The sequence below is a fragment of the Ruficoccus amylovorans genome, from assembly GCF_014230085.1.
In the GTDB taxonomy this organism is placed as follows: domain Bacteria; phylum Verrucomicrobiota; class Verrucomicrobiia; order Opitutales; family Cerasicoccaceae; genus Ruficoccus; species Ruficoccus amylovorans.
In genome coordinates this window covers 1-54,192 of the sequence record NZ_JACHVB010000019.1, presented here as the reverse complement: position 1 = coordinate 54,192, position 54,192 = coordinate 1, and the positions used below count along the sequence as shown (strand labels likewise).

At 58.6% G+C, this 54,192-nt stretch carries 32 protein-coding genes; 15 read left to right on the top strand and 17 right to left on the bottom strand.

Going from position 1 to position 54,192, the window contains the following annotated elements; genetic code table 11:
- Positions 1-57: 57 nt before the first annotated feature.
- The 3 genes from H5P28_RS06480 (at position 58) to H5P28_RS06470 (ending at position 4,875) form a co-directional block, all read left to right on the top strand.
- Positions 58-1,137, top strand: coding sequence for an IS630 family transposase (locus tag H5P28_RS06480; RefSeq protein WP_185673674.1), 1,080 nt, complete (start codon positions 58-60; stop codon positions 1,135-1,137).
- A 282-nt stretch (positions 1,138-1,419) separates the two neighbouring features.
- Positions 1,420-2,595, top strand: coding sequence for a LacI family DNA-binding transcriptional regulator (locus H5P28_RS06475; protein ID WP_185674893.1), 1,176 nt, complete (start codon positions 1,420-1,422; stop codon positions 2,593-2,595).
- 102 nt (positions 2,596-2,697) lie between these two features.
- Positions 2,698-4,875, top strand: a complete 2,178-nt coding sequence (locus H5P28_RS06470; RefSeq protein WP_185674892.1) for a beta-galactosidase — start codon at positions 2,698-2,700, stop codon at positions 4,873-4,875.
- An 88-nt stretch (positions 4,876-4,963) separates the two neighbouring features.
- Here the strand turns inward: H5P28_RS06470 and H5P28_RS06465 are convergent, their stop codons facing one another.
- From H5P28_RS06465 to H5P28_RS06425, 9 genes are all read right to left on the bottom strand, one after another.
- Positions 4,964-6,340, bottom strand: a complete 1,377-nt coding sequence (locus H5P28_RS06465) for a sulfatase family protein (RefSeq protein ID WP_281398127.1) — start codon at positions 6,338-6,340, stop codon at positions 4,964-4,966.
- The gene (locus H5P28_RS06460; protein ID WP_185674890.1) at positions 6,337-7,812 is read right to left on the bottom strand and encodes an MFS transporter; all 1,476 of its coding nucleotides are present in this window, start codon (positions 7,810-7,812) and stop codon (positions 6,337-6,339) included. The genes H5P28_RS06465 and H5P28_RS06460 overlap by 4 nt, the downstream gene beginning before the upstream one ends.
- A 23-nt stretch (positions 7,813-7,835) precedes the next feature.
- Complete coding sequence (locus H5P28_RS06455) at positions 7,836-9,674, bottom strand: sulfatase family protein (RefSeq protein ID WP_185674889.1); 1,839 nt, start codon at positions 9,672-9,674, stop codon at positions 7,836-7,838.
- Between the two features lie 36 nt (positions 9,675-9,710).
- Positions 9,711-10,334: a hypothetical protein gene (locus H5P28_RS06450; RefSeq protein WP_185674888.1), complete on the bottom strand. Its 624-nt coding sequence runs from the start codon at positions 10,332-10,334 to the stop codon at positions 9,711-9,713.
- Entirely contained in the window at positions 10,331-12,544 is a 2,214-nt protein-coding gene (locus H5P28_RS06445) for a glucosidase family protein (RefSeq protein ID WP_185674887.1), read from the bottom strand. Before H5P28_RS06445 ends, H5P28_RS06450 begins: the two co-directional genes overlap by 4 nt.
- Positions 12,545-12,563: 19 nt before the next feature.
- Positions 12,564-15,509, bottom strand: a complete 2,946-nt coding sequence (gene pgmB / locus H5P28_RS06440; protein WP_185674886.1) for a beta-phosphoglucomutase — start codon at positions 15,507-15,509, stop codon at positions 12,564-12,566.
- A 36-nt stretch (positions 15,510-15,545) separates the two neighbouring features.
- A complete protein-coding gene (locus H5P28_RS06435; protein ID WP_185674885.1) occupies positions 15,546-17,894 on the bottom strand; it encodes a family 78 glycoside hydrolase catalytic domain in 2,349 nt (782 codons plus the stop codon).
- Between the two features lie 146 nt (positions 17,895-18,040).
- The gene (locus H5P28_RS06430; RefSeq protein WP_185674884.1) at positions 18,041-21,130 is read right to left on the bottom strand and encodes a sialate O-acetylesterase; all 3,090 of its coding nucleotides are present in this window, start codon (positions 21,128-21,130) and stop codon (positions 18,041-18,043) included.
- 549 nt (positions 21,131-21,679) lie between these two features.
- Positions 21,680-22,897, bottom strand: coding sequence for an AraC family transcriptional regulator (locus H5P28_RS06425; protein WP_185674883.1), 1,218 nt, complete (start codon positions 22,895-22,897; stop codon positions 21,680-21,682).
- 189 nt (positions 22,898-23,086) lie between these two features.
- Here H5P28_RS06425 and H5P28_RS06420 point away from each other — a divergent pair, with 189 nt between their 5' ends.
- From H5P28_RS06420 to H5P28_RS06410, 3 genes are all read left to right on the top strand, one after another.
- On the top strand, positions 23,087-24,535 hold the full coding sequence (locus tag H5P28_RS06420; RefSeq protein WP_185674882.1) for a sulfatase family protein: 1,449 nt from the start codon (positions 23,087-23,089) through the stop codon (positions 24,533-24,535).
- A 33-nt stretch (positions 24,536-24,568) separates the two neighbouring features.
- Positions 24,569-25,324, top strand: coding sequence for a type II secretion system protein (locus tag H5P28_RS06415; protein WP_185674881.1), 756 nt, complete (start codon positions 24,569-24,571; stop codon positions 25,322-25,324).
- 72 nt (positions 25,325-25,396) lie between these two features.
- Complete coding sequence (locus tag H5P28_RS06410) at positions 25,397-26,230, top strand: hypothetical protein (RefSeq protein ID WP_185674880.1); 834 nt, start codon at positions 25,397-25,399, stop codon at positions 26,228-26,230.
- 314 nt (positions 26,231-26,544) lie between these two features.
- Here the strand turns inward: H5P28_RS06410 and H5P28_RS06405 are convergent, their stop codons facing one another.
- From H5P28_RS06405 to H5P28_RS06390, 4 genes are all read right to left on the bottom strand, one after another.
- Positions 26,545-29,283 carry an FG-GAP-like repeat-containing protein gene (locus H5P28_RS06405; RefSeq protein ID WP_185674879.1) on the bottom strand — a complete coding sequence of 913 codons (2,739 nt, stop codon included), beginning with the start codon at positions 29,281-29,283 and terminating at the stop codon, positions 26,545-26,547.
- A gap of 24 nt (positions 29,284-29,307) precedes the next feature.
- Complete coding sequence (locus tag H5P28_RS06400) at positions 29,308-30,810, bottom strand: sulfatase family protein (protein ID WP_185674878.1); 1,503 nt, start codon at positions 30,808-30,810, stop codon at positions 29,308-29,310.
- A 32-nt stretch (positions 30,811-30,842) separates the two neighbouring features.
- Positions 30,843-32,399, bottom strand: a complete 1,557-nt coding sequence (locus tag H5P28_RS06395) for a sodium:solute symporter family transporter (protein WP_185674877.1) — start codon at positions 32,397-32,399, stop codon at positions 30,843-30,845.
- Positions 32,400-32,538: 139 nt separating this feature from the next.
- Positions 32,539-33,354 carry a hypothetical protein gene (locus H5P28_RS06390; RefSeq protein WP_185674876.1) on the bottom strand — a complete coding sequence of 272 codons (816 nt, stop codon included), beginning with the start codon at positions 33,352-33,354 and terminating at the stop codon, positions 32,539-32,541.
- 436 nt (positions 33,355-33,790) lie between these two features.
- Here H5P28_RS06390 and H5P28_RS06385 point away from each other — a divergent pair, with 436 nt between their 5' ends.
- The 9 genes from H5P28_RS06385 (at position 33,791) to H5P28_RS06345 (ending at position 50,183) form a co-directional block, all read left to right on the top strand.
- Positions 33,791-35,350 (top strand): sialate O-acetylesterase, encoded by a 1,560-nt coding sequence (locus H5P28_RS06385; protein WP_185674875.1) that lies wholly within the window; start codon positions 33,791-33,793, stop codon positions 35,348-35,350.
- A gap of 98 nt (positions 35,351-35,448) precedes the next feature.
- The gene (locus tag H5P28_RS06380) at positions 35,449-36,462 is read left to right on the top strand and encodes a hypothetical protein (RefSeq protein WP_185674874.1); all 1,014 of its coding nucleotides are present in this window, start codon (positions 35,449-35,451) and stop codon (positions 36,460-36,462) included.
- A 122-nt stretch (positions 36,463-36,584) separates the two neighbouring features.
- Positions 36,585-37,514 carry a hypothetical protein gene (locus H5P28_RS06375; RefSeq protein ID WP_185674873.1) on the top strand — a complete coding sequence of 310 codons (930 nt, stop codon included), beginning with the start codon at positions 36,585-36,587 and terminating at the stop codon, positions 37,512-37,514.
- A 208-nt stretch (positions 37,515-37,722) separates the two neighbouring features.
- Positions 37,723-40,311, top strand: coding sequence for a glycoside hydrolase family 2 protein (locus tag H5P28_RS06370; protein ID WP_185674872.1), 2,589 nt, complete (start codon positions 37,723-37,725; stop codon positions 40,309-40,311).
- A 71-nt stretch (positions 40,312-40,382) separates the two neighbouring features.
- Positions 40,383-43,775 (top strand): hypothetical protein, encoded by a 3,393-nt coding sequence (locus H5P28_RS06365; RefSeq protein ID WP_185674871.1) that lies wholly within the window; start codon positions 40,383-40,385, stop codon positions 43,773-43,775.
- Positions 43,776-43,819: 44 nt separating this feature from the next.
- On the top strand, positions 43,820-44,587 hold the full coding sequence (locus H5P28_RS06360) for a hypothetical protein (protein ID WP_185674870.1): 768 nt from the start codon (positions 43,820-43,822) through the stop codon (positions 44,585-44,587).
- Positions 44,588-44,822: 235 nt separating this feature from the next.
- Positions 44,823-47,681 carry an FG-GAP repeat domain-containing protein gene (locus tag H5P28_RS06355; protein WP_185674869.1) on the top strand — a complete coding sequence of 953 codons (2,859 nt, stop codon included), beginning with the start codon at positions 44,823-44,825 and terminating at the stop codon, positions 47,679-47,681.
- Positions 47,682-47,785: 104 nt separating this feature from the next.
- The gene (locus tag H5P28_RS06350; protein ID WP_185674868.1) at positions 47,786-48,523 is read left to right on the top strand and encodes an FCD domain-containing protein; all 738 of its coding nucleotides are present in this window, start codon (positions 47,786-47,788) and stop codon (positions 48,521-48,523) included.
- Between the two features lie 256 nt (positions 48,524-48,779).
- The gene (locus tag H5P28_RS06345) at positions 48,780-50,183 is read left to right on the top strand and encodes a sulfatase family protein (protein ID WP_185674867.1); all 1,404 of its coding nucleotides are present in this window, start codon (positions 48,780-48,782) and stop codon (positions 50,181-50,183) included.
- Between the two features lie 228 nt (positions 50,184-50,411).
- On the opposite strand, the gene H5P28_RS06340 is transcribed toward H5P28_RS06345, so the two are convergent.
- From H5P28_RS06340 to H5P28_RS06325, 4 genes are all read right to left on the bottom strand, one after another.
- Entirely contained in the window at positions 50,412-51,536 is a 1,125-nt protein-coding gene (locus H5P28_RS06340) for an integrase core domain-containing protein (protein ID WP_185674866.1), read from the bottom strand.
- Positions 51,537-51,648: 112 nt separating this feature from the next.
- Complete coding sequence (locus tag H5P28_RS06335) at positions 51,649-52,836, bottom strand: hypothetical protein (RefSeq protein WP_185674865.1); 1,188 nt, start codon at positions 52,834-52,836, stop codon at positions 51,649-51,651.
- Positions 52,837-52,951: 115 nt separating this feature from the next.
- A complete protein-coding gene (locus H5P28_RS06330) occupies positions 52,952-53,866 on the bottom strand; it encodes an IS3 family transposase (RefSeq protein WP_185673678.1) in 915 nt (304 codons plus the stop codon).
- Positions 53,860-54,126, bottom strand: coding sequence for a transposase (locus tag H5P28_RS06325; RefSeq protein ID WP_185673679.1), 267 nt, complete (start codon positions 54,124-54,126; stop codon positions 53,860-53,862). The genes H5P28_RS06330 and H5P28_RS06325 overlap by 7 nt, the downstream gene beginning before the upstream one ends.
- Positions 54,127-54,192 lie beyond the last annotated feature (66 nt).

The window sequence follows — 54,192 nt, the reverse complement described above, 5'->3', positions numbered from 1 at the left end:
CTAGTGTTGTGTTAGCTAAGTTCTTGCTAAAACTATCATATGGTTCATGTTGTGTTGATGCCACGCCCAGGACGCCCGAGTGAGCCGATAGATTTGAACGATTCGGACCGCACAGAGCTTGAGCGCTTGAGCCGTGCGCGCAAGAGTGCCCAGGGCATAGCGACTCGCGCCAAGGCCGTGTTGTTGAGCTCTGAGGGCCTTACGGATACGGCAGTTAGTAAGCAAGTGGCCTTGAGTCATGTGAGCGTAGGCAAGTGGCGCAAACGCTTTATTGAGCATGGCATCGAGGGGCTCACAGATGCTCCGCGCGGCGGTCCGCCACGCCGCATCAGTGACGATAAAGTGGCCGAGGTCCTGCGGTTGACGCTGGAAACTACCCCCAAAAACGCCACGCATTGGAGCACCCGTTCTATGGCCCAGCGGGCAGGCATCAGTAACGAACGCGTCAGCGTCATCTGGCGTACCTTTGGGCTGCAACCGCACCGCAGCGAGACCTTTCAACTCTCCACCGATCCGTTTTTTGTCGAGAAGGTACGCGACGTGGTCGGGTTATACACCAGCCCGCCCGCCAACGCCCTGGTGCTCTCGGTGGACGAAAAAAGCCAGTGCCAGGCACTTGAACGCTCCCAGCCGATCCTGCCCCTAATGCCCGGAGTGCCTGCCCGACAGACTCACGATTACTTTCGCCACGGCACCACCACACTCTTTGCCGCCCTCGATATCAAAACCGGACAGGTCATGGCCCAGTGCCGCAAGCGCCACACCTCAAAAGACTTCCTGGCCTTCCTCAACAAAATCGACGCCACCGTCCAGGCAGAGTTGTACCTGCACATCATCGTTGATAACTACGCTACTCACAAAACCAAAGCGGTGCGCGATTGGCTCGTTGCTCATCCGCGCTGGCACTTTCACTTCATCCCAACCCACTCAAGCTGGCTTAATCAAGTCGAACGCTTCTTTGCCAAAATCACCCTCGATATCATCCGTAGAGGTTCTTTCTCAAGCCTGCCTCAATTGCGAAAGGCCATACTCGAATACATCGACGAAAATAACCAAAATCCAAAACCGTTCAACTGGACCGCATCACCGGAAGAGATTTTCCAGAAAATCAATCAATTTTGCAATAAACTTAGCTAACATAACACTAGGTCAGCCCCAAAAAATAAAAAAATTAACCCACAAAAGCCACATTACCGACAGAACAAACAACGTAAGCAACTATAAAAGAACAAATTACAGACGACAAAACAATCAAACCAAATGACTTTAAACGATTATCTTTTTTATTGCAAAGTCATGCCGATATCTGATTACATAGGAACATTCAGGAATTCCCCGAACCGCCATCCCGACTCGCAGCCCTTCAAGAAACCACAAGCGAACCTTTATCTTTAAACCCGCAGCCCTATATCTACTTCGATGAACGCATCCAGCCGGAGATCCTCCACGACCCAAGAGGCAAACAGTAAATCCCTCGTCAGCGACAAGACAGACGGACGCCCGATGGACCTCAAAGGGCTGGCCCGCATCCTGAACCTGAGTATCGTCACCGTCTCGCGAGCGCTCAACAACCGACCTGGCGTAGGGGCCAGCACACGGCAACGCGTGCTTGAGGCCGCTCGCACCCATCGCTACACCCCCAACGGCGCGGCCCGTATGCTCAAGGATCGTCCAACCATGACGGTCGGATTATTCTTTGCCCCTTTCTATGGCCCGAAGCAGGACATCAACCCCAACGCCCTGAACCTGATCGAACGCCTCCGCAAAGCCCTTGATCTGCGCGAGGTAGAGATGCGTGTCTTCTACTACGAGGGGGACGTGAACCTCCGCACACAGGCACTGGAGGTCGATGTCGGCATCTTCTATGGCCACTTTTCCACGGATTCCTTTGCCGTGGCACATAATGTCGGCATCCCGGCAGTACTGTTCGACAAGCACTCTCCCTTCCCTGACCAAATCAGCGTACTGGTGGACGCCGCCCAATGCTGCCAGCAGGCCGTCCAATACCTCGTCGCGCAGGGACACACCCGCATCGGGCTCATGACCGGGCCGCTACAGGAGCTGTATTTCCGTAAATATGCCGAAGCATTTCCCGCCGCCCTCACGGAGTTGGGTCTCCTCGGGCACAGCGACTGGGTATTCTGCCTACCCGGAGCCGACTGTAATCAGGAAGGCTCACGCGAAGCCCTTTTCCCCTTGCTCCAGCGAAAGGCTCCCGAGGAAAGGCCCACCGCGATGGTCTTTGCCTCCGACTGGCTGGCCATCGGCGGGCGCCGGGCCGCACTCGACGCCGGCTTGAGCATTCCCAGGGATTTCAGCCTGATCGGCCACGACAACATGCCCGTCACTGCCGACCTCGATCCCCCGTTGACAACATTTGATATGCACATCGGCCGGGTCGTCCAGACACTGACCCACCTGGCCGTCCAGCTAGGAAGTCGGACAAAACTTCCGCGCACCGATGCCCCCGCTTCCCGAGACATTCTTATCATGCCGGACTTTGTCAAACGAAGCTCCTCGGTCTGCCTGCGCCCCACCCTTCCCGACGGAGCAAATGCCCATCTCATTCCAGAGAGCAAACTCGCGTCATCTTAAACGAACCGGCCCCGGCTGCCGCCCCTCCCTGCCCGTACGGACCTGATCTGGCAGTACCAGCGACAACGCCGTCTCTTTCCAACCAACCTAAATTTTTCCCGCATGAAAGTTTCTTATGACCAGCGAGCGCTGCTCATCAACGGCAAGCGCACACTCATTCTCAGCGGATCTGTGCACTACCCCCGGAGCACTCCGGCAATGTGGAGGAACATCCTCCGGCACATGCGCCTCAGCGGCCTTAACACCGTGGAGACCTACGTATTCTGGAATCTGCACGAACGCCGCCGTGGAGTGCTCGATTTCTCGGACCGCCTGGATCTGGTAAAATTCTGCCAACTGGCACAACAAGAAGGGCTTCATGTTATCCTGCGCATTGGCCCATACATTTGCGCCGAGACCAATTATGGAGGTCTCCCCGGCTGGCTGCGCGACATCCCCGGCATAATGATGCGCACCGACAATGAACCTTTTAAGCGGGAAAAGGAACGCTGGGTCCGTCTCGTCGCTGAGTTAATCCGGCCGCTTTGCGCGCCATCCGGAGGACCGATCATCCTGGCGCAGATTGAAAATGAGTACGACAACATCGCCTCGACCTACGGCGAAGCCGGCAAGCGCTACCTCCAGTGGTCCGTAAACCTTGCAAACTCGCTCCGACTGGACATCCCCTGGGTAACCTGCGCCGCCGGACGCGCAGCCGAGGCGGGGCGCGACGGAGCCACGGCCAGCGCGGGCGACGCCCTCGAAACCCTGAACGCCTTTCGCGCCCACGAAATCATCGAGGAACACTTTGCCGCACATCCCAATAGCCCCGCCCTGTGGACGGAGAACTGGGTCGGCTGGTACCACACTTGGGGCGGCGTCCTCCCCCGACGCGATCCCGCTGAGCTGGCTTGGGCCACCGCCCGATTTTTCGCCGCTGGCGGGACGGGCGTGAACTATTACCTCTGGCACGGGGGCACGAACTTCGAACGCGACGGCATGTATTTGGCAACCACGTCATTTGAGTTTGGCGGGTGCCTCGACGAGTATGGACTCCCCTCTGACAAAGCGACCCATCTCGCGCGGTTAAACCATGCCCTTCTCGCCTGCTCCAGCGAGTTGCTTGAGGGTGAACGCCCGCAAAAACAGACAAGTCCCCAAGGGATCATAACCTATTGTTACGCCTCTGGACTGGAGTTTCACTGCGACGACGCGAACAAGAGCTTGAAAATCATCGGCAAAGATGGAGAGACCTTGTACGACTCCACCCAAAAGCTGATGACAATCACCCCAGGGTGGGAGAAGTCCGTTGAGCCCTTTTCCGACTGGAGCTGGCGCCCCGAACCTCAGCCGCAGGATTGGCCGGACGCCGTGCAATCCGCTTCCCTCTCGCAACAGCCGCAGGATCAACTGTCCCTGACCCATGACCTGACGGACTACTGCTGGTATCAAACCCAGCTCATGGTCAATACGGATCAAGCATCAGGAACGGCGAAACTCCATTTCACCCGCATGGCTGACATCGCCTATGTGTTCATCGACGACCAGTTGGCTGCAACCACCTCCGGTCCGTTACTTGAACGCCGGGGATCATTGGATGCAGGCAAGTTTAGCCAGACCTTTACCATCGACCTTCAGTCCCTCAACATTTCGGGCGGCCCCCACCGGCTGACTGTGCTATGCTGCGCCCTCGGACTAATCAAGGGAGACTGGATGATCGGATACGCGAACATGTCCCAGGAAAAAAAGGGGCTATGGGGGCCAGTCACCTGGGACGGCCAACCACTCGACGGTCCCTGGCGCCAGCAACCTGCGCTGCTTGGCGAACGAGCAAATTTCGCCGGTGCATCCGGCGCACTCCTGGCCTGGCAGGTGCCGTCAAACACACCACCGCCAAGCAACTCCCCTCTCTGGTGGCGTGTAGCCTTCAAGACGCCAAAGGATTCCGGTCCCTGGGGACTCGATCTTTATGGCATGGGCAAGGGGATGGCATGGATTAACGGGCATTGCCTCGGGCGCTACTGGCTGCTCCCAAACACAGACCCCATGGGCCCCTGGATGGATTGGATGAAAGGAAGCCTCCAGGCGAAAGTAGAGCCCGACTCCGTTGAGCGGTTTTACCATGTCCCCTCCGAGTGGTTACGTCCCGAGGGCCAATCCAACTCGCTCGTACTTTTCGATGAAACTGGAGCTTCTCCCCACCACGCTCGATTGCTGAAGCGCACAACCTCGTGCCAACTGGCTCCGTCCGTAAAATCCCATTCCTGCTCGAATCAGGTTGTCTCATCGAAACACCCATAAGCGCGCCATGAACGACAGTTTACAGAAAAGCTAACGAATGAGTCACAGGTGATTGACCGTGTCCACGCATACTGCGTCACTGGCAAAGTCAGTCGGAGCCTTTAGATTGACCTGTTCTCGATTCGGATTCCAACATTTGCTGTTGATGTAGCTTGATCTTGGGGTTCACCGAATTCCAATCCACCCAGCTCTCTTCCAATGCTTCAGCTTCCGGCCCGTGCGTTTCCGAGAGATCCTCGTCTTCCCGGACGCTCTTGCTCATGCCATAGAGCCCGCCATCCCCGCTCACACGGACCCACTTCAGGTCGCCACGTCGAACGGCTTTCTGCGTGCCATAAAACCTCCAGTGCAGCTCACGCTGAAATAGCTCAGGCATCGGCTCTCCCTGCAGGAGAGCAGAAAGGTCCACACCTTCGAGCTTGTCCGGGGTAGTAGCGTTGGCGAGGGCGGTAAACGTCGGGTAAAGGTCCAGGCTTGAAACGATTTCATCACGCACCTGGCCTGCCGGGATTTGTTCGGGCCAAATGATAAAGAACGGCACGCGCACGCCTCCCTCCCAGAGCTGGGCCTTCGAACCGCGAAGCGGATCGTTACGAGCGCCGTTACGGGCGCCGCCATCCAACATCGCCCCTCCATTATCGCTCATAAAGACAATAACCGTGTCATCAAGAACACCGCTCTCCTCCAAAGCGTTTATGACGGTCGCGATGGCGTCGTCCATCGCCATTACCATGGCGGCATAGGTTGAGCGCAGCTTGCCTTCAATATGCTGCGCCTTATCCAAATAACGCCGTGGGGCCTGCATCGGCGTGTGCGGAGCATTAAATGACAACCAGACAAAGAACGGGCTGTCTTCCTGCGCCTGACGGCGGATAAAGGCGGCGGTCCGATCGGCCAATTCGAACGTCAGGTACTGCGGCAGCTCCGCCGGCGAGCCCTCCCCTTCGACAATCAAGCCCCAGTTGGGATCATCTTGCTTAAAGTAATCATGCATGCCGGACAGGAAGCCGTAAAACTCATCGAACCCACGGTCCAGGGGCCGGTAGCCGGGCTCGGACCCCAGGTGCCATTTTCCAAAGAGCGCCGTACGATAACCAGCCGCCTTCAGGCTGGCTGGAAGCGTATCTTCGTCCAGCGGCAGCCCCCAGGTATCCTTCGGACCGGGGTGCCCCTCGAAGCCGAAACGCTCCTGATTGCGCCCGGTAATCAGCCCAGCCCGAGAAGGTCCGCACACCGGACCAGTTACGTAGCCTTGGGTAAACCGCATCCCCATTCCGGCCAACCGGTCCAGATTCGGCGTCGGGAATTCCACATTCCCATGCGCCCCGATATCGGCATAGCCCAGGTCATCCGCCATAATCAGCAGGATATTTGGCCGCTCACTTCCGGCCCGGGCAACCAGACATCCACACAGGAATGCGAGAAGGAAAAGACATGTAACAAGCTTATGTATCCGAAATATCATGACAATTCGTTGGGGTTATAATCATCAGTTAACTGCTCCGAATTCAGCCGGAGTTTACGCTCTCCTAGAATCGCCTGCGTCTCCTCGGCCCGCGCCCGCGTGATCGGATAAAACGCCAGCAGCACCATCCCCAACAGGACGACCGCCGCCTGCCCGAACACAAAAGCTTCCTTCAAATGCACAAGTACGGCGGGATCGAGTTCGCCGTTAGCGGCAGCCTCAGCATCAAACGAGATAATACTCAACAGCGTGCCTCCGAATACCGACGCCGCCGCCACCGACATCTTACGGGAGAAGCCACCGATGGCACTGAAAATACCTTCGCGGCGCAGGCCATTCTCACGCTCGTCCTCCTCGCAGACATCGCCGATCATGATAAAAAACATCATCCACGAGCCTTGCAGGCCAAAGCCAATCACCACCGTCGAGACAAGCTGGAGGTACGGCATCGAGGGGCGCAGCGTCCACCACAGGCTCACCACCCCGATAAACGTCAGGCTCAGCAGCACGAGGCAGGCTGTCTTTTTCCCAACGCGCGTGGCAATAGCTGTCGCCAGCAGAACGCTCAAGTAGGACGCCGCCGCATAGGTCGAGCCGGAGATACCGGCCAGAGCCGTCCCCGCCGCGCGGTCTCCTCCATAGATGTAGAAAATGTTCACATAGAGGCTGAGGTTCACAAAGGTGGCCAGCCCCATCAACATGACCACATTGGCCATCACCACGACGAGAAAGGCCCGGTTCTTCAGCGTGAGTTTGATCGCATCAAGCAGGCGGATCTTCTGCTGCTCCTCAGCCCGGGCGATCTCGCGACCGACAATGGCAGGCAGCAACCCCGCCACCAGAATAACCGCCCCCATCCCGATACTGACCCAGACCGCGCCTTTCACCGGGCCGCCAAAGCCCTGGTATTCGATGAAGCGCGGCAACCACGGCATAATGAACGAAGCCGTCAACCCGAAATAATTCGGCCAGGCCAGCAGACGCGTGCGTTCATCGTAGTCCGTGGTCATCTCAAAACCAAGTGCCTGGTACGGAATAATAAAAACCGTGTAGGCCAGAAAATACAGGACTCCGAACACCGTCAGCCACCAGAACACAGACCAGTCCTCCGTGCTCGGCGAGAGCCACAGCAGCGGCAACAGTAACACCGTAGCGAGAATCCCGGCCACAATGTACGGACGGCGACGTCCCCACCGGGTCCGCGTATTATCCGAAAGGTTGCCCATTATCGGGTCCGTCAGCGCGTCGAAAAAACGCGGAATCGCCATCGCCCAGCCCAGCAAGACCGGGTTGACAAACAGCCCGATGTTATAGACCGGTAGCACAAGCGTGCTGAAACCGTTCATGATCAGATTGTCGGCCAGCGCGCCACTGGCATAGCCCAGCTTTTTGCCGAGCGGCACATGCGCTTCAGTTGCTTCGGTTGCCGCTTGAGTCGACGGCTGGGTGTTTTCTGGCTTGGGCTGGGACATAAGCAATGGAAAACAGAGACTCCTTATTTGCGGAACACGAAGGCCAGCGGGATATCGCCTCCGGCGGCCTCGCCGTTGATAAAGGCTTCCCCACCCGGATAGCAGTCCTTCGTGTAGCGCCAGAGGCCAATGCGCCGCTTGCCCGGTTTGGACTGCGGACGTATGCCCACGTAAAGCGTTTCACCCGGCTCCAGCCCGGCGACTTCAAAGGACGCGCGCGAGCGGTTCAGGTTGTAGATGTCCGTCGCCTCTATCCAAGTTTCACCAAGAATCTCTCCCTCCGGGCCACCCCGGCGCAATACCACATCGACCCCGCTGTCCGGGTAGCGCGAGATAAAGAACGGCCAGCGCCACTCGACCAGCATCAGGTGATCCGTCGCCGCCGTGAAAGTCTGGCCGACCTCATCAACCTCACTGAAGTCAAGTTCGGCATCGGGGAAGTCCGCGCCAATGCCGATCACCTCATAGGTGTTGACATACTCCTCAAAGTCCGGGTCGTTGTCGGGAAGGCTCTTGCGGTACTCCGAAAGGCGCTTGCTCAGGTCGTGGCGGATATTCGCGTACTCGGGGTCGTCGATCCGGTTTTTCAACTCCAGCGGGTCGCGTTGGAGGTCAAAGAGTTGCTCGTACTGTGGACGCGGCGAGATGTAGCGCACGAGCTTGTAGCGGTCGGTGCGTACGCCGATACTCTTGGGAATGTCACCGGGGTACATCTCAAAGGCATAATCGTAGAACCAGTCCTCGCGCCAATCATCAGGCGCTTCGCCCTCAACCAGTTCGCGCAGGCTTTGCCCCTGCATGCGCTCAGGTATATCGGCCCCGGCCCAGTCCAGAAACGTCGGCGCATAGTCAACACTCAGCACCTGTTCCTTCACACGCTTCCCGCGCTCTTCTTTGGGCAGGCGCGGATCATAGACGATCAGCGGCACACGGATGCTCGGCTCGTACATGAGCCACTTGCCATAAAAGCCCCACTCTTCGAGGAAGTGGCCATTGTCGCTGGCGTAAACGATGATCGTATTGTCGGCCAGGCCCTTTGCCTCCAGCGCCTTGCGAATACGCCCGACGGCTTCATCCACCCCGAGAATCAGTCGGTAGTACTCGCGGACAAATTTTTCGTGAAACTGCTCAAACTGCTCCAGGCTGCGCCCGTCCAGCGAGAGCCGGAACGTGCGCATAAAGGGCGGCAATTGATCCACGAAGTACTTGTCCAATGTAGGAGGAAAGGGAATGCCCCGGTCTTCAAAATCCTCGGCGAATCGCCGGTCATACTGGTTCCACGGGCCGTGCGGAGCCTTAAAACTAACTGACAGGCAAAAGGGCTTTCCCTTCGGGACCACATCGAGAAATTCCTCCACATCGTCAGCCAGCACTTGAGTGAGATGGCGGTTCTGCCGATCCCTTGTGTAGTAATTTCCTTGCCCGACAAAGCCGCGCCAGTAGTCGAAGCGTTCACGGTAAGGTTCCAGCGTCGAGGCTATGGTGGCCGCCACCCCCCACTTACCGATAAAGCCGATAAAATACCCCTCCTTCTTCAGCAGAAACGGATACAGATATTCCCGCTGCTCCGGTGTGAAGTCCGAGCTGAAATCCCGCACCCCGAGCGTTCGGTTATACATCCCGCTAAAGATGGCGGCCCGGTTGGGCGCACAGGCCGAGGAAACAACAAAGCTGTTGTCAAAGATAACTCCCTCATCAGCCAGGGCGTCAATCTCGGGCGTATGAATGATCTCGTTGCCGGTCGCTCCCAGCGAGTCGTAACGCTGGTCGTCGGTCAGGAGAAAGACGATATTCGGCCGATCATCCGCCAAGGCAGCGGCCATGAAAAACACAAAGACACAAGCAAGTTTAATCCATTTCATCACAAAATCCATTACTCGTAGTTTAAATCATAACCATCATTCACTGTCATCAGGCGGAAAACCTTCCAGCAGGTCGAAATCCACATAAAATTCGCCGCCCGCCCGTGCATCGGCACCCGCTGGCAGGCGCACGTTCACGATAATACGCTCCAGCGCGAGTTTACGAATTTCTTCAGCAGATATACGTTCCTGTTGTACACGTTTCCCGTTGGCGTAAATACCGGACAATTGGCCAGACAAATCCATCTCAAGCGTCGTCCACTTACCGTTCGCCGGGACCAATACGTCCGGAGCCACATAACCGCCACCGCCCACACTATTGGCCGAAAGACCGACCCGCAATGGCCCGCCTGCGGCTCGTGACACGCGCACCCGCAGACGGATCTTTTCCAGCGTCGTGGGCACCAGATCAAAGACCAGCAACGACCCCTGTCCGGGCGCGTCGAAACGGTAATCCACACGCAACAAGCGGTTCCCGCTAACCGCGTCCTCCTCGACCACGGACCATCCACGCGCAGCCTGGGCCGTACGAATCTGGCGCGAATAATCCAGCCCGCGATCAAACGTCATCCACAGCGCCGAACGCCCTTCCGCCCCGGAGACGGCCACCGCCGCCAGGCCTGAAAAAGCCAGCACACACGTTACGATAATAGCCTTCACTGCGGTCCCTCCTCTTTCAGAATAAGTTGCCCGTCCACCCCGAGCACGACACTCTGCCCGAGCGGCACAAACACCGTTCCATCTTCTTCCACGGCGGCATCGTCCTTATCGGAGCCGACGCGTACCGTGTACTCTCGACCAGCAAGGCTGATACCTCGAAGCACCACCCCCGACCAATCCGGGGGTAAATGAGGCTCGATCCGCCACCCCTCAGCCACTGGAGTGACACCGACCAGCCCATCGACAAAAAAATACGGCACCAACCCCGACTCGGGGAACTCGCGCAGGATGCCGACCACATCGCTGTGCCCCCGGAAGTTGCCCGGATCGCGTCGTAGCTGATCGGTCTGGTAGCTCTCGTAAATCCCCTCCCAGCGCTGGCGCATGTCCCCTGCCCCGCGATAACGCAAGCGGGCGTGCAGGTCGTAATAGCTCGGATAAAGGATCGCACCGCCGTTCTGAATCTGCGCGCCAAAGGCGGCATTCCCGCCGGGTTCGACATCGAGCGCCCCGTTCCAGGTGTTAATCACACGCGAGTTTCCCCGCCGGGCATCGACCGTCGTGCTGCGCGGGGCGAATCCGAAATGATAGACATCGTCGGCATCGTCGCCCTCAACCCGACGCGTGCCGTCGAGCCAAGCCAACACCGACTCGGCCTGCTCCTCATCGGCCAGCCCCGCAGCCAATGCGTGCAGATTCACGAAGGTAAAGCCATAGTCGTATCTGTTCCCATTCACATCAACCCAACCGATGTAGCGCCCGGTCTCGTCGTCCCAGAAGGTCTCGTTGTAGCGCTGGCGAACCTTGAGCCTGAGCGAACGCAGTTCCTGCGCGCGGACGTCCTCACCGAGTGCCTCCTCCATCTCGGCCCACAGTCCGAGAGATTGGTAAAACCAGGCGTTCCCATAGGCAGACTCATGTCCGAAGAGCCAAAAGTCCCAATAGTTGCTTCCCTGGCTGGTAGCGGTGCCATCGTGCTCTTTGTCCACATAAGTGATCAAGCCACTGCGCCCGCCCAACTCCTTCAACTGGTAATCCATCGCCCGGCGGGCCTTGGCCAGGACGGACTCGCCCGAACGCGGGTCCGTGCGCTCCAGAAAAGCGCGGTCACGGGTCATCAGGTAATGGTGCGCCACGGACATGGCGTAGGTGGCGTTGGTCGTGTAGTGGCGGCTGTGACCGAGGTGTTTCTCTCCTCCGGGCGAAGTCCACACATAGCCATCCTCTCCGACCGGGTTGCGGACGAAGTAATCCTCCAACCGCCGGGCTTGTTTGTCATGACCCAGCCATGACAGTTTGAGCGCGTTCCAGTAAAACCACTCGCTGCTTCCAATGCCGACCATGCCCCCGTCGAGCGGGCGCTCCGTCGGCCACCACGGGTCAAAGCGGTCATGCACTTCGTTGGAGGCGATGCCATAGTTGAGCCAGAGGTTGTTCCAGGCCGCCACCTCGCCGGGGGCCGCGCCCGCAAGCGTCCAGTCCGGTTCACCCCCTCCCAGCACGCAGGCGTCGAGCAGACCCCACGGCCCGTCCGACCGCGGTCCGTTGCCACGGGGGACCAGCACGCGAATCGCGTCCGCCACCAACCCGCGCAGGGGGATCCAGACCACTTTTTTACCGGGATCGGGGAAGGCGTTGAAGCGGGCGCTCATAACCGGGTACCAGGTCGCGCCGCCATCTTCGCTGCTATATACCTCGAAATCTTCCGGCCAGGCAGCCTCGCCCGGAAAAAGGCAAAGCCACTCCACCACCTGCATTCCGTCAAAGACCAAGTCCACGCCCCCCGCCTCGTAAGCCGCCGCCGGGGTCATCTCACGCGATTTGGCCCCGTCGAGTCGGGCACGTATCGACCCCTGCCAGATTTCCTTCACCGCAGGCACAAGCACATCCGGGCGCATCTGATCCTGCACGGGCAGAACTTTAACCGGCGTAGTTGAACCTCGGATACACACTCCCGAATGCGTTACCGCGCTCCACGCGGCCGAGTAGCTGCCGGGCGTGTAGTACGGGACATCCATCCATGCACCTGCCCCGGTCCGACCGAGAGAGCCGGGCACCAGGCGCCCGTCCCCGGTGTCCCAGATATAATACAAAAACTCCGACGCGCCCGAAACCTTCGCCTGCAACGATGCCACGCCACCGGCGGGCACCTCCGCAGCCGTCGTCGAACTGGCCGGCAGCAGACAGGACGAAGCAAGAGCAAATGCCACGGACAACCGCGGCACAGACTTAACCGAGGGCACAGGCTTTGGCATGGGTAGCTTCATGGGGTTGTCCGATTTTCAGCGAAACCTCTTCCGAGGCAAAGACAATATCGAGGGGGTCACCACTGAGCAGTTCAACGCGGCGGCTTTCACTGTCGCACGACACGCGCAGACGGCGGCCCCTCCACACCAGCGGAAAGCTGTAACCACTCCAAGCCTCGGGCAGCGCCGGATCCAGGGAAAGTCCTTCGGCGGTTTCGCGCATTCCGCCAAAGCCATTGACCAGCGCCATCCAGGTTCCACCCAAGCAAGCCGAATGAACGCCGCCATCCGTATTACCCTTGAGGTCGTTAATATCCATCAGCGCCGCCTCGCGGAAAAAGTGGTAGGCGTCCTCCGCCAAGCCCAGTTCCGCTGCCACGATGCTGTGAATGCAACCGGACAGGGATGAGCCGTGATTCGTGCGCGCCTCGTGAAACTCATACGTCCGGCGCTTCGTTTCACGGTCGAACAGGTCACCGAATAAGAAGAGCAGCAGCACGGTGTCGGCCTGTTTAATCAACTGCATGCGCCACAGGTTGAGCGGGTGTACCAGCGAACGCACATCCGTGTGCAACGGGATTTTCGACATGTCCACCGGATCGCGCCCGAGGAACTGGTCGTCCTGCGGGACGATGCCCAGCGCCTCATCCCACGGCAGGTACATGCGGCTGGCTGCATCCTGCCAGGAATCCGCCTCGTCGGCCTCCAGGCCGATGCGCGCGCACAGTTCACGAAAACGCTCAGGGGCCTGCCGCTCCATATCGGCGAAGACCTCGGCAGCACGCCGGAAGTGCCACTGGGCGAGGTAATTGGTGTAGGCGTTGTTATCAACGCCGCAAGAGTACTCGTTCGGGCCGCAGACCACATTCAGGCAAAAGCGGTCGCCCTTGTGCGGGACAAAGCACCCGCGGTCCCGCAGGAAGCGGGCGGTCTCGAACATCATTTCCGCCCCCATCGCGTACAGGAATTCCAAGTCACCGGTCGCCTCGACATAGCGGTCCACTGCCCAGGCTACCGCGCTTTGCAGGTGGTACTCAGCGGTCGAGGCTTCATAGACGTGGGCGCATTCCTCGCCGGTGATCGAGTTCCAGGAGAAAAGCGCACCCTTGCCCTGCATCCGCCTGGCCTGTTCGCGGGCCTTGTCCAGAATACCGTAACGGTACTCCAGCATCCCGCGAGCCCGCTCCGGCTCACTGTAAAGGATGGGTGGAATGATGTACATTTCTGTATCCCAAAAAACATGGCCCCCGTAGTTATCGCCGGTCTGGCCGTTGGCGCTGACACTGCGCACGCCGTCTTCAGGCACACTCTGGCGGTTATGAAAAAGGCTCAAGCGGACGCCGAGTTGATCCAGAGCTGAGCCTTCAATCACTATATCGGCCTTTTCCCAATATCGCTCCCAAAAATCTGCCTGTTCCTGAAACAGCCAGTCGATCTCCGGCGCCGTCAGGGCGCAGTTAACCGCACGGGTCAGCAAGTCCGCTCTGGGGCATTCCAGCTCGGTGACAATCGCCACACGCTTGCCCAGTCTGAGCGAACCTCCGGCCTTGAGGGCACGGGAAAACTCCACCCGCACTTCATCTTTCGCCACGAGCGGGGAGACAAGTTCGCCATTTGCGGTCACCTGCTCGGCGTAGCCAATGCCCTGGCCGCTGGTCAAAGATTCGAAGTGTCCTGTCGTCCAACCCTCGCGCTGCCCCCACTCCCGGCAGACCACTTCGGCCTCCTTGAAATGGCGGCTGCGAGGCTTTCCGACGGTCCGCGTGAGCAACCGCACCTCGCAGTCCTGCGATACCCTGACCGTGTACTCCAATACCGCAGTTTCCCGCCGTACCATCGAGGCCAGACGCCGGGTCTTCACCTCCACGCGTACGCCAGTTGCCGTCTCCCAGACGAACTCGCGGTGCATGCTCCCGGCCTTCATGTCGAGCCAACGACGGTGGGACTTCAGTCCCGGACCAGCCATATCAAAGCGTTCTTCGTCCACCCAAAGTTCGACCAGGGTCCACTCCCCGCCATTGCGTACGCAGTGACCGCGATCCGGAAAGCCGGGAAACTTCCACATGTACTGGTAATCGGTATAGCCGACCACGCCGTTGACCAACGTGGCCGGGTAGCTCTCGACGCCGGGGGTGGACTCTTCCAGATTCCCCCGCACCCCGAAGACACCGTTGGTCACGGCCAGCATCGACTCCCAGTAGAGCGAACGCCGGGGTCGAAATTGATCCTCCACCAGTCGCCAACCGTGCGGTTCCGGGCGGAAAGGACGGGCCGAATCCAGAAGAGCTTCGATGTCAATGTTGGCGTAGTTGGGAATCACTACAGGAGCCTCCGGAAGCCCTTCGGCGGTCCCCACCCCGACGCATTTCATACCCGCGCGGCGGGCTGCCTCGACGCCGCTGGGAGCGTCCTCGAAGACGAGGCAATGGAAGTTCGGCACGCCGAGGCGTTCGGCCGCCATTTCAAAAACCTGCGGGTCCGGCTTCGAGCGGGTGATGTCCAGCCCGCAGACAACTTCGTCGAACAGGTCTGTGATCTTCAGCAGTTGGAGCACCTCGGGCGCGTTCTTAGAGGCCGAGCACAGCGCCACCTTGATGTCGCGCTCGCGTAGTTCGCGGATAAACGACAGCACACCGGGCAACACATCGGTCTCATCGATCCCTTGCACCGCCTCGCGGTAGTAAGCGTTTTTCTCCTCGGCCCAGGCGGTGCGGTCAGCATCGCTCACGCCAGCCAGGCCGTTCTCGCCCAGGATGATGTCCAGCGACTCCAGGCGGCTGATGCCGCGTAGACGGTGTCCCAACTCCGCCGAAAAATCCCAGCCGTGGGCTTCGGCCAAGCGTACCCAGCCCAGTTCGTGAAACCGGTCCGTGCGGACAACAACTCCGTCCAGGTCAAAAAGGACTGCTCGTATATGATGTTTAAACATTTTTTATTAAATATAAATGAAATCGAGTTTTAGCACTCAGGAAATCACTTCGGTGCCGGTTTCGACCGGACAGTGCCGCTCGATCTTCCATCCGAGTCCCTGCCGGACACATGAGAACCCGTGCGCCCCAGCGGCAAAAGAATGGTTTTCCTCTTCCGTCATCAGCGTAAACGGATGCGGACACTCGATCTCGAACTCATAGTATCCGCCCTGTCGCTTCCACTTCACGCCAAGCGTTTCGCCTCCTTGCGGGCAGGCGGTACCATCCTGCACAGGGAGATGGCCCTGCGCCCATTTCAGCGAACCGGGTTCGAACCCGAAACGATAAACCCCTTCCCCAAGATCGAAGCGGGCATGTATCCCAAGCCCGTACCGGCTCAATATCCAGGTCGGACATCCCGACCATTGGTGACAATGACTCCAACGCGGATCGAAGACCTCATACCAGGTCGTCACCCCCTGCTCCAGCATCCAGCCCCAGCATTGGCGAATCTGCTGCTGTACAAAGTCCATCTCGCCGTGCTCCGCCAAGACCGGCAGTACAAAGTGCATGAAAAACGGCGTGATCAGCCGCGTCGCCTCAACCCGTGTATCGGATAGCCGGGGCGCGGTCGGGTCGTTCGGGAAACAGTTCTCGATATGGGCCTTGATAAAGCGCAGGCACGCGGCGCGGCTTTCCCCTTCCAGCAAGCCCTCGGCCAGGGCCAACGCGGCGGCATGATACCCCCAGCATTCATCGAATTTTTGAAAAATCCCCGCCCGCATCTCCGCTTCCAACTGCTCCGCCCGCCGGCGATAGCCGTCCGCGTCGGCAGACTTCTCCAGGCGCCCTGCCCATTCGGCCAAGGCACGCAGCGCACGCAGGTAGAAGAGGCTCAGCGCCGGGTCCATACGCTCGTCGCGCGATGGCGTGTCCATAAAGACGCTGGCCGAGCCCGCGTAGCCCCAATCGACAAAATTCCACCACTCGGGGTTACGCCTCAGGCCACCTACGACACGGAACGGCTCAAAAACTTCCAGGTTCCGGACCGCTGCCGGGTAGAGTTCACGCAACAGTTGGATGTTACCCGACAATTCATGGTAGTGCGGGATGGCCGAGACCCACTGGACCGAAAACGAAGGCAGATACTCCAATGTGCCAGGAAAGACAGCCGGGGTCAACCCGTCCGGGCGGGCGCACTCCGCCGCCTGCCGCAAGCCGCGCACCAGCGGTCGCCAGTCCGCGCAGGTCACCGAGAGGATGTCCATCCCCGGTCCCACCGCATCGCCCAGCCACTGGCCACGCTCGCGGGCAGGATTGTCCGTGATGGCGTCCTCGGAGCAACTTCGCAGTGTTTCCACGCCGGTTGTCCAGATCCGGTTGAGCAGTTCGTCATTACAACGAAAACTACCCGCGATGTTTTCATCAAAGTAAACCCGCTCCGTAAAGACAAACTCCCGCAGTTCCACCTGCTCAGGATCAGCCAGCGCATGCAGTTCGAGAAAGCGCCCGCCCTTGGGCTGGAGAGGATAAAAAATCTGCTCACCCCCGCGGGCAATCCAGGTATCCAACATGCACGAGTCCGTACCGCCTCCGCTTTTGAGGTAGGGATAAACGCGTCCGTTGTTGAGCGACTCGGCATAAGCCACCTGCACGATGGTTCCTGCCGGGGCCGACAGCTTAAGCTCCGGTCTTCCCAGCATGACGCGTCCCAGGTCGAAACGCCACCAGCGGCCATTTGGAGGCAGATCGTTGCACTCCAACTCGCGACAAACAAAGCTCATGGGCGGATCGTGGTCGTGCATGCTCATCGTCACCAGTTCCCCCTCGCCCACTCCGACCGGATCGTGCCTGCAGTAGCGCATCGGTCCGAGTTGGGCCGACACCGGGGCGGGGCAGAATCCCCTCGCCCTCGGAGCCTCTAACCAGCAGGTGTCATCAAATTCCGGCAGCCTCCAATCCGGGTCCATTCGTCGCGTATCGCACCACTCGGCCCAGCCAAGTACACAGCCAAGTCGACGGCCCGTCTTCCGGTACCCCGGATGCACACGGGTACGCCACTCGATGCCAACCGCGCGAGTCCCGCTGGTGGCCTCCACCCACAGGAAACCTTCGACATCTTCGCTCAGTAGCCGCGTCGTCACCCGCTGGTCGTGGACATGAGCGGCCAGCACATGGCGGCCCGGACGGAGCCACACCCGCGCCTCCGTCCACTCCGGATGCCCTTTGCGGAAACGGGCGGGCCCCTCGTCCAGAAACCCTCCGTCTATCGTCAGCTCATACCAAGCCGCACCGCAACTGCGAATAGTCAGCCAGCCTTCGGCGGCCAACTCAAAGCGGCCCCGGAACAGGCAATGCGTGTCTGCCGCTTCCTGTTCAGAAATGACTTTCAAATAATCGGACATGCGAATCAAAAGATAATTTATTTAAATTTATTAACTAAAATTCCAAACCTGAGGCTCTAAAAAATACGCAACCAACCCGCCTGAAAAACAACTTCGGCTATTCCCCAAAGAACTCAGGGGCGTTTTACCCGTTCCAGATATCCTCATCATCGATTGTCCCCCGGAGAGTAATCAGCCTCTGCGGACACAAACACCTCCGCAGCCTTGAGTTGTTGCCGGCCTACCGTATCCGTCGGACCGGTGAACCCAGGACCGCCCGCCGCCACATAACCATCGCTACGCCCGGATTCGTCGGGGCTGACCCAAAAGGCATAGAGCGCACCGCCATCCACCTCGAAGTGGATACGCACCGGACTGCCCGCCAAGGCCGACAGGTCTTCAGCGCCGCTCCAGCGGACTTCCTCCAGCGTGCTGTCGGCCGTGACCGGTTCGCAGTTGTCCAGGGTAAAGGGGGCAATCGCGTTGCCATCAGCATCTCGGATTTCCGCCCGCAAAGCGCCCTCCGCGACGTCGGCGTTCACAAAGAGGCGGCTTCCGGAAAAGACCACCGGACGCGTCGTCAAGGTTCCCGGCTCCCCGCTCGCGTCCATCGAGGCAAAGCCATCCCGGCGCATCACAGCCAGCCCGGTCGAGGCGTTGGCATAGAGACCGTCCTTGGGGCGGGATTCGTCCCCGGCGGAACCGCCGTAGTAAAACCACAGCTCATCACCCACCACGACGCAGACTCCCCCCACCGACTGAAGATAGCCCCGGTCCCAGGCACCAGGCGTCCTGGCGGTGGCGATGGCTGGCGTACGGTCAGGCCGGTCCCAATGGAAACCATCCCGGCTGTAGGCGAACTCCAGCTCGGTGATTTTCGGCACACCGTTAGTTTCATTGTTGTGCGGTCCGAGCCAGATTTGAAAGAGCCCCAACATCAGACTCTCATAGGGGACGGCATCCAGGTTGTAGAGTTGGGGCGCATAGTTCAGAACCGGGTCCTCCGGGTCCAGCTTGTCCGCAGCGGTCCACACCACTGGCTCTCCCGGTGTCCAACCCCTTCCCTTCCAGAAGTCCGTCTCGTCCCAGGTCCAGAAATTTCCCGTCATGAAGTCGTCCGACTCCCAGTAGTGGCGCGAGCGGCCCGTGTACATCGAGCGGATGCTGAAAACCCATTTCTGGCGAAACGGATTATAAAAGACCGAACTGCGGTCCCCCATCGGGCCGCTGACAGACGGCTCGCTCCAGTTCACCCCGTCCGGGGAGACGTAGCACAACCCGTTGATCTCCCAACTACCGCCGGGCCGGCGGACAAAGAGCTTGTAACGCTCGTCGGGGTTACCGCTCCAGGTGTCGATAATCATGTTCCAGGAGTCAGGCTTGAGCCCGGCGGGCGTGACCTCGTTCGGGGTTCGATTCTGCGCCGCCCCCTCGACCTGTGGACGCTCCCAATGCAGCCCATCCCGACTTGTCGCCAGAGCGATAGCTCCAAACCAGCCAGCCTCGTACCACATCTTGAAAATCTGCTCTTCGGAGTCCCACCAGAGGCCACCGCTTTTGGGAGCAGCCGTGGCCAGGCCATTACCGGGATCAATCTCAAACGGCGTCTCGGGCTTCAGGACGGGGTTCCCCTCGTATTTGACCGGATGGTGGTATGTCCGGCTCAAGTCCGTCTGCTCGATCAGGAAATCATCGACGAACAATTGTCTCCCTACATCGATCGGGATCACCTCCGGCACCTGCTCAAGGTAGGGCACGGGCATAACCTCGCGGGAGGCGACATAATGCGTCGGGGGCCAGGTCGCTGGGAGGACGATACCGTTATAGAGCATCTCTTCGCTGCCCAGTAGTGCCTTCTGCACCGAAACCTCCTGCCCTTCCGGCATGGCTCCGACCAAGACCGTCCACTTACCAAAAGCATAGCTCTCTCCCGGCTTGACCACTTTCTCATAGACCAGAATCCGGTCTCCCCTGTTTGTACCAAATAGCGGCTGATCCGCCTCAACCGCCACAGGTTTAAACCCCGCCTCTTCCAAGGCGGAGACCTGTGAAATGGAGGTGCTCGAACGGAGTGGGGTCAGGGCGTAGAGCTTGCCCCCAGCCACAACGGAAAAGGAAATCCGATCGATATTGGCCCGGATAAATGGAAGCCCCTCCAGTTGCGGAAGCGGCCCGTTGAGGACGAAATCGCGGTTGGTAAAAACCCGGCTCCCCTTGGTAAATAAATCTCCTTCGGCTCCGCCTACGCGAAGCACGACATGGCCGTCACTGGCCATCGGCGCGGACTGGCCGGGACGGACCTGACGCGCCTCCGCGGGTACCGTTACCCTGAGCGTGTAGTCCTCCTCGATCAAGGCCTCATCCACCAACGGTTGGCCAGACATCTCCGCGATTGCATTCCCCAGATCTTGGCCAATCTGGAGGAGACCAGGAGTCGAGAAATGAAACAACCCTTCGCTCGTCGTCGCGGATACCGGGTACTTGTCTCCCGCAGTCGAAATCATGGCGACATCCGGCAAGGCTTTCGCCACGGCTTCCTGAGCCGCAGCCACCTTCTCCCACTGCTCCACCCAGGAGCGATTTTGGGAATAGGCGTACTGGTTTGGCGAAACCTGCGAGAGCGCAAAGACAACCTGCTCTCCATAGGTGGCACGCACATCTTCGACCAGACGGGTCAGGTTTTCCTCGTACTCATCGGCCTTGCCTTCGAGCGCATCCGACGGCCCCTGCACCCAGCCCATGCCCATGATGACCACTTCGCGCCCGGGGTACTTCGCCTCCAGCGCCTTCACCGCGCCACGAACCGTAGCCTGAAATATCTGGTAGAGCTTACCGTCACCGCGGCTGTCCGCCGTCCCGTCCGGTCGCCAGTCATCACGATCGTAGAGGCTGGTTCCTCCGTGTGCGAACTTGACCACCGCCACCTTCGCATCCGGGTCGGCCAGGCGATCCTTGACCGTCCGCGCCATGCTCAACTCCGGGCCAAAACGGCAGACCGGCTCCGGCAAATCCGGGTAATGCCCACCGGGCTTGGGCAGCTTGTGCGACGTACCCGGTTGGAGCGGGATCAACTGGTTTTCCGGCAAGTACCCCTCCCCGGCGATTGAGTAATAAAGCTCCACGTCCTCCTGCGGCTCGGCCAGCGGGTTATTCGTCTCAAGCAGGTATTGCTTGTAGCCCCAACCAAGCGCGTTGGACTGCCCCGCGAACAGCAGCAGAAAAACCTTTCCTTCGGCCTTGCCCTCAGCGGCGCTCACAGAAGGACTTCCAAATACCGCCCAAACAGTTACCACGGCCATAAACACGCAGGCCGACAGCCAACCGGAAGCTCTGCGAGCAAAGCATCCGCACACGGGATAAATTCTATTTTTCGGCTTCTTCATGGGGTCATTCATTTTCAATCTCAAGGGCATTCAGGTACACAAAACCGCTCTCGCTGTCGTTGGTTTCATCTGGGCGGAGCCGGATGCTCAGCGTGCCATCCGCCGCGCGCTGCGGGACTCCCCAGCCAATAACCTCTTGTTCCGAGCCGATAGCTCATACAAGGAAGCGAGCGGGAGGTAAGCATCTTCGTAAACATAACACGGGGTACACCAGTCGAATGCCCTGCTGGCATCCTGACGATGGAGTCATCTCAAAAGAGCGGAATGAAATACTCAAGATTATTTGAATATTTTTTTTAAAAAAAATACCATATCGTCTAAGCGCTCATATAAACAAGAGTTTACACCCCAAAAGCGCTCCACCGCCATCCTCCTGCGAACAGATACTCACCCGCGAAAGCTCTCTCGGAGCCGCGAGCCAGGTCACCCCTGAATATCCGCCCCCTGCTGCTTGAGCAGTTCAAGATGCTGCCGGGCTTGGCTACGATAAGCCGAAGGACTCACGCCAACGTTTTGCGAAAAGGCCCGACTGAAGCTGATCAGACTGCTGAAGCCACACCGCTTGCCGACCTCGGCCACCGGTAAATCCGTCTCCCCCAGCATCTCCTTGGCTTTAAGAATCCGGATGCGAGCCAACTCCTTCCCCATTGGACGCCCAACGTCCTCAATAAAAGCGTTATAAAGACTCGACCGCGAAACCTGCGCCAGCCGCTGCAAACGGTCAATATTGAGCGGTTCGTTATAATGGTCCCAGATCTCCCTCAGCACCACCAGCACATTCGGATCGCGCACGGCCAGAAAGTTCGTGGACTCGCGTACGTGCACTCGCCCTGGCTTTACCCGTACGGGCACGCGCTTGGGAACTCCACCCGCGAGGATACGCCCCAGTTCCTGCGCCAACCGGTAACCGTGCCCCTTCAGGTTCGAGCTGATACTCGAAAGCGTGACAGGCAGGTACTTGCAGATCAGTTCGGAGTTTCCAGCCCCGAGAATGGCCACGTCCTCCGGAATCCGGCAGCCAAGATCCAGCGCCGCAGTCACAATCAACGCCGCAGTATCGTCATTCTGACAAAAAACTGCCAGCGGGCGCGGCAATTCGCGCAAGCGTTCCTTCAACCATCCGATAACTTCCATATACCGGATCTCCAACTCGGAGATAGATTCATTCCAGCGCAGGCTGGCACACGCATGCCCCCCCGACTCCAGCGCATTGGCAAAGCCGTCATAAGTCTCCTTCTCCAACCGGCTGTTTTGAATAAAGAAAAAGGCGAAATTACGATGGTTACGCTCCAGAAAATGCTCCGCCGCCAGTACGCCAACCTGATAGTGATCCCCAAGCACCTGCGGGAAATCGCTGTAGTGCCCCCCCATATCAACCGTCGGCACGCCCAGTGCCTTCACATACTCCAGCGTCTCAGGCAAGGAAATGAGACTAACAACCCCGTCCCCCTTCCAGCCAAGCGGGAATTGCCGAGTCCGCGCCATGTGAGCGTTCAAGCTCCAGTTGTGCTCACGCGCATAGACCGCCACCCCTTCATGCAAACCGGTATCATACCAATCAAAGGCCATCAACACATTCAGCCTCTTGGGAGGCTCGGCGTTTCCACCCACAGCATTCGAAAAATCGGTTAATCCATCCATAAATAGAATAGTACTTTATCATATCGTCCAGGCACAAGAGCAATTGTGTTCGCGAGCCTTTTTGCTTCCTGTTTTCGGACTTATTTAACATTTCCAGAAATCGAAGCCACACCATGCATTTTGTTTTTTTTGAAAAATATTAAAAATAATATTTGCAAAAAATATTATCAGAATCATATCCTGCTCACAATGAAACCTGCCCCTTTCATGCTTGCATTGCTCAGCCTCGTCTCCGTCGCTCTGCAGGCCGCCCCTGAGGAGCGCCCGAATCTGCTCCTCATTATTGCCGACGATCTTGGACTTCAACTCGGCTGCTATGGCGACCACACCGTCCCGACCCCGAACATCGACCGCATCGCCCGTGAGGGTGTCATGTTCACCCGTGGCTACGTGACGGCAGCATCCTGCTCCCCTTCCCGCGGCACGATTTTTACCGGGCTCTACCCACACCAGCATGGCATGTTCGGGCTCAGCCATCGGGACTGGAGCACCCGTTTCGAGCACCGCATCCACGACGGCATCCCACTCCTGCCCAATACCCTGAAAGACCTCGGCTATCGCACTGCCATTTTCGGCAAACAGCACTACGCTCCGGCCGAGGCCTTCGACTGGGACATGGCACAGGAAAACCCGCGCCACCTGGTCCAACGCGACGTGGCCCTGATGGCGGAAAGCGTCGGCCAGTTCATCGGCCAGCCGGATGGCTCCCCCTTCTTCGTGGTCGCCAGCTACGTTGACCCACACCGTTTCGGTAACGTTTTTACTCCCTATCAGCGGCTCGGTCTACCGACAGACCCGCTCGCATCCGGAGATGTATCTCCCCTCCCCAATATCGGATTGGACAGCGCAAGAATACGTGAGGATTCCGCCGGCTACTTCAACATGGTCAAGCGCCTCGACCACGGCATCGGGCTGCTGCTCGACACTCTGGAAGAAAACAACGCGCTCGACAACACGCTCATCCTCTTTGTCAGCGACAACGGCCCGGACTTCATCCGTCTGAAAAAATCCGCCTACGAAGACGGTGTCAGGACCCCCTACCTCATCCGCTGGCCCGGACACGCCATGCCCGGCCTTATTCGCGACGAATATGTCAGCACCGTCGATATTTTTTCCACTCTGGTCAGCGCGGCAACCGGCGAACTCAAACCGCACGGAGCTGGCCAGCCGCTCCAGCCACTGCTCACCCCCAGCCAAATCATCTGGCGGGACTCCATGATGACCGAATTCATCGTGCACGCACCAAGCCAATACTACCCCTCCTATTCGCTGAGCATCACCGGCTATCAGTTGATTCACAATCTCGACGCCGGACGGCGAAATCCGGTCACGATGGAAACTCGCTTTCCCGAATGGCAGGCGGCGCAAACACCCGAAAACGCAGACAACCCCTTCGCGCTCGCTTACCAGCACTATGACTCACCGCCCACCTACGAACTCTACAACACCGAAGAAGACCCCTATTTGCTCAACGACCTCGCAGCAGACCCGAATTACGCAGACCTGCTGGCATGGATGAAGGGTCGCCTCCTGCAATGGCGAGAAGAAACTCGCGACCCCTTCCTGGACCCAATTTTTCACGCCCGCATGCAGGACCGCTACCGGGACGCCACACCCAATCTGACCAAGAGTAATTGAGCCTTTCCGGCCCATGCTTCGCCCCAGTTCCTTATGCAAACAAATACCCCAGCTTTTGTTTTTCGCAGTCGCCATGCTGGTCGCCCTGGTTTTTCCCTGATCGAACTGCTCACCGTTATCGCGGTGATAGCCGTCCTCGGGGGAATCCTGATCGCCACCGTGAACCGCGTTCGCGATTCAGCCCGACTTTCCAAGTCACAATCCAATCTGCGGCAGGTGACTCAAACCCTCCTCATTTACACAATGGAAAACGGAGGGCGCCTCCCCTACGCCAAGGGTAACCGCAACAGCTCAAGCGTCCCTCCCGAAGAACAACACGACAACTGGATCATCGAACTGCGCAATGCCGGCTACAACGACATCATCACGCTCAGGGGCGTAGGCGAGGCCCCCGACTCCGTCATGTTCTGCCCCATGGCCCTGGCCTGCCGCCCGCACTCGGAAAACGCCAGCTACAACTGGGCCATGAATGTGTACCTTGGCGGAGAACGGCTCTCCACCATCGATGAGCCCGGCCTGGTCTCCTTCATGATGAACTCACGCTGGGTTCCCTCCTACCGGACATGGGGGCAAACCGAGGTCGGCATCCCCAACGGCGGTCCGAACCGCTGGCCCGACTTCCCCTACCCCGTACGCAGTATGGACGTCAACGACGCCCCCGATGCCGGAGCGGGTGATCCCTCCGCCTGTGTCTCCTTTCTCGATGGCCGCGTCGAACTTGTGCCCCGTAGCAAGTTCCCCGAAGACGTAACGCAACCCTTCTGGAGTGGGACACGCAATGAAAACTGAACGCTTCCACCCCATTTAACAATCCAACAAAAACCCAAAACAACCACATAACTCAATACGCATTAACACTCCATGAAAACTGTACTCACCATCGGCATAGCCAGCACCCTTGCCCTGGCTTCCTACGCCCAAACCATTTACGACGACTTCAGCTTTGGACCCGACATCCCCGGACGAGTTGCCGTCACGGAAGGCACGACCATCAACGATCGTTTTGTACTTGAGGGGACTGGCACCTGGAAGACCACTGGCGGCACAAACAACACACACCCACGCTTCGGGGGAACAGCAGGAACCGGAAACGGCTACCTGGACATGAGCAATCTCGGGAGCACTGACACGGCCAATGTGAACTTCGACTTCAGCAGCGGAAACGTCAGCGCGACCTTTAACTTTACCATGGATACCAATGGCGTGGGAGGGTCCAATTCTCGTGGTATTTTCTTCGGTTTTTCCGCAACCAATCCGGATGACAGCCTGATGACAAATCAAAAGACCGACACGGTATGGGTTCGGATTCGTCCCGATGGTGTGGTTCTGCGCTCACAGATTGAAGGGGTCCAGACCAATCGTATCGACAGCGCCATCACCTTCTCCGGCCCCGACGACATCGCCTCGGGAACCGTTACCCTCACCTATAACCTGGCAACCAGCACAGTCACAGCCACGGTACTCGGCGGCAGTTACGTATTCGAAGAATCGATCACCTTCACAACCAGTTCCGAATACACGCCCGACCTGGGCAAAGTCGGCATGAACGTAATCACAATGAACAACGTTCACATCCAGGACATCAGTGCCAGCGTCATCCCGGAACCGCAGACCCTTGCGCTCTCATTCGGGCTGTTCGCGCTCACTGTCGCCATGCTGATACGCACCCGCTATCAACGCAAAAAAGCCGTCTGAAAAACGACCCAATTACACCAGAGCGTACAGACTAGAATACTCGATTCACGCGCTTTCCAAAATCCAATAAAAAGCCCCTGGTTCTCCGGGGGCTTTTTCATTGGATGCCCGATCCGGAAGCAATCTGGTCCAGTTACCCGATTTTATCTACAAGGTTCGTAGTCTGTAGGTTTGGTTAATGTGTTGATATAGGTGTTTGCGGAAGTCAGGTGACCGTGTCCACGTAAGCTGGGCCGCTTGCAAAGTTAGTCTGGGCCTTCAGAAGGACTTAGAGCATGAAAGGCAAGCGATACAGTTAACGTGGGCACGGTCATTTATTGTACCTGCAGGACAAGAGAGCCGATCCCCAAAAATCCTGCGTTCTTGCCCACTTCCAGTTCAAGGACATCAGCGATGCCGCTGATCGGTATCGTCATTTTCCCCTTGGCCAGTTGTATATGCGCTGAGCCATTATCTTCAGATACAACGACAGAGATGGAGTCGTCTTTCCCCTCCGGTTGAAGATTTATTTCAACATCAATGACGTAAGACTGCTTGAGCTTCAGTCGGGAACCGGCAATCGTTACCTTTTCGCCTCTTGACTTAATCTCAAGCTCTTCAGCAGAGCTAAAACCGACTGCTACCAGGGACTGGCCACCGTCCGAAGACTTCAAATTCAGCAGTTCGATGAATTCGTTTCCACCAACATTCCGGGAGTCCTGACGAATAAAACGTGTCCTGTAGCGCAGGGTAATCGGAGCTTGCGGGTCAAATTCTATCGGCCTCGCCAGGTAGCGCTTCATTTCTGAAAGCCTGGGTGGGCGGCTGTTCAAGCGGGCCATTCCGTCTTTGACGCTGAGCAAACCCTCCTGGGTCGTCATCCATTCGCTTGCCCAATACATGTCGTTACTGCTTGGCGCTGTCCAGTCCTCGGCAGCTATTGTATCACCGGATTTGTAGTTGCCGGTGTTGTTCTTCGCAGATTTAAGCGCCGCCCTTAATTGCTTTTCAGGCTCCGTGTCCTCAGCCCATGCGAGGTCATCCCGATTGAGATAAAATAAAAAGCCTTCGTCGTCACCGAAGATGATATCGAGCTCACCATCCCCGTCGAGGTCGGTTGGATAGACATTGAAGTTATGCTTGTTTATGACGATAGGGCTGCCGTCGGAGAAGGTAATCATCTGTGGAAGCTCGAAAACGGGCTCCATATTCGTGCCCACGTTGCGCATCCAAAAAGCCGCCGCCGAGGGTGACTCATTACCACTCAGACGGAAGTACTTCTGCAGTGATTTCTGGCTTCCGAAAACGACGTCCCACTTTCCGTCATTATCCCAGTCGCACACCGACAACTTAATGCGCCCCGTAAATCCCCCCGGACCAGAGATATTAATGGTTTCACCAGTGACATCCTTCACCTCAATCAGGCGCTCGAAATTCAAGCTTCCGGGGGCATCCGGTATTGCCATGGCGAAGTTATTGTCCCATTGAATCATGAGCAGAACATCGCGGTCATCGCCGGCCACACCATACTTACGATCGATCACCGCAGGCCGTGTACGCCAAGCGACCGGGAGAGGCTTGTCTCCCATCATGAGGCGTTCCCGCTCTTCCAGCAGGTTCGACGCACCCGTCCCTTTGTAAAAGAAGAGCTTCGCCTCATTGTCATTGGTGATGATGTCCAGATTTCCGTCACGATCCCAGTCGAAGACTTCCGGTTGGGTGTAGCTCCACGCAGTTTCGTTGTCGCCCTGGAGATTTCCATCCAGAGGACGGTGACGGATGTACCCGGAAGGTGTTTTGAAATTGAGATAATCATCATACACATACGGATCGTCCGTGCCGTAGCGCAGGGAAAGCATCCCCGAGGCATCCCCAATAATCAAGTCAGGGCAGCCGTCCTTATTCCAGTCCGCGCGCACCGGCACCACCAGTGTGTCGGCTGAGACTTCGCCGCCCTCATGGAAGATGTTCCCCAATTCCGTAAACTCGCCCGCTTTGCTTCCGCTCAAAACAGTCAACCGACCGTTGGCACCGGACCCAATGATAAGGTCTTGCTGCCCATCGAGATTCATATCGGCGACACCAATGACGTTGGCATGGATGGTTGACTTGAGCCGCGCACCACCCTTCAGCAGCGGTTGAGCTTTACCGACGTGCAGTTTGCCGTCCACGACTTCGCGAACGGGAACAATCATGGCTTTGTCATTATCTGTAAACAGGATAATATGAGGCAGCCCCTCCAGCTCCATCACCACCGGATGCAGATTAAAACCATACCCACGCCACTGTAACGGGTAGTCCGTCGAGCCATAGCAAACCTTCGTCGGTTCCCCAAAAATGAGTTGGCCATTGTCCATACGCCCCTTGGCCCACCAGAGGTAGCGCGTAACGGGGTTGCCGAGCCAATTTCCGGCAATGTCATATCCGCGGAAATTCTGGATATCAGAATCCGGGAGCATGCCCAGATTGGGATTTTCAATCCCAGACCAGGGATGCCCGTATTCCTCGTAATTCGGATACATCTGGAACTGTGATGTCCCTGGGTCTGGCGCACCCACAAGGAGGTCGGGGATGCCGTCGCCGTCGAGGTCCGCGACCCATTCCTTGCCCTGAGGCGGCTTACCTTCCAATTGGATTTTATAGCTTTCCTGAAAATGAGGCTTGTCGGGGGTACCGACCTGTTTGAGGTACATCCAGTCGCTGGGCCGCACTAGATCGTACAGGCAGTCCTCCCGGTAAACGGCGATATACCGACTGCCTTTAATTTCGTCATACTGGATGCCCTCATCGTAGAGAGGGAAATCTTCGGGCAACGACCAGTACTTGCCCCACCCGTCTTGCGCGACGGGCCGGTAGATTACATTACGCTTGGCCAGGTACTCGCCGTGGTTGCTGATCAACAGGCTTGGTGCTTCGTCTGCACGGAGCGAAGGCAGAACCGAGCGCGAAGTGAATCCCAGGGGAATCGGGTGAACCGTTTCCGGAGTCGCCTCCAACTGCGGGAGTTCCCGAAACTCGGCCGCACCGGTAACAAGGGGGATGGCCGCGAAGTTAAAGATAAGGGCGGAAAGCAAAGGGAGAAATCGAGTAGCCATATTTTACGGTAGTTCTAAGCGTGTGTATTGTTCTTTAGGAGCATCGTTTTCTTGCAGATGTTCTTTTATCGCCGAAAGGAAACGATTTTCGATCTCGTCGGATGCAATCGGCGTTTTTTGAGCGGGGTCCTCCTTAATATCGTACAGGCAAGACTCCTGAAGCACCTTGCGCACGCCTGTCGCCGTCGCACGTATCCCGCTGGCGGCTGGAATTTTCAGCACGGGGCAGTTTTTTGTGAAAGAGAACGGGGCATGCAATGTCATGCCGGCCTGGAGCTCCTTCGGAGTAAAAAGCGTCGCTGCGTGAGCTGGCGTGAGCGTGTACTGATTGAGCGGCTGGTTCAAGGGCGTAGCGGCGCGCATGTAAACATATCGACCGTCGGTGATATTTACCTGGCCTCCATAGATACCAAAAATCGCAGTTTCCCGAACGGAAGTGTCGTTCTCGATACAAGGGACCAAGTCCTGGCCCAGCATGTCCTGCGTGGGCATGTGGCCAAAGTAGTTGAGTAAAGTCGGTCCGATATCAATGGCCGGTTGCACGAGCGCCTTACGTCGCTCACCTGCCACCTGCGAGCGCGGGTCCCAGATGAAGAACGGTGTATGCGCAATCTCCTGGTAGAAAGGCATCCAGCATTTGCCCCAGCTCTCGTGTTCGCCAAGGCAAAAGCCATGATCCGTCCAGACGATGAGCATCGTGTCTTCCCACAAATTCTCGTCGTCCATCAGGTCGAGGATATCCCCAAGCTTTTGATCGCACATGGATATGAGCGATGCGTTTTCAAAGACCGCATGCTCAACGGCCTCCCGTGTTTCCGTAACCGGGCGATAGGGCGGCCAGTCAAAGACGGGGCCGTCGTAGTTGTCATAATGCTCGCGGTAGAGGCTTTTGTATTTCTCCGGGCAGAAGAAGGGCTCATGCGGATCGAACGTCTCTATCTGCAGAAGCCAATTGTCCGCCTTGAGGTTATCCCGGATAAATTGTTTACCCGCTTTGAAGGTTTTGCTTTGGCAAAACTCGGCATCATCACGCATGACCGCCCGGTTTTTCAGATCCTGCGCATGCCAGGCGTCGTTGGTTGCGTTTTGACCGACGGCATTCTCCGGCGGGGGCGGGTTCGCGACCTGCGCTTGCCAGGGGTCTCCTTCCTGTCCGCGGATAAACTCAAAGGTGTTGTACTTGGTGTGGTAGTTGGAGCCGCCGGTCTCCCAATAATGATAATGATCGGTTACCAGGTGGCTGTGAACACCCTCCGCCTTGAGCATTTCGAACACGGAATCATCGTAAGGTTCGAGCGGGCCCCACCCCCTGTGCAGAAAGTTGGGGCGGGCGGTATGTAAATCACGCCGGGCTGGCATGCACGGCATGGAGCAGACATAGCTGTTGTCAAAGGTGACCGTCCGCTCCGCCAAACGCTGGAAATTGGGTGTTTTCACCCAATCGCAGCCATAGGGCTGCAGCATATGACGATTGAGCGAATCGAACATTACAATAATGGCTTTCATATTGGTGCTGGGGCTTCACTCGCAACTGCGGCTTACTCCCGGTGAATCGGACTGGTTGGCAGTGGATTGTTCGTTTGGCGGCCAAAAATGGATAGGGAGTCCGGGGTTGGTTTTTTCGGTTGCTGGAATATCGCGAGAATTAGTGCCAGAACTATCATAACGGCGTTAACCAACGCCATGACCCAGTATGGGTGAATGCTGAAAGGAAGGTAGTTATCGACCCACTTCAATTCTATGCCGAGCAGGTAAAAGTTAAGGAAGATAGCCACTGAGAACGCCTGCCAGAGTGGCTTCTTTTGGACCTTCGGGGCGAAGATACCCAAGACAAAGAAGCTCAAGACAACACCGCCGAGCAGCCCCATGATTTTCATCGACAAGTCAAAGAAGCTCTCCTTTTCGATGAAGGTGAAAGCAAAAGCGATAAGGAACATTAACGCCGAGGCTACCAGTGTCAGTGCCCTAGCTACCCAGGCGTAATAGGCATCGGTACGATTCTTTAGGAAGTAGGGGCGCACGAAGTCAACCGTGGCAACTGTCGCAAACGAGTTAAGGCTCGAACTGAGCGACGACATGGCCGCGGAAAGAACTCCCGCAATGACCAGACCACTTAAACCGGTCGGGATCTTGTCGATGATGAACTGGGGCATCACGGCATCAGACTGGAGGTTCGCGATGGCCGGATCGGGGTTCTGCAGGTAGTAAACGTAGAGGGCAGTTCCAATCAGGAAGAAGAAGGCCCAAGTGGGCAGGCTCAGGAATGCGCATAGGATCGTCGCCTTACGCGCTTCCTTGGTGTTTTTTGCGGCCAGATAACGTTGGATGACGTTTTGGTCCCCTGTGTATCCGAGCGTCCACTGCGTGACGCCTACGATCAGCAACGCCCAGAATGTGCGTTCGCTTGGGTCCCAGTGTAAGGGACCAAGCCCAAATTTATGATGTTCTGTCGCAACCGAAACCATCCCTGAAAAACCGCCCTCGATACCTTGTATCATCGTGTACAAGGCAACAAGTCCGCCAAAGTAGAGGACCAGAGCCTGCACGACATCCGTCCACACTACCGCTTCAATACCGCCGAGAATGGTGTACATTGCGACAAAGCCACCGGTGATCGCCATGATCCAGAATGGCGAAATGCCCGTAATGAGGTGGACGGGAATCGTGATCAGGTAGAGGATCGAGCCAAGACGAATGGACTGTCCGAGCAGGAACATGAACGCGGTGTAGAGGCGCGCCAGGGTGCCGAAGCGCTTCTCGATATATTCGAAAGCCGAGGTCTGTGCGTTCTTCCTGAAAAAGGGCACCAGTAGCCAGATGGCAATGATCGCCACGAGGGGATTGGCCAGGTGGGGCACCAACTGACGCCAATCCAGTGCGTAGGCCGCGGCGGGCAGCGCGATAAAAGTGACCGAGCTAATTGATGTCGCTACCATGGAAAGGCCGATGGCCCAAGCTGGCAGATGATTGCCTCCCAGGAAGTAGTTGCTCGTAGTCTTTGGCCTGCGGGAGAAATAGTATCCCATGCCGCCAATCGCCGCAAAATAGAAAAAGATGACGAGCAGATCGAAGATCTTGAAGGATGAGGCAAACATAATCTGTTTCCGGGGAATCGGGTGCGTGTAGAGTTTCAAGGACTTGCGTAGCCGCGCATAAGCTGCGGCCAATACAATACGGGCAAACCACGATGCGGCTTGCTCGCAAAGAAAGCATGAACTGTGTGGAGCAATTACTTTACTTGCGGATACGTCGCCTCCATAGATAAGCGAGGGTGAGCAGGCCACTCAGCAAAGCCGGAGTGCTCGACTCGGAAACCGTTGTAATGGTAAGCGACGCCTGGCTCTCGCCTTGTCCATTTACGAAATCCGGGCGGTAACGGCCAAAGTCGTCGTGCCCCGTCAGGGTCGCATTAGGATTCAGACGGAGATAGACAGTGGAGACCGAAGGCCTGCCATCTTTGTATAGGCTAGCAAGATAGCTGGTTATGTTGATTGAGATGGTCTCGCCATGAGTCGTCGAAGTCGACATGACATCTTCCTGGATTAGCGTAAAGTCCGAGCGGGTGTCATCCTCGCCAATATAGATGTCGGATGCGGCGGGTGTAGTGGTAAAGGCATAAGCGTCTATACTGAACCAGGGCTTAGATTCGACGGCTTGGCTGGAGCGCATGTTGAAACTAATGATGGCCGTCTCAAGGTCACCCGACAAGGTTGGCAGATCAAATGCCAAAATGGCCTGACGGGCACCATTGACTCCGAGTCCACCTATGAAATTCATATTGGTATTGGCTCCTGTTTCCAGGGACGCATTGGCCCCGTTCAGGTCGGAGTTGATGTACCCTCCGGCATTGAGGTTTAGCTGAACCGTTGTCTGAGCGTGAAGCGTGCATGCGCAGATTAGGGCAAGCAATGAAGCGAAGAAGAGGGCAGTTCTTTTCATATGATCCGCTGCGAGTTTTGTATTTTTATAGTATACTATTGTAATCAAAACACCAGTCAAATGGAAAAACAAAAAAAACTCCGCCGCTGGCGAAGCCGAAAGTCCCTTCACCCGCGCACCCGATAGAGCGTCAGCTCCCCGAAGCTCCTTTGACCGAAGAAAACACAGAGGCGCTTACCAACTTTCGCCCGACGTCTGACCGCCATCGCGAACATTCTCGGCATCAATTGCAGAGTCTTTGCCTATAATAACGTAAGCCTGAGTGTCGAGCGCTTCCGGCAACTTGAACACACGCAGAGAGAAGGGCTGGCCCCTGCCCCAATGGGCCGCCTCCGGCCCACCGCTCCGGACAAGCCGAATAACCCCGCCCCCGGACACGACACACATTCAAAACGGATTGCGACCGAACCCGTATCAAGTGCCAGAAGCAGGACAACCGACATCGACATCCCTACGGCCCCGGCTTTTTCACACTCGATATAATCAAGGATTGACGAACAATGAATTTCAATAGTATTCCAATAAAACATCAGAAACCTCTCTGCCTATGAAGATCCCCCGGCCCCGCTTTTTCTACCATCTCCAGTTTGCCATCCTCTCCTTGCTCCTGCCGCTATCATCGGGTTGGGCCGCATTGACACTGGGTGTACCCTTTCAGAATGGAGCCGTCCTTCAGCACGGCAAGCCGGTCCCGGTCTGGGGCACCGCTGCCCCCGGCGAAACCGTGACGGTTGAATTCGCCGGGCAAAAGGCGACCGCCAAGGCCAATCAACAGGGCGAATGGAAACTCAACCTTCAACCGCTCGCCATCTCCCTCCAGGGCGCGGAAATGAAGGTAAGCACCCAGCAACAAACGCAGAGCCTGAAGGACATTGTCGTGGGCGATGTGTGGGTGTGCGCGGGACAGTCGAACATGGCCTTCAAGGTCCGCCAGACGGACAACGCCGCCAAGGCAATGGCCTCCGCCCATCACCCCCTGATCCGGCAGTTGCTCGTCGCCACGAACACCGGGCAGGATAAGCCGCAAAACACGGTCGCGGCCCAGTGGACTGCGGCCCAGCCCGATACGGTCGGGGAATTTTCCGGCGTGGCCTACTTCTTCGGACGCGAGTTGAACGAATCGCTCGACATCCCCATCGGGCTCATGAACGCCAGCGTCGGCGGCACCGGGGTTGAAGCCTGGACCAGCGACGAGGCGCTGCGCGGCGACCCGAACTACCCCGCCATCGAAGGGCGCTGGGAACAAGTGATCGCGGAATACCCCGCCAAAATGGAGCAGTTCAAAAAAAACGTTGAAGCCTGGAAAGCCGCCCGCCGGGAGGCGGAGGAAAAAGGCACCACACCGCTCCCCCGGGCTCCCCGCCGCCCCGACGGCCCCGACAGCCGGAACAGGCCCTCCACCCTGTTCAACGGCATGGTCCACCCGCTCATTCCCTACGCCATCAGCGGCTTCATCTGGTATCAGGGCGAGCACAACGCCTTTCGCAGCACGGAGTACGCCAGCCTTTTCAAGACCATGATCACCCAGTGGCGACGGGATTTCGATCAGGGTGATTTACCGTTTTACTTCGTGCAGCTCCCGAACCGCGACCTTGAGAGCGATGGTTCCCGCGTCGCCTGGGCCGCGCTCCGCCTGGAGCAAGCCAAGGCGCTCGATCTCCCCAATACCGGGATGGCCGTCACCTTCGACGTGGGTGACTCCCGGGACACGCACCCGAAAAACAAGCTGGATGTCGGACGTCGTCTGGCCTGGATTGCCCTCGCCCGTACCTACGGCAAGGACATCCCTTACGCCAGTCCTATGCTGAAAAACGTCCAGGTGGAGGGAAGCACCCTGCGCCTGAGCTTCGACAGCCCGGACGGACTTCAGCTCCGCGAAGGCGTGTTGCCAGCCTTTGAAATCGCCGGTAGCGACGGCTTCTACTATGTCGCCCACGTCCGCCTGAGCGGCAATGCCGTGCTGCTCTCCTCCCCGTCGGTGAAGCAGCCCGTCGCCGCCCGCTACGCCTGGTCCAACGATCCGCCAGTCTCCCTCTACAGTCAGGCAGGCCTGCCCGCCGCCCCTTTCTCCATCGACACCCGCAACCCTGACAACGGCAGCCACTAGCCCATTCCCGATGCGATCATAAATACAGATTGACAACCAGCCTACTGTTAGTATTCTAAAGGTATCCTTTCATAACACGAAACCTCAAATCAACGACTATGCACAAGATCAGCCACACCCTACCCCTACTGGCAACCTCCGCCCTGTTCGCGTTTTTCACCTCCTCAATGGCTCTCGCCACGGACGGCACCTGGAGAACCAGTGCCTCCAACGCAGACTGGAGCGATGTGACCAAATGGATCGATGGCGACATTGCCGACGGCGTCGGTGCCATTGCCACCTTCGACCGCACCCTCTACACCGGCGGACGAACTGCCACCTTGGACTCCAACCGGACACTCGGACAGATTCAGGCAATCAACACCAACGCCAGCGGGCTGAGAAATGTCATCATCGGAGTCAGCAACAACAGTGTGCTGACGCTGGATAACGGCCCAAGCGATGCTATTATCAACAGTAGCGGTAATGGGGCGCTATTTATCAACCCTGCCACATCCCTGCTGTCCAACCTGAAAGTGACAAACTCCGCCACCACCTACCTCACCCTGGGCTCCACTTTCTCCGGATCAGCCGGACTGAAAACCATCACCCTGGACAGCTCCGTCAACCGGATCAACTTGTCCGGCTCGATCAGTGACGGATTGGGACAGGTTGAAGTCATCGTGGACACCGGCAGCCTGGGCGCGCCGGCCAACTTCTTTGCCGATCACACATTCACGGGCGGACTGACGATCAACTCCGGCGCTGCCGTCACCAACGCCTCCGCCAGCACCCTCGGTGCCGGTAACGTCAATGTGCTGGGCGGCAAGCTCACGATCGGCAATACCGACTCCATGATTGAAGACGCGATCCTGAGCTTCGTCCTCTCGGCCGCCATTGATCTGAACTACAGCGGCGAGATGACCATCAGCGGCCTGGTCTCCGGCTCCGACTCCATCGCCAGCGGCACCTACTCGGCCTCCGATCTTAACACTTACTTCGGTGGCAGCACCTTCACCGGCACGGGGTTCATCTCCGTTATCCCCGAGCCCGGCCAATACGCCATAATGGCCGGTGCGCTGCTCGGTGCCGTCGCCTTCCTGCGCCGCCGCCACGGTCGCGCTGACAAGTAGAATCTCGCCCGGGTCTCTCTACGACTCAAACGGCTATGCGCACACCCTCGGGCAGAACGACTCTCCCGAGGGTGTGCCATCCCGGGCGTAGCCCGCTCACACCAGTAACTGGCTCGATACTCATGATGATTGACCGTCCACTTTCCCGTCTGCTCGTCCTTGGCACTCTCGCCCTGACCGCTCACCTCTGCGATGCCGCCGACGGCACCTGGACCTCGGACTCGAATGGCCTGTGGAGCGACGCGGACAAATGGCAGGGTGGTATCGTAGCGGACGGAGTCGGCGCAAGCGCGACCTTTGACCGTTCGCACTACAGCCTGAGCCGCACGATCAAGCTCGACCAGAACCGCACCCTTGGCCAAATCCTAGCCATCAAAACCGGTGCCGACGACGGCCCGCGCCACGTCATCATCACCGGCGATGCCAACTGCGTGCTCACCCTCGATAACGGTAGCAGCACCGCCACGCTGACCAACAGCGGGTCGGGCGCGGTCCGCATCGATCCCGCAGTGGCCCTGCGCTCGGACCTCACCCTAACCAACTCGACCACGACCTTCCTCGCGCTGAATTCAGCAGTCAGCGCCGCTTCAACCGGTTTAAAGACCCTTACGATCTCCCCCTCGGACGGGCGCATCAACCTGGCCGGCATCATCAGCGACGGCGCGGGCCAGCTCGCCCTGACCGTCAACGCCGGGAGCGCAAACGTCAATGTTATCGCCGCCAACACCTACAGCGGCGGCACCTCCGTCCACTCCGGCTCACTGGTGACCAATACCCAAAGCACCCTCGGAACCGGCGACGTGACCGTGACCGACGGGCGGCTGGTCCTTGGCAATGACAAGGCCATCGGCAGTGCCGCCAGCCTGAGTTTCGGACTCCGCAGCGCCATTGTCCTCAACTACGCGGGCTCCATGAACATCGTCAACGCAGCCATCGGCGCGACCTTCATCGGCAAGGGCACCTACTCGGCCAAGCAGCTCAACGAGTTCTTCGGCGGCTCCTTCTTTTCCGGCTCCGGCAGGCTGACCATCACAACCGGCTCCGGGGGTTAACAACTCGCCTCACCTCGACGCAAACTTCGGCTCCGACCACAACGTTTTCATCCCGCCCCACGAATCTCCACAAGCCCTTCCTGTCGTCGCCTCGCTTTTTCAATCTACACCGCAACACCAGACAAACCAATAGTATACTAATAATACTCAGCAGGCAATGCCTTTGACCGATTCTGATCCACGCATCCGGGACCAATCCCTCCTGACTATGGCTGATATTTCTACACCGTTGAACGACTGGACGCTTCGCGCCGCACCGGTTAATACCCAACAAGAACAAGCCCTCGACATCCCACGAGCGGCTTGCACGAAGATTCCTGCCCCCGGCGGAGGGCTCATTCACCAGTCCCTCATCCGCGCTGACATAATCAAAGACCCTCTGATCGGTGAGAACTGCTTCGAGTGCGAGTGGACCGAGAATTGCGACTGGGTTTACGAGACAAGCTTTGACCGCCCGTCGGAACCGGACGAGAAGACCCGCATCGAGTTGAGATTTGAATCGCTCGACGGCATCGCAACCGTACGGCTCAACGGCGAAACCGTCGCCCGCCACCGCAACAGCTACCGCCCGCTGGTCGTTGACGTGACGGACAAGCTCCTCCCCTCCCGCAACCAACTCGAAGTCCACTTGAGCCAGGGGCTCGACCAGATCGGTATCGAGGAGAGTACCGCGCCGGACGGCGTGCAGTTCGCGACGGAGGAAAGCCTCGGCTACCGCGACCACCGGGGAGAACCCCGACGCATTTTCCTGCGCAAGCCTGCCTTCGGCTTCGGCTGGGACTGGAATCCCCGCGTGGCCACGCTGGGGCTGGCCGGGAGCGTGCAACTGGTCACCAGCCGGGCGGCACGGATTGAATCCCTGAGCGGATCTACCCTTTCGCTCTCGCCGGAAGGGGCGAGCGTCAAAGCCTGTGTGGAGCTCAACGGTCTCCACTACTACAGCAGCACGGACGCCCGCCTGACCGTCGAGCTCATCGGTCCCGACGGCACTGAAGTAGCCCGCAAATCCCGGCCCTTGCTGGTCTGCTCGGGCTTCAGCGAGGTGGACGTTCATTTTTTCATCTCCAACCCTCGCCTGTGGTGGCCCCGAGGCTCCGGCAAGCAGTACCTGCACACCCTGCGTGCCCGACTCGAAGACGCTTCCGGCCAGACGCTTTCCCTCGTTGAGCGCCAGATGGGCATCCGTACCCTGCGTTTGCTCAGCGCCGAGACGTTCGCCTTCGAGATCAACGGAAAGAAAATCTTCTGCCAGGGCGGCAACTGGGTTCCCCCCGATGTCATTTACACGCGCGCCGACGCCGAGCGTTACCGCTCCATCCTCTGCTCTGCCGCCGACGCCAACATGAACATGCTTCGCGTCTGGGGAGGCGGCCGCTACGAGCCCGATTATTTCTACGAAACCTGTGACCGGCTCGGGCTGCTTGTCTGGCAGGACTTCATGTTCGCCTGCTCGCCCTACCCCGACCATCTTGATTGGTTCCGCCAGGAGGTAGCCGAAGAGGCGCGCTACCAGGTGCGTCGGCTTTCCGGGCATGCCTGCCTCGCCCTTTGGTGCGGCAGCAACGAAAACACCTGGGCCATGTGCGACTGGTGGGGCGGAAAAACCCGACGCGGCGCGCACCTCTACAACGACATCCTCCCCCGCGCCGTCCGGGCAAATGCTCCGCATGTCCCTTACTGGGTTGGCTCCCCCTACGGCGGCGAGACTCCTAACCAATACGGCGTCGGCAACAATCACTTCTGGAAAGAGCCCGGCGGCACCCTCTGCCCCGACCCCACCCTGCGCACCGACCTGACCGGCCATGACCGCTCGGGCAGCTTTTTTATCTCCGAGTACGGCTACCACGGCCCCTGCTCGCTGGCGGAAACCCGACGCTATCTGGGCACGAAAGACTTCGACCGCCGCTCGCGCTCGTGGATCCACCACACCAATACCCGCAGCTACGAAAACACACTCCGCATGGCGGTGGAGCAACTTTACGGCATCGACCTGGCGGCAGCTTCCAACCAAGACTACCTGCTCTACGGCAGCCTCTGGCAAGGGGTGGCCTATGCCTACTCGCTGGATGCCGCCCGCTTCCGCCCAGAATGCTCCGGGGCCATCATCTGGATGTTGAACGAAGCCTGGGGCGAGGCCGGTTGGGGCATCATTGACCACAGCCTGGCCCGCAAGACTGCCTGGTATTTCGTCCGGCGCGCGCTCGCGCCCCTGCGCCTGATCCTGCGACGCGACGCGGACACGGGCCGGGTCGATCTCATGTTGCACAACCAGCCGGGCACGCCGACGGATTACGCGGTCGAACTCCGCGCCAACTTCCCCGACGGTCGCATCCTGACGCTCGCGCAGGCCAACGGACGCGCCAAACGCGAACGCCAGATCGTCCTCTCCCTGGAGGAAGCCATCCCGGCGGATGCGTTTGTCTCCGCCCACGGCAAGGCCGGGGAACAGGCACTCGACAGCGTGCTTCTGTGGCCCGGCAGTTTTACGGCTCTGCTCGACGGCGACGACGCCCAGCCCCGGCTCGCCATCCACCCGGCGGATAATTTCGAGGACAGTCAAACCCTCGCCCTGACCTTGGAGGCGGACCGTTTTGTCCACGGCGTCCACTTTATGCTCGGCGAGCATGTGCTCCCAGCCAGCGACCAGTACCTCGACCTTTTCGCAGGAGAAGCACGGACTGTGAAACTCGCCTGCCCGGCCAAGGACGCCGCCCGCCTGCGCATCGGCTGGGTCGGCAGCCATTGCCGCCCCGAAAACCATTGCCTGAACAAACTACATACAATCAATGTAATTTAGGCCCGGATTCTTGCTCACCCAGCGGACCCCCATCCGTTGATATCCGGCTCCTTACCCCAACTGCCTGTCCTATGAAAACAATCTCGTCGCCCCCCGCCCCGCGGACTTCGGCCTCAGGCTTCGCGCTGGTCATGGCCATGGTCCTGATGGGATTCCTCCTGCTACTGACCGTGTCACTGAGCTCCCTCGTCAACATGGAGCTTCACGCCACCACACAGAAGCGGGAAATGCAGCAGGCCCGCGCCAATGCGCTCCTGGGCCTATCCGTCGCCGTCGGGCAACTGCAAAAGTACGCCGGCCCCGACCAGCGGGTCACCGCCGCCGCCAGCATTCTGGAGACTTCCGACACCAACGTCGGGGTCACCCATCCGCACTGGGTCGGCATCTGGGCCAGCGCGGACGAGGACTTCGTCCCGCAGACGCTGGAGCATTACACCGCCTCCGGGCAGAAGGACTCCTCCGGCATCGAACAGGCCGCCCTGACCTGGCTGGTCAGCGGTAATCACGACGGTACGGTCACCTATTCGCCCCACAGCGCCACCGGTACCGACGAAGTCACCCTGATGGGCGAAGGCTCGGCCACCGACATCAATGACTATGTCACCGCGCCGCTGGTCAGCGTCCCCGGGGAAAGCGGCCTTTCCGTCAACCGCTACGCGTACTGGATCAGCGACGAAGGCCTCAAGGGCAACCTCGCCTTTAACGGAGAACCGGCCTCAACTCTCACCGCCGCCGAGTATCAGAACTACCCCCTCAAAAGCGGAAGTGCCGTGCTCAAAAGTGGCAACACCACCACTGGGGACGCCCTTTTCGCCGACCTCGCCCCTTACGCTGACCGGTTAGCCGACCTCGGCCAACTCGACTTCGTCAGCACCGACAGCAACGTCAGCAAAACCCTCCCCCACGACGCCACGGTCTGGAGTTACGGCGTCCTCTCCAACGTAAAGAACGGCGGCCTGCGCAAGGACCTCGCCGACTACACCCAGCTACCGGACGGGCCGATCTTTACCGACGGGCCGGACTGGCGTCACGTAAAGGCATTTCTCGGACTGGCCAACGAAGTCACAACCGCTACCGACGGCTCGGCCACTATCGGCCACAGCCCCTACTACCCCAACGAAGGTAACGAAGACAAATACCACCCCGGCATGTATCCGATCCCCGTCCGCTTAGGTACCTACATGGACGCCGCCTTTATCGACAACGGTGACGGCACCTACGGCATTCGTATGTATTTCTATCCCGTCATCGCCCTGTGGAACCCCTACGACATTGCCCTCGCACCCGCCCAGTACAAATTCGCCCAGTGGAGTGGCTACGACAATTCGAATCTCGAATTCGCCGTTGGCCGCTGGGACGGCACGGACCACTGGGAACACATGCCCATGCTCATCCGGAAAGAAGACGGTTCCATCGCTCCGGAAAGCAACCCGAAAAGCTACGTCATCAGCAACACCAGGCTGACAAGCTCCAGCGCGTCACAATTCCGCATGTACTACATGGTCGATGAATCTACCGGACTCCAGCCCGGCGAGGTCAAAGTGTACACCGCCCCCGGCCTGAGCTCCTTCAGCAATAACACCCAGGCCAATATTCTTGAAGAAGGCTTCCGGCCCGGCGCCGGGTTTTACCTGGACATGTCCCCGCCCTCGGGGAGCGATTACCTGAGCCCCTATCGTTTCGAGGTCACCAGCTCTGATCCGATCGACACATGGCTCGTTGACCTGGGCTTGAAGTACACCTCAGGTTTGGGCGGAGACTTTCTCAACGAGTGGTGGTACATGAGTACGGATGCCACCAAAACCTTGATTACCATAACCGGGCTCAACCGGGCCGGTCTCGCCTACAGTTTCCCCAGCAACACCAGCAACTGGGCTATCGAAGACGACGGACGTCCCCGCGCCTTCCGCCCGACCGTGCGCACGGCTTCGGACACAGACCTGATGCCCAACGGCTCGATCCTCGGAGAGTACGCCATCGATCAGGTCGACGACTTCCCCGCCTACGCGTTTATCTACGAACTGAAGCAAGCCTTCAACGACCAAAACACAGACGACCAGAACCGCCGCCGCCGCTGGCTGGCCAACTACAACCCGCGCGCCCCCAAGCTCCAGCAATACCTGGCACTCGCCGACGACATCAGGACGGTCAACCAAAGCTACATCGGCCAGATGCGCGGCCGGGGTTATGACATCAACGACAGCCAGTCGGACTTATACTACTCACCAACCGTCTTTGGGGCTGGCAACAAGCGCATGCGCTTCGGCTACTCCTACACAGACGGCGGTGAACGCACGATCCTCTTTCATATCCCCCGCCCGAACACGCCTGTGCCTGGTGTCGGCATCCTAATGCACATGAACATTGCCGGCTTCTACGGCCACAACACCGGCAAGTTCACCCCGACAAACATCACCCCAGCCTACGCCATTGGAAACTCTTACGCCGACCCCCGCCTGCCCAAGGGTGAGCTGGAGAGGACCGATGCCGTCAGCAGCAACAGCTTCACGCACCACGACTATTCCTATAAACTCAACGATGCGCTCTGGGACAGATTTTTCTCCTCGACGGACCTTTTCGGCGGGAACGGTCCGCACGACCCGCGCTTTATTTCCTACCCCAACGCCGACACAATTCCGGCCTACACCGCAAGCGAACGCCCGTACGACAACGCCGCCGCCAAGCTCATCCAGCAAGGAACTTTCAACATCAACTCCACCTCCGAAAAAGCCTGGCAAATGCTCCTCGGCTCGACCTTCGGCACCAGCGTGCAGACAGACGACGGCGACGTGGAGTTGATCCCCGACCGCGCCCAGTACCTGCGCTCCGGCCTTGCCTTCGGCAGCGTTTTCGACGGTAGCGACGAAACCGACGCCGACGCGTACGAGGGCTTTCGTGGCCTCACGGACGAGGAAATTATTCTCCTGAGCCGGGAAATTGTGAAGGAGGTCAAGCACCGGGGGCCGTTCACTTCGCTGGCGCAGTTTGTCAACCGCTCGTCCGACGACAACGCGCCGGACGCGCATCAACTCATGGGTGCGCTTCAGGCCGCTATCGATGCCTCCACCATCAACGAAGGATTCCAGCAAAGCGTGAGCGCCGCCGACGCCAGTGCGCAAGACCCGATTTCCACCTACCCCAACGCCGACGCCCTCTACGGCAGCGTTGGCGCTAACACCCCCGGCTATCTCTCCCAGGCCGACCTGCTTTCCAAAGTCGGAAACATGCTCAATGCCCGTTCCGACACCTTCATTATCCGCGTCTGCGGCGAGACCAGGGGCCTCAACGGCCAGAGCGTCACCGCCCGCGCCTACTGCGAGGCCGTCGTCCAGCGCGTGCCCGACTACCTCTACCCCGACGAGGACGAGGCCACCGCCTTCCCCCCCACCTACGAGGACAACAAGTCCTTTGGCCGTCGCTTTGTCATCCGGTCCTTTCGCTGGCTCAGCCAGGACGATGTCTAGGCCCGACGTCGCATCTGTCATACTTTCTCAATACACCTTCCCCTATGCCCACCCAGCACCCCCTCATGTCACGTCCCGGCCTGCGCTTCGCGCTCCTGCTCTCCGCACTATCCGGAGTCACCGCCGTTCACGCACAGAATCAGCCGCCCGCGCCACCGCAGACGCTCCAGGTCCAGCTCTACTACTGGCATGAGTCGAACAGTTCCTACATCCAGACCGATGACAACCTGAACGAAAAGCGGGACAAGCTCTTTCTCAAGCCCATCACGCTATGGTACCGCTCGGGCGAGGAATTCAACCGGGTACGCGTGCGCAGCGGGCAGCGCAGCCCGACGATCGCGGTCCCGGCGGACAAGGAAATCATCTTCTACCGCAGCGACCCGACCACGCTGGAGGAAATCCGTGAATCCGATCTCCTGCGCGTCCCGGTTGATATCAACGTCGCGCGCGGGCTGATCCTCATGCGCGGCAACGCCGACTCTTTCCAGACCAACCTGATTGATGTCTCCGACGCCCGCATGCCCGACGGCACGCTGCGGATGATCAACTACACGGCGCGCCCGCTCATGGCCAGGGTCGGCGAGGAAATCGTACCGGTATCGCCCGGCGAGTCCGCGCTGGTACGCCTGCGCGAGGGCGACGCGCCCCAGCTCAAGCTGATGATCGCCGAGCGCGAGGAGCAGGAGGAGTGGAAGATCTTCTACTCCTCCGTCCTCTCGGCCAGCACGATGAAGCGCATGCTCATCATGATCTACCCGAACGCGGAAAACCGGGACAACCTGAAAGTAAAAATCCTCAACGTCCCCGGCTGATTTCGATTCTTCATGCACGTCCAGTCGCTTCCCTTCGGACGTCTCCGCATGAAAAATCCGGGTTCTTTTTTCAACATTCCCAGCGTGATTTTTATGGGCACGTACTTCCAGGTCGCGATGCAGCTGGGGCCTTGCTTCGCCCGAAAAAACGAGAGCACGCAGGACGACTCCCCCGGCACCGGAAGCTGATACCGCAACCAGCCTACTTCACGTCCACGCCATTTTACCCAATCTGATGACCCTGACAAAAAACCAGTCGCTCTTTTCCGCCAGCCTCGCGCTGCTGACGTTGGTAGCCGGACTGGCCACCGCCTCCGCCCAAGACTACCGCGAACTGACGCCTTTGCGCGTCCAGGATGACACCATCCACCCGCTCTCAGTGGGCTTCACCGGACGTTCGCTCATCCCGTGGTTTGGCCCGGATGAGGCCCCGGCCATCCTCATCGGCACCCACGGCGAGTACTTCCCCGTCCGCGTCAACCTCTACCGCGCCACCGGACACGACGGCAGCGGCAAAGCCTACGCGCTCCCCGACGGCTATCCACTCTACGAAGCCATCCCCTTCGATGAGGAAAACCTCGGACCGGCAGCGGCCATCGGGGCAGGCGGCTACCAAACGATCCCCCGCGAGAGCGGGCTTTTCGACCTGATCCGCTTCAAATCAGATGGCCCCTATTACTATCGCAACGTCGGCCAGCCCGGCCAGCCGGATTTTGCCGAGCCTTACGCCATCAAGATGGCCGAAGAGATCCCCTCCAACGGCAAATGGATCGCCGACGTGACCGGCGACAGCATCCCCGACATGATCGTCGGCGGCCTGCCCAACAAGGCCCTGCGCTTTAACCAATACCCGGACTGGCCGGAAGAAAAAGGGCCCTGGTCGGGCAGCGAACACCCCAACATGGGTTCGCTGCCCGACACCGACATCCAGAACTTCCGCGGCTACGACATCGCCGGGAACTGGATGGGCATGCCCGTACGCAAGTACCTGTGGTGGGCCAAAGGGAGTCTCAACGATCAGCACGAGCTGGAGTTCGGCGCGTTCCTCCCCGTCCGCTACGGTCAGACCGATTACAAGGTGCAGTTGCAGGACTTCGGGGCGCAGCTCTCGCCCGTGGTCATCGATGTCGAAGGCCAGCAGTACATCGCCCTCTTCACTGGTGTTGACAAGTCCATCGCCCTCCCCCTGCGCGGCGAGGACAACGGCGAACTGCGCACCGGCAAGGCCGTCTCCCTGATGAAGGGCAACGCCCCGCTGGAAACAGTCAACCTCCCCAACGTCATCGGCCTGGCCGATATGAACGGCGACGGCTACGACGACATCGTCGTCGGCTCCGGCGCGAACGGGCGGCTCACCGTCATCAGCGGCAAGCGCATGGGCGAGTTCGAGGAGATGGGCAACATCTTCACCCGTGGCGGGCTCGTCGCCGGGGACACCCTCGGGGTACCCATCCGCGGCGACTGGGATAACGATGGTTACCCGGACATCGTCCTGGGCGATGGTTCCGGCTTCTACTCGCTGTGGCGCGGCACCGAAGACCCGCTCGTTTACCAGTCCTGTGACTTCTTCTACACCGATTCCGGCGTGGTCCGGCACCGCCCTCTTGACGGCAACCTTCAGGGCAGCAACGAGGACGCCTGGAGCTACACCCAGCCTGAGCTTTTCGACTGGGACGGCGACGGCCATCTCGACCTCATCTCCAATGACAACGAGGCCAAGCTCTTCCTCTACCGCGGCGACGGCACCCCCCACGTCACGGAGCCCGAACGCTTCATGTACGAGGGCAAGCCGCTGCCGATCGCCTGGCGCAGCCGCCCCGCCGTCATCGAGGGCAAGTACGGCCTGGCCGGAGACGACCGCAACTGCCTGCTGTTCATGACTTGGGACCGCAAGCTCGCCTACGCCGTCCCCGAGGAAAACGGAAGCCTCAACATTGAGAAGATAGTGGAAGTCCCCTACGAGGGCGGCTTGCCGATGGTGCTCTCAGGCCCGGCCGGTCTATCCGGTCGCCTCAAGTTCGCCGTCGCCGACTGGGACGAAGACGGCGTCTGGGACGTAGTTAGCGGCGTCCAGAGCAGCCTGCAAAAGTACTTCCGCCAGGGAGCAGACGAATCGCCCAGCTCAGCCCCGTACTGGTTTCGCAATGTCGGCACCAACGACAACCCGGTCTTTGAACCGGCCCGCCTGATTACCTTCAAGGACGGCGAGCCCATCATGGTCAAGAAGCACGAGTTCAGCGCCTTCCCCACCGACCTCGACGGCGACGGCCACCTCGACCTCATTTTCGGCGAAGACGAGGGCTTTGTTTTCTACCTCATGCGCGACCAGCTCGCCTGGGACGAGTCCGTCGAAAGGCTCAAGCAGGCCATGACGGCCGAGGCCGAAATACGCAACGACACCGCTAGCCTCCAGCCCGGTCTCATCTTCCGCGAAGGCTGGGACTACCCGTCCGGCCCAGTCAAGGAAGGCTCCCTCAACGGCGGAAAGGGCTGGAACGGCCCCTGGGAAATTCAGGCTCGCAAGGCCGAGATCCTTGACACGCCCCTCCACGCCAGCGGTGGCTTCGCCGCCAACCGGCAGGGCCGCTTTATCCAGATATCCGGGGAGGGTAAAGACAACGCCAGCATCCGCCGACAACTCGCCCAGCCTTTTAATATCCAGCAAGTCGAGCCCCTCACCCTCGTCTATACCATCGACTGGGAACGCGAAGACAACGCCGACAACCTCGGCAACGAAGCCATCGCCCTGCTCAACCTCTGCAACCCGCTCGGCAACAGCCTGATCTCCATCGGCACCACTTCCAACGAAGAGCTGGAAGTCCGCTTCGGCAGCGCCTCTCAGAAAACACCGACCAGCCTGAGCTTCGTCGGCAGTTGGACCCTGAGGGCCGAGATCGACCTGAACCCCACAGGAGAACCGACCGAAGTACGCGTCATCGTCGGCACGGGAAAGCTTCCGGCCAGCATCCGATCGGACCAGTGGCACCTCAAAGCCAGCGGCAAAGCCGAAGGCGTCGTCAGTTCGGTCATCCTCAACGTCGGCAAATTCGCGGGCCGGGTCGATTTCGAGAACCTCGCCCTTACCGCTGAGTAATAACGCTCCCCTTTCACAGGTGCTTCTTTGCTTTGACTGCCCTTTTCCGCTGACAGGATAAAATATCCTCGCGGGCCTGGCTATTTCAAGTATACCGATAAGGTGTGAAACCTGCCAAGAATCTCAAACAGGAAGCAATGGAGCACATCCACCAGATGCTCCAAAGTGGCCAGTTGGGCTGGGGAGACCGCGTCTCCGAAGAAGCCATCGCCCAACAGATCGGCATCAGCCGTACCCCGGTGCGCGAGGCCCTGCACATCTTCTGCGAGATGGGCGTGTTCCGCCGGCTCGCGCGTTTCGGGACGGTCGTGCGCATCCCCGAAGCCCGCGAGATCGAGGAGTTATTCGAGATCCGCGTCGCACTCGAAGGCTACGCCGTCGCCGAGGCGATCAAGTACATCAGCCCGCAGGAAATCGCCCGCCTGGAGGAGACCTGCAACCGCATGCGCGAGCTGGACACCGAACTGCTCAAAAACCAGAGTAAACGGCTCAGCCCGGAGAATATCAGCACGCTCTATATGGCCGACCACGACTTCCACCTGGGAATTATCCGGGCGACCGGCAACCGCATGCTGCTCAAGAACGTAAGTGATAACCGCATGCTGACGCGCCTGCTCAGTTTCCGGGTGTCGCGCTTTGGTGAAACCAACGTCAGCCACATCCACGCCCAGCACCGGGCGATCTTCGAAGCCATTCAGGCCAAGGACGGCCCCAAGGCCCGCGAACTGCTCGAAGCCCACATTCGCGAGAGTAAGCACGGCTCCGTCACCGACATTAAGAAAGAGCTCGATGCGCTCGCCGAAAAGGAGAGCCAACACCTCGGCCTTTCCGAGATTTACTGAGCTTTTTCCACCGCTTCAGAGTTCCGGCCGACCGGATGTCTGGCCAGCCCACCGAAGCCTCCAGCCGGGGTAAAAGACCCCAGCCCGATTGGTTACGACGATGGGTATCCATCTTTACCAATTTCTTCTCACGAGGTAATCTTGCTTTATATTTTGCTTGAACATGCCAAAGTATTTCAAAAGTATACCACTACTTGGAAAACCTGAAAATTCCCGTGAGCATAACGGGATATGAACCGGTTAAAAACACCGCTCCATGAGCAGACCCGCCACCGCGCCCGCCCCGATCACAAAACGCCCGAACATCCTCTTCATTGTAACGGATGACATGGGGGCCTGGGCGATGGGCAGCGCGGGCCATCCCGACGCCCGCACGCCTCACCTCGACCGCCTCGCAAGCGAGGGCACTCTGCTGCGGCAGCACTTCAGTGCCTCGGCTGTGTGCAGCCCTTCCCGGGCCTGTATTTTCACCAGCCGCCATTGCCTGGAGGTCGGCATCCCTGACTTCCTCTGCCAGGATCCCGAGGTTGGACTCGATCCGCAGGTGCCTTCCATTGCCAGCGAGTTGAAAGCCGCCGGTTACGATACGACCCTCATCGGCAAATGGCATCTGGGCCACGGAAAGAAATTTCACCCCACCAGGCACGGCTACAACGAGTTCACCGGCTTCCTCATCGGTGACGACTCCGGCCCGCTCAGTTCTCGCGACCCGGTTATAGAAAAAGACGGACGCAGAAGCCGAGTTCCCGGCTACACCTCGGACCTACTGGCCGACTACGCCATCGACTTCCTCCGCCGCGACCGGGCTTCGCCGTTTTTTCTCAGCCTGCACTTCTGGGCTCCGCACGCCAATCAGGGCGTATCCACCGAAGACGGCGACCGCACTTGGCATCCGCTCAAGTCCGAGGACTGGGATCTGTTCAAGGACATCGACCCGCAAATCCCCAATCCGGACTACCCCAAACTCGACATCCCTCGCGTCAAGCGCATGACGCGCGAATACCTGGCCAGCGTCCACAGTGTGGACCGCAACATTGGGCGCGTGCTTGCGCAGTTGGAAGCACAGGGCATCCTCGACGACACCCTGATTGTTTTCACCTCGGACAACGGCTACAACCTCGGCCACCACGGCATCTGGCACAAGGGCAACGGCTGGTGGATACTCACCGACAACCGCGGCGACCGCCCCAACCTCTACGACGAATCCATGCGTGTGCCCGCCCTTGTGCGCTTCCCCGAAAAGGTCAAGGCGGGCCAGGACATCACGTCCCCCAACTCCTCGCTTGACTGGCTGCCGACACTGCTCGACTACGCCGGAGTCAACCCGTCGTTCACCCCCCGCGGGCAGAGCCTGCGCGCCCCGCTGTCGGGCGCAGATGCCGGGCCGCTTCGCACGATCTTCGGCCAGTACCGCATGTGGGACTGGAATCAGACCGGTGCCGACATGCGCTCCTGGCGCACGCAGGAGTGGAAGCTCATGGTCGATCTGAAAGAAACCGTGCCCAACGAGTTCTACGCCCTGCACCGCGACCCCTGCGAAACCACCAACCTAGCTAGCTCCGATGACCCCGCCATCCGCGCGGCCATGCGCGAATGCAAACAGGCCCTCTACGCCTACATGAAGCAAATCGGCGACACCCCAGTCCCGGTATACAACTAGGACACGCGGATAATATGCATATATACATGGTTTTTCCTTTCAAAATTGGTCGGCCTCCTGTTTTCGTACCAGCGTAATGAGACACTGGTTGGGTAGGATTATGTTGGTTATGTTGTAGGTTGAGGGTGCCCGGTTAAAACCCTGGCTGCCCAAGCATGGCACTCTTCGGAAAGTTGAAGATTTTCTCCGCAATCTCCGAAGGTCGCAAAGTTGTTAACTAATGGGTTTTCAGGCCGCTTCGGGCACCTCCTCCCTGTTTTCCGGGGGCTCATCGGGGTCCGGCACCCGGTGGTAGTAGTTCAGGAGCCCGCCTAGCCGTTCACTTTTTACGATCAGGCCATCGCAACCCTTTGTCCGTGGGGCTTGCGGGAACGGGATCTGGTTGTTCAGACCCTGGTGGTTTCGTTCCCCGTGGTAATGTTTTACGAACTCGGAGACCGCTTTTCGCAGGGATTTCTCCCCGAAGAAGATCAGCCGGTCCAGGCATTCCCGTTTGATCGAGGAAACGAAGCTCTCGGCGTAACCGTTTTGCTCGGGATAGCCCACGCTTGTCTGGATGACATCCACTCCGGCACTTTTGAGGGTGTTCCTGAACTGGTGGGTGTAAAGCGCGTCGTGGTCGCAGATGAAATACTCCATGCCCTTGAGAAAGCCGTCTTCGGCGTCGGTCAGGTTCCGGGCCACTTGCGCCATCACCTGGCCGTTGACCTGACAGTCGATGTGGGCGATGTGGACCTCGCGCCGGGCAAGGTTCATCACGAAAAACGTGTGGTAACGCACCAACCCGCGCAGGGTCCAGACCTCCGTCGTCAGGAAGTCCGCGACCGAGATGACCGATAGGTGCGTTCGGATGAAGCGTTTCCAGTTGCTTTCCTTGCCCCGGTCCGGGGAGGGCTCGATGCCTGCCGCCCGGAGGATGTTCCCAACCGTGGTTCGGCTGATCGTATAGCCGATGTTCGAGAGGGCACCCTGAATCCGGCCATAGCCCCACCCTGTGTTTTCGACCGCGAATTTCAGGCAAAGCTCTCGGATCGCCGCCATGCGGCTCTGCCCGGCGGTCTTTACCTTCGTTTTGGCCGTGTATTTGAGCTGCACGAACCGACGGTGCCACGCATAAAGGGTCTCGGGCTTCACGAGGTTGGCGTACTGCATCAACTGCGTCCAACGGAGCTTTCGGCCCTTGATGGCCAGATTCCGGCGCTGGGCATTAGTCAAGCGGAGCTTCTTGCCTGTCGCGTCGAACTGCTCCTTCAGGACACGGTTTTCCTCCAGCAGGTAGTCGATCACCAACTGCTGGCGACGGCCAATCCAGCCCGCCATGAAGCCCAGAAACGTTGTAAGCTGCCTATTCAAGTCAGCACTCGTATCAATCGCCTAACTCGCTGTCAATCGGCGGGTTCTAGTTACTGATCCTAAAAACTGTACCGCCCAGGCGTGGACATTGAGACAAATTCAGCACATCTTCCTAATCCTCCACGCTTAATTCAGTGAAAAGGCGTTTTACATTTATGTAACCCCTGACATCCCGTATCACTCTGGTGATTTTCTCCGAATCAAAGCGGTCCTCGGCGTAAAGAACGTAAAGCTCACAAAGAACAAAGACCGGGATTTGTTTATAATTGTATTTGGCTCCAAGTGGACCTGCATTCTCGCGAGCGAGCGTCTCGAAGTCTGGCCTCCCCACACAAATAAAGCCTTCCACTCCGAACCTTGCCGATTGAGGAATAATGTCACCTGATTTCTTTGAATCGACGAACTTCGTATTGGACTCTTTGGCCGTGACTTGAATGGAAAAGCTGATTCCGTCCTTAAAATGAATGAGGAGATCCGGCTCGCCCGCCTTTTGATCAGTGATTCTCTGCGCAGTCACATTGACGAAACCTGTGTTCAATAGTTCCTCAATTACGACCTCAAGATCAGTCCCATTTTCGGTATACATTCGGTCTATCAGTCCGTACTGAGCGCCCATCTTGTCAAGTCGTCGCTTGTGGTCCCGATGCCAATATTCATGTGTTCTCTCTCGCGACAAGGTAAGGTGATCCAGAATCCTCTCTGCCTTTGTGGGGCTCATGATTCCAGCAAACTCGGAGGGAGTACGTTCTAAAACTTGCTCAGTATTTTTCACTCCACTCTTTAATAGGCGGATCCTTTCATCCCGACTTACGTAGCCTGGCAATTCATCAAGAAGTCGGCACGAGACCGGTGCACGCTTTCGAAGGCATGAAGATACCTCACCGAAATTCACAGAAAGCTCAGGTCGAAGGATTCCAGCAATTGCCCCCATAATGTCTACCATCCAACTGACACTCTCGCACATCTGGCGAAGATTTCCGCCAGAAATCCTGAACCCCCGGCAAATATCCCTTAGTGTCCGTTCAGATTGAAGGATTTCCTCGCAAACAGCAGCAATGGTAAATTCGGGTTCTGGAGTTTGCGACGGTCGCTCGACCATAAAGGCGAAAACTTCCTGAATCAGTCCGACTAGCTTATTGTCGGCGTAGGATTCGTTTAGCCGCTTACGAATCGATAAGTTCCGCTGCGGATCATTCCACCTGATTCGCCTTATTGACTCCACGACTTCTTCAGCACGAGCACCGGCAAACGCTACATCGAGGTGATCGAACTGAGTTATCGAAAGCACGTATTTCTTCATCTGAGAAAACGTCTTGAGCGAACAGTGCTGAGCCGCGCAAATCGAACCTAATGCTGTCGCTTGTGGTCGGCCCCCACTTTTCGTACCAGAGCGATGAGACGCTGGCTGGGTAGGATTATGTTGGTTGGGTTATGGTTTGCGGGAGTGCTTGGTGCAGTGAGCCCGTAGGGCGAACGGAGCCAAGCACTGCCTTGGTTTGATGCCAGAGTTTGGCAAAGGCGTCGGGGGATATAAAGCCCAAACGGCTGTGCGGATGCTGGCTGTTGTATTTGCGTCGCCAGTTTTCGATGACGACGCGCGCTTCGGTCAGGGAGAGGAACCACTCCTGCTTGAGGCACTCGTCCTGCAGGCGGTTGTGGAAGCTCTCCACGTGAGGGTTTTGCCAGGGCGAGCCCGGCTCGATGTAGAGGGTTTTGATGCGTTTGGATTCCAGGTAGTCCTTGGTCGCCGTAGCGATAAACTCCGGCCCGTTGTCGGAACGGATGTGCTCGGGAGCACCGTGCTTGGCGATGGCTTTGTCCAAGGCCGCGACGATGTCGGCTGACTTCAGCCCGCGAGCCACCGTCAGGCTGATGCACTGGCGGGTAAACTCGTCGATCAGACTGAGCACCCGCAGAGGCGCTCCATTGTCGGTGCGATCCGCCACGAAGTCCCAACTCCACACGTGCCGCGGATGCGTCGCCGCGGTCGGGATCTTGCCGGTGGACTTGCCCTGACGCCGTTGCCGGGGGCGCGGCGGCTTCACGCCCAGCCCTTCAGCCCGGCGTACCTTTTGTACCAGCTTGCGGCTGACCTGCCAGCCTTCGTTGGCCAGCAGCGCTCGTACGCGACGATAACCGTAGCGCGGGTTGGTCCGGCTCACCGCGATGATCGCACGCACGAGGCGAACCATCTTGTCGGTGGCGGTTTTAGCCCGGTAGCAGAAGCTCGACCAGTGCAGACGAAGATACCGACAGGCGGCCCGTAACGAGCACGTTCCCGACTCGGCCACCTCGCGCACCGCTTCGCGCTTGTGCCCCGGGCTTACCATTTTTTTGCGTTTACCTGCTCCAGTACTTTGATGTTCAAAAGCTGGTCGGCCACCAGTTTCTTCAGCTCGGCGTTCTCGCGCTCAAGCTCCTTCAGACGCTTCACATCGCGCAGCTCCATCTGTCCGTACTTGCTCTTCCAACGATGGAAGCTCGCTTTGCTCACATTGTGCTCGCGGCAAACATCGTCCACGCTGCGGCCTTCGTCTGCCTCGCGCAGGAGCGCCACGATTTGCTCTTCGGTGTATCTCTTTCGTTTCATACTTCTGGTCGGGTTCTACCCGCCAGGGTCTCAAACGCAATGGTACGATTCTAGGAGGTCACGCCA

Excerpts from the sequence above, each read along its gene's own strand:
- H5P28_RS06475 (WP_185674893.1), top strand. The coding sequence starts at position 1,420 with ATGAACGCATCCAGCCGGAGATCCTCCACGACCCAAGAGGCAAACAGT.
- H5P28_RS06365 (WP_185674871.1), top strand. The coding sequence starts at position 40,383 with ATGAAAACAATCTCGTCGCCCCCCGCCCCGCGGACTTCGGCCTCAGGC.
- H5P28_RS06395 (WP_185674877.1), bottom strand. The coding sequence starts at position 32,399 with ATGTTTGCCTCATCCTTCAAGATCTTCGATCTGCTCGTCATCTTTTTC.
- H5P28_RS06375 (WP_185674873.1), top strand. The coding sequence starts at position 36,585 with ATGATGATTGACCGTCCACTTTCCCGTCTGCTCGTCCTTGGCACTCTC.
- H5P28_RS06465 (WP_281398127.1), bottom strand. The coding sequence starts at position 6,340 with ATGATATTTCGGATACATAAGCTTGTTACATGTCTTTTCCTTCTCGCA.
- H5P28_RS06380 (WP_185674874.1), top strand. The coding sequence starts at position 35,449 with ATGCACAAGATCAGCCACACCCTACCCCTACTGGCAACCTCCGCCCTG.
- H5P28_RS06345 (WP_185674867.1), top strand. The coding sequence starts at position 48,780 with ATGAGCAGACCCGCCACCGCGCCCGCCCCGATCACAAAACGCCCGAAC.
- H5P28_RS06385 (WP_185674875.1), top strand. The coding sequence starts at position 33,791 with ATGAAGATCCCCCGGCCCCGCTTTTTCTACCATCTCCAGTTTGCCATC.
- H5P28_RS06470 (WP_185674892.1), top strand. The coding sequence starts at position 2,698 with ATGAAAGTTTCTTATGACCAGCGAGCGCTGCTCATCAACGGCAAGCGC.
- H5P28_RS06325 (WP_185673679.1), bottom strand. The coding sequence starts at position 54,126 with ATGAAACGAAAGAGATACACCGAAGAGCAAATCGTGGCGCTCCTGCGC.
- H5P28_RS06480 (WP_185673674.1), top strand. The coding sequence starts at position 58 with ATGCCACGCCCAGGACGCCCGAGTGAGCCGATAGATTTGAACGATTCG.
- H5P28_RS06330 (WP_185673678.1), bottom strand. The coding sequence starts at position 53,866 with ATGGTAAGCCCGGGGCACAAGCGCGAAGCGGTGCGCGAGGTGGCCGAG.
- H5P28_RS06360 (WP_185674870.1), top strand. The coding sequence starts at position 43,820 with ATGCCCACCCAGCACCCCCTCATGTCACGTCCCGGCCTGCGCTTCGCG.
- pgmB (WP_185674886.1), bottom strand. The coding sequence starts at position 15,509 with ATGTTTAAACATCATATACGAGCAGTCCTTTTTGACCTGGACGGAGTT.
- H5P28_RS06370 (WP_185674872.1), top strand. The coding sequence starts at position 37,723 with ATGGCTGATATTTCTACACCGTTGAACGACTGGACGCTTCGCGCCGCA.
- H5P28_RS06410 (WP_185674880.1), top strand. The coding sequence starts at position 25,397 with ATGAAAACTGTACTCACCATCGGCATAGCCAGCACCCTTGCCCTGGCT.
- H5P28_RS06420 (WP_185674882.1), top strand. The coding sequence starts at position 23,087 with ATGAAACCTGCCCCTTTCATGCTTGCATTGCTCAGCCTCGTCTCCGTC.
- H5P28_RS06355 (WP_185674869.1), top strand. The coding sequence starts at position 44,823 with ATGACCCTGACAAAAAACCAGTCGCTCTTTTCCGCCAGCCTCGCGCTG.
- H5P28_RS06400 (WP_185674878.1), bottom strand. The coding sequence starts at position 30,810 with ATGAAAGCCATTATTGTAATGTTCGATTCGCTCAATCGTCATATGCTG.
- H5P28_RS06335 (WP_185674865.1), bottom strand. The coding sequence starts at position 52,836 with ATGAAGAAATACGTGCTTTCGATAACTCAGTTCGATCACCTCGATGTA.
- H5P28_RS06425 (WP_185674883.1), bottom strand. The coding sequence starts at position 22,897 with ATGGATGGATTAACCGATTTTTCGAATGCTGTGGGTGGAAACGCCGAG.
- H5P28_RS06415 (WP_185674881.1), top strand. The coding sequence starts at position 24,569 with ATGCAAACAAATACCCCAGCTTTTGTTTTTCGCAGTCGCCATGCTGGT.
- H5P28_RS06460 (WP_185674890.1), bottom strand. The coding sequence starts at position 7,812 with ATGTCCCAGCCCAAGCCAGAAAACACCCAGCCGTCGACTCAAGCGGCA.
- H5P28_RS06435 (WP_185674885.1), bottom strand. The coding sequence starts at position 17,894 with ATGTCCGATTATTTGAAAGTCATTTCTGAACAGGAAGCGGCAGACACG.
- H5P28_RS06455 (WP_185674889.1), bottom strand. The coding sequence starts at position 9,674 with ATGAAATGGATTAAACTTGCTTGTGTCTTTGTGTTTTTCATGGCCGCT.